The organism is Herbaspirillum sp. CAH-3, from assembly GCF_009668275.1.
Taxonomy (GTDB): Bacteria; Pseudomonadota; Gammaproteobacteria; order Burkholderiales; family Burkholderiaceae_D; genus Herbaspirillum; species Herbaspirillum aquaticum.
The window spans coordinates 113554-170092 of the sequence record NZ_VSWE01000015.1 but is presented as its reverse complement, the minus strand read 5'-3'; the positions used below and the strand labels follow the sequence as shown (position 1 = coordinate 170092).

At 55.1% G+C, this 56539-nt stretch carries 55 protein-coding genes and 3 pseudogenes (2 of these 58 running past the window's edge); 31 read left to right on the top strand and 27 right to left on the bottom strand.

The window, feature by feature from the left end; all coding sequences use genetic code 11:
- Positions 1 to 316 carry the 3' portion of a hypothetical protein gene (locus FYB76_RS20125; RefSeq protein ID WP_154134803.1) on the top strand. The gene continues 14 nt to the left of window position 1, outside the view, so only the last 316 of its 330 coding nucleotides appear in the window; the start codon falls outside the window, past its left edge; the stop codon is at positions 314 to 316.
- A gap of 140 nt (positions 317 to 456) precedes the next feature.
- On the opposite strand, the gene FYB76_RS26880 is transcribed toward FYB76_RS20125, so the two are convergent.
- Complete coding sequence (locus tag FYB76_RS26880) at positions 457 to 714, bottom strand: hypothetical protein (RefSeq protein WP_229297042.1); 258 nt, start codon at positions 712 to 714, stop codon at positions 457 to 459.
- 63 nt (positions 715 to 777) lie between these two features.
- Here FYB76_RS26880 and FYB76_RS20115 point away from each other — a divergent pair, with 63 nt between their 5' ends.
- On the top strand, positions 778 to 3720 hold the full coding sequence (locus FYB76_RS20115) for a Tn3 family transposase (RefSeq protein WP_154134802.1): 2943 nt from the start codon (positions 778 to 780) through the stop codon (positions 3718 to 3720).
- Positions 3721 to 3766: 46 nt separating this feature from the next.
- Here the strand turns inward: FYB76_RS20115 and FYB76_RS27130 are convergent, their stop codons facing one another.
- The 10 genes from FYB76_RS27130 to FYB76_RS20065 form a co-directional block, all read right to left on the bottom strand.
- Entirely contained in the window at positions 3767 to 3928 is a 162-nt protein-coding gene (locus FYB76_RS27130; protein ID WP_370516383.1) for a four-helix bundle copper-binding protein, read from the bottom strand.
- 262 nt (positions 3929 to 4190) lie between these two features.
- On the bottom strand, positions 4191 to 4802 hold the full coding sequence (locus tag FYB76_RS20105; RefSeq protein ID WP_195724682.1) for a DUF305 domain-containing protein: 612 nt from the start codon (positions 4800 to 4802) through the stop codon (positions 4191 to 4193).
- Positions 4803 to 5486: 684 nt separating this feature from the next.
- A complete protein-coding gene (locus FYB76_RS20100; protein WP_154134799.1) occupies positions 5487 to 7481 on the bottom strand; it encodes a cation-translocating P-type ATPase in 1995 nt (664 codons plus the stop codon).
- An 11-nt stretch (positions 7482 to 7492) separates the two neighbouring features.
- Positions 7493 to 7768: a metal/formaldehyde-sensitive transcriptional repressor gene (locus FYB76_RS20095; RefSeq protein ID WP_154134798.1), complete on the bottom strand. Its 276-nt coding sequence runs from the start codon at positions 7766 to 7768 to the stop codon at positions 7493 to 7495.
- Between the two features lie 320 nt (positions 7769 to 8088).
- Positions 8089 to 10440, bottom strand: a complete 2352-nt coding sequence (locus FYB76_RS20090; RefSeq protein ID WP_229297041.1) for a heavy metal translocating P-type ATPase — start codon at positions 10438 to 10440, stop codon at positions 8089 to 8091.
- Between the two features lie 464 nt (positions 10441 to 10904).
- Complete coding sequence (locus tag FYB76_RS20085; protein ID WP_154134797.1) at positions 10905 to 11321, bottom strand: DUF411 domain-containing protein; 417 nt, start codon at positions 11319 to 11321, stop codon at positions 10905 to 10907.
- Positions 11322 to 11404: 83 nt separating this feature from the next.
- A complete protein-coding gene (gene copD / locus FYB76_RS20080) occupies positions 11405 to 12328 on the bottom strand; it encodes a copper homeostasis membrane protein CopD (RefSeq protein WP_154134796.1) in 924 nt (307 codons plus the stop codon).
- 7 nt (positions 12329 to 12335) lie between these two features.
- Positions 12336 to 12725 carry a copper homeostasis periplasmic binding protein CopC gene (copC, locus tag FYB76_RS20075; protein WP_134222381.1) on the bottom strand — a complete coding sequence of 130 codons (390 nt, stop codon included), beginning with the start codon at positions 12723 to 12725 and terminating at the stop codon, positions 12336 to 12338.
- 47 nt (positions 12726 to 12772) lie between these two features.
- Positions 12773 to 13777 carry a copper resistance protein B gene (locus FYB76_RS20070; protein WP_229297040.1) on the bottom strand — a complete coding sequence of 335 codons (1005 nt, stop codon included), beginning with the start codon at positions 13775 to 13777 and terminating at the stop codon, positions 12773 to 12775.
- Between the two features lie 30 nt (positions 13778 to 13807).
- Positions 13808 to 15700 carry a copper resistance system multicopper oxidase gene (locus FYB76_RS20065; protein ID WP_154134795.1) on the bottom strand — a complete coding sequence of 631 codons (1893 nt, stop codon included), beginning with the start codon at positions 15698 to 15700 and terminating at the stop codon, positions 13808 to 13810.
- Between the two features lie 150 nt (positions 15701 to 15850).
- Between FYB76_RS20065 and FYB76_RS20060 the strand changes: the two genes are divergently transcribed.
- Together FYB76_RS20060 and FYB76_RS20055 are read left to right on the top strand one after the other, a co-directional pair.
- Positions 15851 to 16546: a heavy metal response regulator transcription factor gene (locus FYB76_RS20060; RefSeq protein WP_154134794.1), complete on the top strand. Its 696-nt coding sequence runs from the start codon at positions 15851 to 15853 to the stop codon at positions 16544 to 16546.
- Entirely contained in the window at positions 16543 to 17922 is a 1380-nt protein-coding gene (locus FYB76_RS20055; protein ID WP_154134793.1) for a heavy metal sensor histidine kinase, read from the top strand. Before FYB76_RS20060 ends, FYB76_RS20055 begins: the two co-directional genes overlap by 4 nt.
- 101 nt (positions 17923 to 18023) lie before the next feature.
- Here the strand turns inward: FYB76_RS20055 and FYB76_RS20050 are convergent, their stop codons facing one another.
- Positions 18024 to 18353, bottom strand: a complete 330-nt coding sequence (locus FYB76_RS20050; RefSeq protein WP_154134792.1) for a DUF4148 domain-containing protein — start codon at positions 18351 to 18353, stop codon at positions 18024 to 18026.
- A gap of 260 nt (positions 18354 to 18613) precedes the next feature.
- Here FYB76_RS20050 and FYB76_RS20045 point away from each other — a divergent pair, with 260 nt between their 5' ends.
- Together FYB76_RS20045 and FYB76_RS20040 are read left to right on the top strand one after the other, a co-directional pair.
- Positions 18614 to 19153, top strand: coding sequence for a hypothetical protein (locus tag FYB76_RS20045; protein ID WP_154134791.1), 540 nt, complete (start codon positions 18614 to 18616; stop codon positions 19151 to 19153).
- Between the two features lie 103 nt (positions 19154 to 19256).
- Positions 19257 to 19595, top strand: a complete 339-nt coding sequence (locus FYB76_RS20040; protein WP_154134790.1) for a CzcE family metal-binding protein — start codon at positions 19257 to 19259, stop codon at positions 19593 to 19595.
- Positions 19596 to 19874: 279 nt separating this feature from the next.
- Here the strand turns inward: FYB76_RS20040 and FYB76_RS20035 are convergent, their stop codons facing one another.
- The 4 genes and pseudogenes from FYB76_RS20035 to FYB76_RS20020 form a co-directional block, all read right to left on the bottom strand.
- Positions 19875 to 20591: a hypothetical protein gene (locus FYB76_RS20035; RefSeq protein WP_154134789.1), complete on the bottom strand. Its 717-nt coding sequence runs from the start codon at positions 20589 to 20591 to the stop codon at positions 19875 to 19877.
- A gap of 182 nt (positions 20592 to 20773) precedes the next feature.
- On the bottom strand, positions 20774 to 22249 hold the full coding sequence (locus tag FYB76_RS20030; RefSeq protein ID WP_154134788.1) for a tyrosine-type recombinase/integrase: 1476 nt from the start codon (positions 22247 to 22249) through the stop codon (positions 20774 to 20776).
- A 2-nt stretch (positions 22250 to 22251) separates the two neighbouring features.
- Positions 22252 to 23202, bottom strand: a complete 951-nt coding sequence (locus FYB76_RS20025) for a DNA-binding protein (protein WP_154134787.1) — start codon at positions 23200 to 23202, stop codon at positions 22252 to 22254.
- A gap of 312 nt (positions 23203 to 23514) precedes the next feature.
- Positions 23515 to 23601, bottom strand: a pseudogene (locus FYB76_RS20020) (metal-sensing transcriptional repressor); the annotation flags it as partial.
- Between the two features lie 92 nt (positions 23602 to 23693).
- Here FYB76_RS20020 and FYB76_RS20015 point away from each other — a divergent pair.
- From FYB76_RS20015 to FYB76_RS19985, 7 genes are all read left to right on the top strand, one after another.
- Complete coding sequence (locus FYB76_RS20015; protein WP_154134785.1) at positions 23694 to 23936, top strand: hypothetical protein; 243 nt, start codon at positions 23694 to 23696, stop codon at positions 23934 to 23936.
- 290 nt (positions 23937 to 24226) lie between these two features.
- Positions 24227 to 24829, top strand: coding sequence for a phosphatase PAP2 family protein (locus FYB76_RS20010; RefSeq protein ID WP_039789625.1), 603 nt, complete (start codon positions 24227 to 24229; stop codon positions 24827 to 24829).
- Positions 24830 to 24889: 60 nt separating this feature from the next.
- Entirely contained in the window at positions 24890 to 25660 is a 771-nt protein-coding gene (locus FYB76_RS20005; RefSeq protein ID WP_039788071.1) for a membrane protein, read from the top strand.
- A gap of 69 nt (positions 25661 to 25729) precedes the next feature.
- Entirely contained in the window at positions 25730 to 26488 is a 759-nt protein-coding gene (locus FYB76_RS20000) for a membrane protein (RefSeq protein ID WP_039788073.1), read from the top strand.
- Between the two features lie 21 nt (positions 26489 to 26509).
- Positions 26510 to 27175, top strand: coding sequence for a response regulator transcription factor (locus FYB76_RS19995; RefSeq protein WP_039788075.1), 666 nt, complete (start codon positions 26510 to 26512; stop codon positions 27173 to 27175).
- Positions 27151 to 28536: an ATP-binding protein gene (locus FYB76_RS19990; RefSeq protein ID WP_039788076.1), complete on the top strand. Its 1386-nt coding sequence runs from the start codon at positions 27151 to 27153 to the stop codon at positions 28534 to 28536. The genes FYB76_RS19995 and FYB76_RS19990 overlap by 25 nt, the downstream gene beginning before the upstream one ends.
- A gap of 9 nt (positions 28537 to 28545) precedes the next feature.
- Positions 28546 to 29094, top strand: coding sequence for a cytochrome b (locus FYB76_RS19985; RefSeq protein ID WP_154134784.1), 549 nt, complete (start codon positions 28546 to 28548; stop codon positions 29092 to 29094).
- A 296-nt stretch (positions 29095 to 29390) separates the two neighbouring features.
- Here FYB76_RS19985 and FYB76_RS19980 read toward each other — a convergent pair whose 3' ends face one another.
- The 3 genes from FYB76_RS19980 to FYB76_RS19970 all read right to left on the bottom strand — a co-directional run bounded on the left by FYB76_RS19980 (position 29391) and on the right by FYB76_RS19970 (position 30826).
- Entirely contained in the window at positions 29391 to 29867 is a 477-nt protein-coding gene (locus tag FYB76_RS19980; protein WP_039789627.1) for a 3'-5' exoribonuclease, read from the bottom strand.
- An 11-nt stretch (positions 29868 to 29878) separates the two neighbouring features.
- Complete coding sequence (locus FYB76_RS19975) at positions 29879 to 30463, bottom strand: 3'-5' exonuclease (RefSeq protein WP_299531413.1); 585 nt, start codon at positions 30461 to 30463, stop codon at positions 29879 to 29881.
- 135 nt (positions 30464 to 30598) lie between these two features.
- Entirely contained in the window at positions 30599 to 30826 is a 228-nt protein-coding gene (locus FYB76_RS19970) for a hypothetical protein (protein WP_195724681.1), read from the bottom strand.
- Positions 30827 to 31232: 406 nt separating this feature from the next.
- Between FYB76_RS19970 and FYB76_RS19965 the strand changes: the two genes are divergently transcribed.
- The 3 genes and pseudogenes from FYB76_RS19965 to FYB76_RS19955 all read left to right on the top strand — a co-directional run bounded on the left by FYB76_RS19965 (position 31233) and on the right by FYB76_RS19955 (position 35857).
- Positions 31233 to 34199 (top strand): Tn3 family transposase, encoded by a 2967-nt coding sequence (locus FYB76_RS19965; protein WP_154134782.1) that lies wholly within the window; start codon positions 31233 to 31235, stop codon positions 34197 to 34199.
- Between the two features lie 33 nt (positions 34200 to 34232).
- Positions 34233 to 34472: pseudogene (locus FYB76_RS19960) on the top strand (winged helix-turn-helix domain-containing protein); the annotation flags it as partial.
- A complete protein-coding gene (locus tag FYB76_RS19955) occupies positions 34469 to 35857 on the top strand; it encodes a heavy metal sensor histidine kinase (RefSeq protein ID WP_154134781.1) in 1389 nt (462 codons plus the stop codon). The pseudogene FYB76_RS19960 and the gene FYB76_RS19955, both read left to right, overlap by 4 nt.
- A gap of 120 nt (positions 35858 to 35977) precedes the next feature.
- On the opposite strand, the gene FYB76_RS19950 is transcribed toward FYB76_RS19955, so the two are convergent.
- The gene (locus tag FYB76_RS19950) at positions 35978 to 36310 is read right to left on the bottom strand and encodes a DUF4148 domain-containing protein (protein WP_154134780.1); all 333 of its coding nucleotides are present in this window, start codon (positions 36308 to 36310) and stop codon (positions 35978 to 35980) included.
- 234 nt (positions 36311 to 36544) lie between these two features.
- Here FYB76_RS19950 and FYB76_RS26695 point away from each other — a divergent pair.
- Positions 36545 to 36754: pseudogene (locus FYB76_RS26695) on the top strand (efflux RND transporter permease subunit); the annotation flags it as partial.
- Between the two features lie 1270 nt (positions 36755 to 38024).
- Here the strand turns inward: FYB76_RS26695 and FYB76_RS19940 are convergent.
- Positions 38025 to 38354 (bottom strand): CzcE family metal-binding protein, encoded by a 330-nt coding sequence (locus tag FYB76_RS19940; RefSeq protein ID WP_154134778.1) that lies wholly within the window; start codon positions 38352 to 38354, stop codon positions 38025 to 38027.
- Between the two features lie 262 nt (positions 38355 to 38616).
- On the opposite strand from FYB76_RS19940, the gene FYB76_RS26875 reads away from it, so the two are divergent.
- A complete protein-coding gene (locus tag FYB76_RS26875; RefSeq protein ID WP_229297039.1) occupies positions 38617 to 39042 on the top strand; it encodes a hypothetical protein in 426 nt (141 codons plus the stop codon).
- A complete protein-coding gene (locus FYB76_RS26870) occupies positions 38966 to 39253 on the top strand; it encodes an ATP-binding protein (protein ID WP_311434960.1) in 288 nt (95 codons plus the stop codon). Before FYB76_RS26875 ends, FYB76_RS26870 begins: the two co-directional genes overlap by 77 nt.
- 27 nt (positions 39254 to 39280) lie before the next feature.
- On the opposite strand, the gene FYB76_RS19930 is transcribed toward FYB76_RS26870, so the two are convergent.
- The 3 genes from FYB76_RS19930 to FYB76_RS19920 all read right to left on the bottom strand — a co-directional run bounded on the left by FYB76_RS19930 (position 39281) and on the right by FYB76_RS19920 (position 40719).
- The gene (locus FYB76_RS19930) at positions 39281 to 39772 is read right to left on the bottom strand and encodes a 3'-5' exoribonuclease (RefSeq protein WP_154134777.1); all 492 of its coding nucleotides are present in this window, start codon (positions 39770 to 39772) and stop codon (positions 39281 to 39283) included.
- Between the two features lie 11 nt (positions 39773 to 39783).
- Complete coding sequence (locus FYB76_RS19925; RefSeq protein WP_077235359.1) at positions 39784 to 40368, bottom strand: 3'-5' exonuclease; 585 nt, start codon at positions 40366 to 40368, stop codon at positions 39784 to 39786.
- Positions 40369 to 40500: 132 nt separating this feature from the next.
- Complete coding sequence (locus tag FYB76_RS19920; RefSeq protein ID WP_139347065.1) at positions 40501 to 40719, bottom strand: hypothetical protein; 219 nt, start codon at positions 40717 to 40719, stop codon at positions 40501 to 40503.
- A 768-nt stretch (positions 40720 to 41487) separates the two neighbouring features.
- Here FYB76_RS19920 and FYB76_RS19915 point away from each other — a divergent pair.
- The 11 genes from FYB76_RS19915 (at position 41488) to FYB76_RS19865 (ending at position 53367) form a co-directional block, all read left to right on the top strand.
- Positions 41488 to 41781, top strand: a complete 294-nt coding sequence (locus FYB76_RS19915) for a DUF3892 domain-containing protein (RefSeq protein WP_077238410.1) — start codon at positions 41488 to 41490, stop codon at positions 41779 to 41781.
- Between the two features lie 283 nt (positions 41782 to 42064).
- The gene (locus FYB76_RS19910) at positions 42065 to 42400 is read left to right on the top strand and encodes a helix-turn-helix transcriptional regulator (protein WP_077238453.1); all 336 of its coding nucleotides are present in this window, start codon (positions 42065 to 42067) and stop codon (positions 42398 to 42400) included.
- Positions 42401 to 42442: 42 nt separating this feature from the next.
- A complete protein-coding gene (locus FYB76_RS19905; RefSeq protein ID WP_008328786.1) occupies positions 42443 to 42952 on the top strand; it encodes an arsenate reductase ArsC in 510 nt (169 codons plus the stop codon).
- Between the two features lie 65 nt (positions 42953 to 43017).
- A complete protein-coding gene (locus FYB76_RS19900; protein ID WP_310839151.1) occupies positions 43018 to 44301 on the top strand; it encodes an arsenic transporter in 1284 nt (427 codons plus the stop codon).
- A 1-nt stretch (position 44302) separates the two neighbouring features.
- A complete protein-coding gene (locus tag FYB76_RS19895; RefSeq protein ID WP_088749738.1) occupies positions 44303 to 45502 on the top strand; it encodes an MFS transporter in 1200 nt (399 codons plus the stop codon).
- A 9-nt stretch (positions 45503 to 45511) separates the two neighbouring features.
- Entirely contained in the window at positions 45512 to 45940 is a 429-nt protein-coding gene (gene arsC / locus FYB76_RS19890; protein WP_050470556.1) for an arsenate reductase (glutaredoxin), read from the top strand.
- Complete coding sequence (gene arsH / locus FYB76_RS19885) at positions 45906 to 46643, top strand: arsenical resistance protein ArsH (protein ID WP_154134776.1); 738 nt, start codon at positions 45906 to 45908, stop codon at positions 46641 to 46643. Before arsC ends, arsH begins: the two co-directional genes overlap by 35 nt.
- Positions 46644 to 47137: 494 nt before the next feature.
- Positions 47138 to 48382, top strand: coding sequence for a TolC family protein (locus tag FYB76_RS19880; protein ID WP_050470557.1), 1245 nt, complete (start codon positions 47138 to 47140; stop codon positions 48380 to 48382).
- Complete coding sequence (locus tag FYB76_RS19875; protein WP_154134775.1) at positions 48379 to 49863, top strand: efflux RND transporter periplasmic adaptor subunit; 1485 nt, start codon at positions 48379 to 48381, stop codon at positions 49861 to 49863. The genes FYB76_RS19880 and FYB76_RS19875 overlap by 4 nt, the downstream gene beginning before the upstream one ends.
- Positions 49860 to 53000 carry an efflux RND transporter permease subunit gene (locus FYB76_RS19870; RefSeq protein ID WP_154134774.1) on the top strand — a complete coding sequence of 1047 codons (3141 nt, stop codon included), beginning with the start codon at positions 49860 to 49862 and terminating at the stop codon, positions 52998 to 53000. The genes FYB76_RS19875 and FYB76_RS19870 overlap by 4 nt, the downstream gene beginning before the upstream one ends.
- Positions 53001 to 53028: 28 nt before the next feature.
- Positions 53029 to 53367 (top strand): copper-binding protein, encoded by a 339-nt coding sequence (locus tag FYB76_RS19865; protein ID WP_077238416.1) that lies wholly within the window; start codon positions 53029 to 53031, stop codon positions 53365 to 53367.
- Positions 53368 to 53751: 384 nt separating this feature from the next.
- On the opposite strand, the gene FYB76_RS19860 is transcribed toward FYB76_RS19865, so the two are convergent.
- The 3 genes from FYB76_RS19860 to FYB76_RS19850 all read right to left on the bottom strand — a co-directional run bounded on the left by FYB76_RS19860 (position 53752) and on the right by FYB76_RS19850 (position 55489).
- Positions 53752 to 53952, bottom strand: coding sequence for a hypothetical protein (locus tag FYB76_RS19860; RefSeq protein ID WP_061286714.1), 201 nt, complete (start codon positions 53950 to 53952; stop codon positions 53752 to 53754).
- 59 nt (positions 53953 to 54011) lie between these two features.
- Positions 54012 to 54437 carry a flagellar basal body rod protein FlgB gene (gene flgB, locus FYB76_RS19855; protein ID WP_077238417.1) on the bottom strand — a complete coding sequence of 142 codons (426 nt, stop codon included), beginning with the start codon at positions 54435 to 54437 and terminating at the stop codon, positions 54012 to 54014.
- A 470-nt stretch (positions 54438 to 54907) separates the two neighbouring features.
- Positions 54908 to 55489, bottom strand: coding sequence for a mechanosensitive ion channel family protein (locus tag FYB76_RS19850; RefSeq protein WP_174616923.1), 582 nt, complete (start codon positions 55487 to 55489; stop codon positions 54908 to 54910).
- 598 nt (positions 55490 to 56087) lie between these two features.
- Here FYB76_RS19850 and FYB76_RS19845 point away from each other — a divergent pair.
- Positions 56088 to 56539, top strand: the start of a protein-coding gene (locus FYB76_RS19845; RefSeq protein WP_077238418.1) for a tetratricopeptide repeat protein. The gene runs 1123 nt beyond the window's last position; the window shows 452 of its 1575 coding nt (coding positions 1–452); the start codon lies at positions 56088 to 56090; its stop codon lies off the right edge, out of view.

Genomic DNA, 56539 nt, shown 5'->3' with positions numbered 1-56539 from the left:
AGTCCCTCACCACGACATCGCCCTTGGAACCTACCAGCGCTCGGACGGGCAGAAGTTCAAACTGACGGCACGACTCTTCGAGCTGCCTGCCGAATACGACTACTGGCAAGCGACCTACGACGGGGAGCATGACCAGTGGGGACATATGCGGTTCGTGCTCACAGTGCCCAAGAAGATCGCATCAAGCCTGGATTTCGCTCGCGCCATCGTGACGGGCTCCGCTCTCGACCAGGTGAAGGCATGCCTCAACAGTGCCACGGATAAAGGCCGCGACCTCGCACCGTGCTTCGCTTTGGACGGTTGGGTGTTGATCTGAACAGCGCCCGAAGGGCGCACGGCTAGGGCGGCCTGGAAGGTGGCCGGCGACGCCGGCCAGTCCCGTAGGGACCAAGCGCGAAGGCGCGCGCCTGGAATGGGCGTCCCGGTCCCCGCGCAGCGGGGAAGCCCCAAAGGGGGTTACTGCCCCTTGTACGGGATCGGCGGCGGCGAGGCCATCAACATCAGCCCGCCCGTCACCTGCTTGACCTTGGCTTGCGGATAAACGGCCAGCACGGCACGCAAGGCGATCAGAAACTTCTTCTTGAAGTCCTTATCGGCCTCCTTCCCCTGGTAGGGGTTCCTTTGACCCGCGTGCAGTAAGCGACGGTAGCCCAACCCAGTGTTTACGCGGGCTTCAGCGATGCGAAATTCAACAATCTCTTTAAAATCAATCACTTACTGTTTGCCTTCCCCGTCCGGGTATGATGGTGCGCATTGTTCTCTTCAGAGAGTTAAACAATGGACCACTGGCACGCTCCCTACCTCGGCCTGCGCCACATTCCGCCCGAACTGACTGAGTTTGAGCTGAACACGTTCTTCACGTTTTCTGCCAAAGAACAAACACTGATTCAGGCGCGGCGCAACCTCCTCTACCGCCTGGCGCTCGCCCTTCACCTTGGGTTTATCCGGATGACGGGCCGCACCCTGGATGCCTACAAGCAAGTTCCCAAGGTTCTGTGGAGCCATCTTGGCGAACAATTATCCATCGCGCCGCCTGAAATCGGAACATTGCGCTCGCTCTACGAGACACGGCCGCGAACGTTGATCGACCATCAGCAACTAGCGCAGCAAGCACTCGGTTTTTCATCGATGACCGAGCACCAGCGACGTTACCTGGTCCGCTGGCTCAAAGAGACATTAGTCGGCCGGCCGGACGCCTCGACGCTGCTCATGCAGGTTAAAGGTTGGTTGTATGAGCATCAGATTCTGATACCCCATGATCGCCAACTGAAGCGCGTGATAGCTGAGGCAATCCGCAGCCACGAAACATCCCTGGAGTCGACCTTGCTGTGCTGCTTAGGCGAGGCCAATGTTCAAGAGTGGAGCCGGCATCTTGCCGCGCCGGTTGGTGATCGGGCCAGTCTTCAGCAGTGGCTGTGGGCAGTTCCGGTGAAGCATTCAACGGTTCAGATGTCCGAATTGTTTGAGAAAATCGACCATCTGCATGGATTGCGAGTCCCCATCAGTTGGCCCTCCCAGATCAACGAAACGCTAGTTCGTCATTACGCACGGCGATGCGCCAACCGCCCACCCTCCGTCAGTAAGCGCATTACATCTCAGTCCCGTGGGCTGGAAACCGCCTGCTTCATGCGCTATGCCCTTTGCTCGGCGACCGACCAGCTACTCGCGATGTTCCGCCGATGGGCAATTGAAGTTATAACAGAGGCCGGCAGACAGGTCGACGCCGGTCGACCTGATCTAAAAAGGCAGCTCTGCGGTTTTGCCGAGTCGGTGAGGCTGCTCGCCTTGAACACTGACACTCCGGCCGACGAATCACTGACCAAGATCGTGGAACTGGCGGACCAGGTGCTACAGCAGCACGCGCCCAGCCGGCGTAGTTTAATCCGGCTGCAGCTAATGACCAAGAGCGCTCAGGCGCGTGCAATGTTGCATAAGCTCGTCGCGCTGCCATTTGAGTCCGAGACGCAGCATCCCGTGGTGGACGCAATCAACGTGCTTCGCAACCTTTACGGCCCTGACGGTAACAGCGAATTGCCAGAGGACGTCAATATTAAACTCGGTCGCGTATGGAGGGAGAACATCGAGGGCGAAGACCGTACCGAGGCGCTGCGAGCATTCGAATGGGCAACTATCTCCGCATTACGAATGGCGCTAAGAAATGGTTCTGTGTACGTTGATCACAGTTTCTCCTTTCGCAGTCGCGCTACATTGCTCATCCCTGAAGACGAATGGAAGGCAAAGCGGAACCACTATTACGGCCACCTGGAGCTGCCGCAAGATCCCAAGGTCTTTTTGGCAAAGATTGTCGACCACCTTGACGGCGGCCTTGATCGGCTGAGAGATGCTTATCTTCGCGGCGAGGTGCGCATTGAGGCAGGTCGCGTACGCAATGAGGCTATCGTGGCTGAGGAAAGAGACCCGGCTCTAGATGCGCTGCGTCGCGCCATCTTTGATGATCGTCCAGTGGGTCAACTTCCCAAGATCATCCTCGATATCGACAGCGAGGTGCGTTTTTCCTGGATGCTCTTGGGTAGGGAGCCGCGCTCGCGCAGTGAGTTACTTCTTGTTTATGCCGCTGTGCTGGCGCACGGAACCTCCTTGTCGGCGGCTGACATCTCCCGCATGATTCCTGAACTCAAGGCCTCCGCGATCCGGCAGATGATGAAGGTCGTTGCCGATGAGCGCAAGTTGCGTGAAGCGGCCGATGCGGTGCTAGCCTACATGCATCGCCACCCTATCGCGGCGCACTGGGGAATTGGCGACTTGGCCTCCTCCGACATGATGAGTCTGGAGACAACCCGCACCGTATGGCAAGCCCGAGCGGATCCACGTCGGCGTACCGCCTCCATCGGGATCTATACTCATGTGCGTGATCGCTGGGGCATTTTTTACGACCAGCCAATTTTGCTCAAAGAACGGCAAGTAGGCGCGGCCATCGAGGGGGTGGTGCGGCAAAACGGAACCGATGACGTCGCTCAGCTCGCCGTTGACACCCATGGCTATACCGATTTTGGCATTGCGGTGGCCAAAGGTCTGAAGTTTGATCTTTGCCCTGTCCTACAGCACATGCGTGACCGCTACTTGCACGTCCCCCGTGGACATATGGTGCCGGATGAAACGCTTCCAGTGGTCGCTGGGGACGTCGACCTCCTTGCGATCGAAGCTATCTATGACCAGTTCGTGCGGGTTGTCGCGTCCATCCGGAGTGGCCGGTGTACGGCCGTACAGGCTTTACAGCGCTTCGGTTCTGCAGCACGAGGCCAAGAGGTATATGACGGAGGCGTCCAACTTGGGAGGCTGTTGCGCTCTATATTCTTGATAGACTATTTCACTAACCCAACATTCCGTCGAGAGTTGCGGCATGTTTTGAATCGCGGCGAAGCCGTACATGCGATTCAACGCGCCGTTCACACCGGTAAAATCCCAACAGAACTTGCTAAGCGGCCAGAGTCCCTCGCTGCCGTATCCTCCAGCCTTTCACTACTAACCAATGTGCTGATGGCTTGGAACACGGCCCATATGCAACGCACCGTCGATCGATTTCAGAAGATCGGGGATGAACCAATTGCTCCAGAACTGCTGCGACGTATCGCGCCCACTAATTTGGAGGGGCTCAATCTGCGCGGAACGCTTGAGTTTCCGCTGGCTGAGTACGCTCTTCGCATTCTACCTAGTAGCGCTGAGGTGGTGCGCGCGTCGCTTCAAAGGCACATGCATTAAGCTGGCGCTACACGTCCGGCATCGGCAGCCGGACGCGGCGAACGATTTAGGCGGCCATTTGACTGCATGCTTCAGCGCAACGCGTACAAGCTTGTGCGCAGTCCTGGCAGTGCTGGGCCTCGTGCTTGGCGCACTCTTCAGCGCATGCCTTACAGATCCGCGCACACAGCGTGCAAACCTCTTGGGCGAACTCGCTGCCACGGGCCATTAACTCAGCAGCGGTTCTGCAGATGGTGGCACAGTCGGCATCAGTGGCGATGCAACGAGCCATCATTTTCACATCGTCTTCTTGCAAACAAGCTGCAGCACATCGGTCGCAAGCTGCTGCACACGCATAGCAGGCCTCGATACAGGTACGAAAATCTTCATGTGACATTTCGATCTCCTTGATAGATGGGCAGTCCGACTACCCGGATTGCGTTCTGGCCAATGCCAGACTCATGGCAAACAGGAAGCTAGGTGATCACTCTTCAATGGACGGCCAGCTTCCATTCCTTTTTCCAACGACTCATCGTGGAAATTTCTTCTTCTTGTTGTGAGATGACCTTCTTGGAGAAGGCAACAATTTCTGGGTGACGGGATTTCTTGATGGCGTCCTGCGCCATGGTGAGTGCCCCACGATGATGTTTGATCATCATGTCGAGGAACATGGCATCAAACTCATCGCCTTGACTCGACTGGAGCTTTTCCATCGACATACCTTTCATCGACTGCATCATGCCGGGCAGTTTCATGTTCACAGCACTCCCCTTATTGGGAAACCATTGCGACTTCCATTTGCGTAGTTGAGCAATCTCAGCACCCTGGTCATCAATGGTGTTCTTCGCCATTTGTTTTAGCTGATCATGCGCACTGCGGCTATCGACTAGCTCGGCCATCTGGACTGCTTCCTCGTGGTGCTTGGCCATGGTATCGAGAAATTGCTCGTCATATGAGTGAGACGAAGTCGTCATGGCGTCACCATGTTGAGGCTCAGCCGTCGACTGACGCGGAGATACTTCGGCAGGCTGCGTTTGAGAAAATGCTGCTGCTGAGGCGATGAAAGCTGCCGTCGCTAGGGCTACTTTGGATGAGATTCGCATATGGGCTCCGTGGTTGGATAACTGAAAACTACTGACCATAGGAGCGAGTTCAAGCCTCGATGTTCATAAAATTCGCGCCTGAATTGAAAAGAATTCGGATGCAGTGGTCACCGCACCGGTAATTAGACATGCTCTCCGGTGTGGCTCGGAAGCTTCTGGTGAGGGGCAGCCCTTTCAAGTAGGTGCGCATGCTAAGTCGAGCTACGCTAACTGAACAAGGAAATCACCATTCAGAAAAAAGATCGGCTGCGGTTGAGCCGGAAGGCTTCCGGTGGGGCGCTCGGAGATCAGTAGGACCTGCAAGCGGAACTTACTGATGCCGCACGGTAGCTAAAGCAGCTGCGCTAAAAAGGGAAGTGCGAAAAGCGGGAACACTTGGGGGGAAACCACACTGGTTATGCGGGGGAGAGTTGTTTCAATGCGCTGCTCGTGAATACCAGCCGGCTCCAGCCATAGGTAGAGCTCAAAGAAAGTGATGTGCGAACTACATGGAAGCTTTTTGGACGGGGCTACCGTACCGAGTTGCCGTTCCTGGGCTAAAAAAATCGGGAGCACATTCAATCCGTTGAACGTGCTCCCGCTACCTGCAGAACTGGCTCTTTTTGGGCACAAACCTCGCCAGAACAGTCGTGGATTTAGTAAATCAGCAAGGGTTGCAGATGACGTCTTATGGGCTGTATCCGGTCATTCTTGCTCTGGCGACGCCACAGTAACGTCGTCTTTTGCACGGGCTGGCAAGAGTCGCGCAGAGTTCAGAATAAACGTCAGCTCGGAGGCGACGTGGATGAACGCAGCGACCAGCGGATTGAGTAGACCGAATGCTGCGAGACCGATCCCCAGGAGATCTACGCCAATCGTGCCAGCAAAATTGGCCCAAATGATGCGTCTGGTGCGGCGTGCGATCACGAGCATGTCGACGAATTTTTCCAAGTCATTGCCAAGCAGCACCACGTCAGCGCTTTCTCGCGCCACGTCCGTACCAGACCCCATGGCCACCCCGACTTGTGCCTCGATCAGCGCCGGGGCGTCGTTGACACCATCGCCGACCATCGCCACGATGCGGCCAGCACCCACCAGTCGTTGCACATACCGGCGCTTGTCCTCCGGCAGCATGTCAGCGGCCACTTCCACCATACCCAGCTGTGCAGCCATCGCATCAGCGACGACCTTCGTGTCACCAGTGAGAAGGACGGTGCGGATACCCAGAGCATGGATCGCCGCGACTGCTTTACGCGCTTCCGAGCGTACGCGGTCCGCCACCGCAATAGCTCCCAAGAACTGCTGATCACGTGCGACGAATACTTCGGAGGCTTCCGGATGGCTTGCCAACATGCCCTCCGGCACCATAATTCCATTGTCTCGCATGAGGGCGAGATTGCCCACCAACACGCGCTGGCCACCCACGGTCGCGTCGATGCCTCGTCCCGGCGTGTAGCCGAAGCGCTCCGGCTCAGGAATAATCCGCCCCGTGGCCTGCGCATGGGCGACGATCGTCTTACCCAGCGGATGTTCTGAACGTAGCTCGGCTGCTGCTGCTGCGTCGAGCAGCGCCTCCGGCGCGATGCCATCGGCTGGCAGCAGGCTCTGCACTTCCGGCTGTCCGTAGGTCAGGGTCCCCGTCTTATCTAACACCACCGTATTGACTTGACCCAACTGTTCCAGGAAAAGCCCGCCTTTGACGATGGCGCCGGCACGTGCGGCACGACCGATCGCTCCAAGGATGGCCAGAGGGGTGCCGGCCGCGATGCCGCAGGCACCTGCAACGATCACCACCGAGATCGTCGAACGGATATCACGCGTCAGAAGCCAGGTGAGCACTGCTGCACCAAGCGCGAAGTAGACGAGATAGCCTGCCAATCGGTCCGCGAGGCGCTGCACCGGGGCGCGCGAGCGCTCTGCCTGTTCCACCGCCTCGATGATTTTCCCGAAACTGGTGTCGCGGCCAATGCGTTCCGCGCGAATCTCTAACGCACCTGATTGATTTATTGATCCAGCGAAAACGCTGCTGCCAGCCGTCTTCTCCATGGGCAGCGATTCCCCGGTGATCCGTGACTGGTCGACAAATGAGTGGCCAGCAAGCACGGTACCATCTACCGGAATGCGCCCGCCCGGACTCACCAAGACAGCGTCGCCGACGGCGAGCGCATCGGCATCGACTTCCGCGACGCTGCCGGCACGCCGTACTGAGACTGCACGCGGAAGAAAGTCCAGCAGGTCGCGAATTGCTCGCCGGCCGCGCGAGACCGTCATGCCCTCCAGCACCTCGGCGACCAAGACGAACAAGGTGATAACCAGTGCGGTGAAGAATTCTGAAATAGCGGCCGCGGCAAGAATAGCAATCGACATGGAAAGCTCCATTGTCATGCGCCGCGCGACCAGATTTTCGAGTGCCTCCTTGAAGATCGGCCAACCGCCGACAGCTAGCCCCACCAGGCCGATCAGGCTAACGGCAGGAAACGGCTCCCATAGTTTGAACCAGACTGCCGCCGCGGCCAAGGCGACCACTGCGATTCTGAGCATTTCGGGCCACTCAAAGGCGTGGTCGTGATCATGGTGATGTTCGTCATCGTGGTCATGATCATGGTGATGCCCATGATGGTGAGCCTCGGGCGCGGTGGTTCTCTGCCTTGTTTGGTCCGACAGGTCTTGCCCCTGTGGATGATTGTGTCGTTGGTTCATGGACAATTTCCTTATTTGAGATAGGTGCGCAGCACATCGATCAACTCGTCGGCACCCTGACTGCGTTCGGCTTCGCTGATCGCCGGGCTGGCGATGTGCGTGTCGACATGATCTTCAATGACTTCAGCCATCAAGCCCTGAATCGCGCCTCGCACGGCGGCGATTTGATGCAGCACCTCGGCACAGCCCTTCTCAGCTTCAAGAGCGCGCTCCAATGCTTCGACCTGGCCGCGGATGCGGCGCACTCGGGCGAGTAATTTGGTTTTTTCGCGAACGGTGTGGCCCATGGCCGGCCCCTCAGTTAATAATATAGGGGGGTATGGTATCAGGCACATGCGGGGTGCGCCAGCAGTTTCATCGATGGCGTAGCGCCGGACTGGCTTTCATGAGGCGCTGATTGGGTCAGGACGCCTTTTGAACCGGCCACGGACATGTGGCTCAGCCGGACGACCGGTGTGTTATCCAGATCAGCGCGACGCAGGGCCTAGTTGGACTAATTAGCACAATCTACGGCACCGGCAGAAGGAAAGCTCCGTTGCGAGAGAATTACACAGGCCCTGCCAGCGGATTTTTACCATCCACTTCCGGGATTGCCCAACGGAAATGCTTAGCGCGTTGTTCCACGCAGCCTTAGGGCATTAGCGATCACCGATACCGAGCTCAAACTCATCGCGAGTGCGGCCAACATCGGGGACAGAAGTTGCCCCGTGAATGGATAAAGCAGGCCCGCAGCCAAGGGAATGCCTAAGGCGTTATATAAGAATGCAAAGCCGAGGTTCTGACGCATGTTGCGCACCGTTTCAACGGACAGTTCCGTCGCACGCGCGATGGCGCGCAGGTCGCCCTTCACCAGGGTGACATGGGCGCTATTGATCGCCACGTCGGTGCCGGTTCCCATTGCGATGCCGACATTTGCCTTGGCCAGCGCCGGAGCGTCGTTGATCCCATCGCCCGCCATCCCGACGATCTTGCCTTCGGCCTGGAAACGTTCTACGAGCGCGAGCTTGTCTTGAGGCTTGACCTCACCGAAAACCTCGGAGATGCCGAGCTTTCCGGCAACTGCTTTCGCCGTGGTTGTGCCATCACCGGTGGCCATGACCACCGTCAGCCCGGCTTCTTTCAGACTGGCCAGCGCCTCCCGTGTCGTTTCCTTCACGGGATCAGAGACCGCTAGCAAGCCCAAAAGGACGCCATTTCTCGCCAGATACATCACGCTGGCACCTTCGGCACGTAAAGCTTCTGCTTCAGCCAGCAGCGGTTTCGAAGAGGCGCCTTCCGATTCCATCAGCGTGGTATTGCCCAACGCTACCCGCGCCCCATTGACTACGCCTCGAACACCTATTCCACTGGAAGATTCAAAGCTACTGGGTGTCATCAAGGAAAGCTGGCGTCGGCGTGCCTCGGCAACGATAGCGTGCGCTAGTGGATGCTCACTTCCCTGATCGAGGCTTGCCGCCAGCTGCAACACCTCCGTCTCTTGACTGCCCGGTGCGGCGATTATCCGGTCAAATGCTGGCTTTCCTTCCGTGAGCGTGCCAGTCTTGTCGACGATGAGCGTATCGAGCTTTTTCATGCTCTCAATGGCCGCTGCGTCTCGGAACAGAATGCCTTGGGTTGCGGCCCGGCCAGTGGCGGCCATGATGGACATGGGTGTGGCCAGGCCAAGCGCGCACGGGCAAGCGATAATCAGGACCGCAACCGCGTTGACAAAGCCATAGACCCAGCTGGGTTGTGGCCCAAAGAATCCCCAGCCAAGCAGCGTCAGCAAGGCTATGCCGACGACGATCACGACAAAGTAGCCGGCGACGACGTCCGCCAACCGCTGCATGGGGGCGCGCGAGCGCTGGGCTTGGGCAACCATCTGAACGATCTGCGAAAGCATGGTCTGCGACCCGACCTTCTCGGAGCGGATGATCAGGCTTCCGCTGGCATTGATCGTTGCCCCGATAACCTTGTCACCTGGCCGCTTGGTAACGGGGACCGGTTCGCCAGTCAACATCGACTCGTCAATAGCGCTCTCTCCCTCCACGACCACCCCGTCAGTAGCGACTTTTTCGCCAGGGCGGACCCTTAGCAGGTCGCCAATATGAACGTTGCTCAGGGGGATATCTTCTTCCGTTCCATCTGCAGCGATCCGTCTCGCTGTTTTAGGTGCCAAGCCGAGCAGTGATTTGATAGCGGCAGAGGTCTGCGAGCGCGCCCGCAGTTCCAGGATCTGTCCCAGCAGGGTCAGTGAGATGATGACGGCTGCGGCTTCGAAGTAGACCCCAATCCGCCCGTGTTCCATGAAGGCACGGGGGAACAGTTCGGGGAAAACGGTTGCGATCACACTATAGCCATAAGCGGCTACCACGCCCGTGCTGATCAGAGTCCACATATTGGGGCTGCGGCGGGTAATCGAATTGACACCGCGGGTCAGGAACGGCCAGCCGGCATACAAGACCACGGGCGTACCGAGTGCGAGCTCTATCCAGCTTTGGCCGGTCAGGCCATGTGGGAATAGGCGGCCGCCGGCCATGGCCAGTACCGTGACAAGCACCGTCAACGGCAACGTGAGCCAGAATCGGCGCTGGAAGTCCCGCAGCTCAGGGTTGTCCTCTTCTTGTTCTGATGGTAGCAGCGGCTCCAGGCTCATCCCACAGATGGGACAATTTCCCGGCGACGCTTGCCTGACTTGTGGGTGCATGGGACAGGTATAGATAGCCCCGTCAGCCGGCGCGGTGCTCGCCTCAGGCTTTAATTGATCTCCGACAAATGCATCCGGATTCGTACGGAACTTTCCCATGCAGTTGTCACTGCAGAAGTAAAAATCCCTTCCAGTGTGCTCAATCCTGCGATTCGGATCGGCAACGACCTTCATGTGGCAAACCGGATCAGTTTGGTTCTTTTCAGGGGGCATATCCGCGCCATCGCCTGGAGCAAGTGCGCTGCGATGGTGATGGTGGTGATGTTCATCCATAGATACTGCTCTCCCGGGTTAGGCATACGTATCAGGTAATGTGACGGGCACATGCGGCGGCCCGCCACGTCGACAGCTATTTACTTCGACGGCAGCATTCCCATAGCGTCCATCATCACGCCTTGGATCTTTGCCGTACAGCGCTTGATCATTTTCATGTGATTAGCCATCAGATAGCGACGTTCTTCAGGAGTTGCCCGATTCATCGTTTTCTGTGCATTTCGCACATGGTTCTCAGCTGACCTTCCATCTGCGCCATGGCGGCACTCTCGACAACCCATTGGCCGGAGACACAGCTAACGCCGGCTCCGGATGTTGCTCCTCATAATCAGCCGTGTTTGGCGGTATGCCATCCTCGATAGGAAGTCTAATGAGCATCGGCGGGCGATGAATGACACAGGTCAAAAAAAGCAAAATGCTTAGAGACACGGTTGAGGTAATACGCAACCAACGACGCTGCGGGATCAATTCCGCAGAAACTCCTTGCCGGTGAAGTCCACGGTGACCAGCTTGCCGTCCATCTTTCCCATTCCAGGAGAGTTGATGGGCATACCTGGGACTGCAACGCCTTTTGTCGATCGAGATGTGATGAGTTTGGCCACCGCTGGCGCCGGGACATGGCCTTCGATCACCTGGCCAGTTGCCTCTACAACAGAGGTATGGCAGGACTGAAGGGCTTCAGGCACGCCAAGGCGCTTTTTGATCGTAGGCATCTCTTTGCGGTCAATGACATGAAGCTGGTAGCCGGCCTGGCTCATATGTTCTGCCCAAGCCGTGCAGCAGCCGCAGTCTGGGTCTTTGTACACAGTGATGGCTTCCCCAGCCGCGTGCGCAGCAATAGAGGTCAGAAAGAGCAGGCTCGCGGAGAAGAACTTTTTCATTCGACTGTCAGTGGGAATTTCAATTGGCTGACGGGCGGATGTTGTTATCATCGCGCCCGCCGAGAAATGCATGGATAGATAGCTTATTCAGTCATCGGCCCTAAGGTTCCGAACCAGGCGACAAGCACCAAAATCAGGAAAGCACAGGCAGTTTCAAAGAGAAGACTCTTCTGAAGGGCGGTAATTGCTTCACGATGCTCACCGGAGATGTGAGCACGCTCAAGTAAGGGACTGAGTCGGTATCTATTTGCGGCGGCCAAGGCGAGCATCAACGCGAACAAGAATAGCTTCGCGATCAGAAGCTGACCATATTGCGAAGACAGAAGCCCGGCGAAAGTCGGACCGACGATGAGCCAATAGTTGATTGCGCCGGTGATCAGCAGCGAGCCAACGATGACTGTTCCCATCAAAGCGAAACCATTGAGCGTACGGCTTAGCAACGCAATGTCAGCCGGCCCATCTCCATAGCGCCATACCAACATGAGCACGAACACGGCTAAAGCCCCAACCCAGGCTCCTGCAGCCAGCAAATGAATAATGTCGGCCGCTAAATGCAGCTCTCCGCGCACACCTTCATCCATCGCACCATGGCCACCCCAAGATAAGGTCGCCAAGGCAACGGCACCAGCCAAGCTCAGGATACACAACCTGAGGGTATGAGCGCGGGAGACGAATAGTCCGGCCACGACGAAGAGGACCAGCATTGCAATACGCAGGCACCATGCCATCCCGAACGACGTCTCGGTCAGCATCATTTCGATCATGTGCTCTTCAATCGCGCTGAAATCCGCGGCCCCGCTCATCGCCTTGACCATCAGCACCATGCTGATGGTCGATAAGATGATTCCGACCACAGCCAGAGCGACGGCCAGGTTAGCGAATTTCTTGGCAAGGACGGATGACCGTTCAGGCTTACGCAAAGCATGTAGCTGAAACAACGGCAAGCCGAATACGAGCATCAAGACCACATACAGCGCAAAGCGCACCAAAACTGTCATCCAATCCATCGTCAGCTCACTTCACCGTGAAAGTGATCTTGCCGGTGATCGGGTGGGTATCCGAAGAGACCGCGCGCCACTCGATGCTATAGACACCCGGGGTCAAGGGTTGGGTCGGCGTCACGACCATGGTCTTCGGATCATCAGCACCTGATACCTTGGCCGCCACCTTCATGGGCGAACCGCCATGATTCATACCAGGCATCCCGGTCATCAGCAACGTGGCCCCGGAAAACTGTTTGGAGAGGTTTTCGGAGAAGCGCAATTCAATTTTTTCAGGGGCGCTTCCGGTCGAGTTGTCTTCCGGAGTGGAGCCGAGCAGTTTGGGGTGAGCAAAGGCTGCCGTAGCGAAAGCCGCTGCAGCGATGGTGACGGCTGTTTTAGCGAAGAGAGACTGGTAGGACATGGCGATTCTCCTTTGGAGGTGTTGTGGAGGGACAAAAAGGTGGAGACTTAGAATAAAACACGTACACCGGCTACCAGCCGGGTTTCACCCGTATTTCCGCCGGCACCACGTACATAGCTGGCGGTACGGCCGAAACTCTGGTTGCGCTCGATGCCGACATAGGGCGCAAATTGACGAGTAATTTCATAGCGCAACCTGACGCCGTAGGCGGCACTGGACAGACCCCGTCCGATGCCCAGTTCGGGATCTTCTTTACCGTACAGGTTAGCTTCGACACGGGGCTGAAGAATCCAGCGCTGGGTCAGTAGCAGTTCATACTCGGCGGCAAGCCGCAAGGCAGTACGACCTTGTTCGCCGACGTAGCCTGTGGCTTCCACTTCAAACCAGTAGGGGGCCAGGCCCTGCACACCGAACGCTAACCAATTACGGCCGGGCCGGTTGCTGCCTACGTCGACACGCAGGCCGAGCTGGGTGTCCCAATAGGGGGTAATCGCATGGCTCCACAGCAATTCGGTCCGGGCGTCGCCCACGCGGCCTTGCTCGATATCGCCTTCGGCCTTGATGAAGAACTTGTCATAAGAGTTCCCGATCCAGCCTTGGGTATCGTATGCAATCGAATTGCCATTGCGGGTATGGACGCGCTCCAGACGGTCTACCAGGAAAGACCCAAAGGAATGCATGTCTGACATCATCAAGGCGCTAGTGTCCTTCTGGGCATAGGGTCCGGTATTGAGGGTGTAGCCGTTAGAATAGCCATTCGGATCACGGGCGTCAGCGGGCGCGGTCGAACTGGAGCCCATGTCCATTCCCCCCATGTCCATGCCACCATGGTTCATGCCGGCGTGATTCATCGCTCCATGATCCATTGATCCGCCGGCACTGGCGGTACCGCCGTCCATCGAATCCATGCTGTCCATGGTGGTGGCAGCCTGGGTGGCCGAGTTGCCCGGTGCGGCTGTGTGGCCCTCGTGAGACTGCGCCCACGCTGCATTCATGCCGGCCGATGCGAGTGCCAGCACGAGGATCTGAGTTGAGTAACGGGTAAGAGTCATTCTGGGTATGCCTTTCGGTGCAGATCCTGGTTAGCTGACGACGACTTCGCGGAACATGCCCATGTCCATATGGAACATGAGGTGGCAGTGCCAAGCCCAACGGCCCAGGGCGTCTGCCGTGACCAGGAAGCTGATTCGCTGAGCTGGCTGGACCGGAATCGTGTGTCGACGCACCAGAAACTCGCCATTGGGCGTCTCCAGTTCGCTCCACATCCCGTGTAAGTGCATGGGGTGCGTCATCATCGTGTCGTTATGGAGGATGACCCGCAGGCGCTCTCCATAACGGAAGTGAACCGGTGTCGACTTACCGAATTCAAGCCCATCAAGCGACCAGGCGTAGCGCTCCATGTTGCCGGTCAGATGAAGCTCAACCTCCCGCTCCGGACCGCGGTTGTCCAGCGGGCCGCCGACGGTGTGCATGTCGGCCAGCGTCAGTACACGGCGGCCATTGTTACGCAGGCCCACGCCCGGATCGTCCAGGTTGGTACGCGCCGTGTCGACACGGGCATCGGTACTCGGGCCATATTCGGTGCGAGCATGACGGGCCTTCTTGCTCGGTACTTTCAAGGGATTGGCAGGAGCCATCTGGTGCTGGCTGTGGTCCATACCTTGCATGGGTTGAGCGCCGCCATCCATGTTCTGCATCGGCGTATTGCTATCCATGGAATCCATGCTGTCCATGCTGGACATTGAGTCCATGTTCATCGAGGACATGTTGCCCATGGCACCGTGGTTCATATGCCCCATGGCACCGTGATCCATTCCCCCCATGGATGACATATCGCCCATCATGTCACCCATGCTGAGCCACTCCGGCTTGTCGACTGCAGGCACGGGGGCAGTTAGCCCAGCGCGCGTGGTCAGCGTGCCACGAGCGTAGCCGGTACGGTCCATCGTCTGCGCAAACACGGTGTAGGCATCTTCCTTAGGCTCAACGACCACGTCACAGGTTTCGCCCGGCCCGAAGCGGAATTCGTCTACGCTGATCGGCTCGATATCCACGCCGTCGACTTGAACCACCTTCAACTTCAATCCAGGAATACGTACGTCATAGAAGGTATTGCCGGATCCGTTGATACAGCGCAGGCGGACTTTCTCACCGGGCTTGAACAATGCGGTCCAGTTGCCTGCCGGCGTGACGCCGTTAGCGAGGAAGGTCAGAACAGCTGCGGACAAGTCCCCCAAATCCGTGGGATTCATGCGCATCTCATTCCACATCGCGCGATTATCTATGGCCGCCTTCATGCCATCTTTGCGTGCGTCGCGGACAAAATCCCCAGCCGTCACACGGTTCAGATTGTAGATATCCCCTTGCTTTTTGAGTTTGGAGAGAACCGACATCGGATTCTCATCCATCCAGTCCGAGAAGAGGAGCACATGTTCCCGATCAGCCAGTTTCTTGCCAGCATCAGCGGGATCGATGACGATAGCGCCATATACCCCGGTCTGCTCTTGCATCCCCGAATGGGAGTGATACCAGTAGGTACCGCTTTGCTTTACCTTGAATTTGTAGGTAAAGGTCTCTCCCGGAGCAATGCCTGCAAAGCTGATACCCGGTACACCATCCATTTGGAACGGCAAAATAATGCCGTGCCAGTGAATCGAGGTATGTTCACGCAGCTTGTTGGTGACGTTGATCGTGATCATGTCACCTTCTTTCCAGCGCAAGGTGGGGCCCGGCAGGGAGCCGTTGATCGTCGTGGCGATGGACTGCTTGCCTGTGAAATTGACAGCTGATTCAGCGATCACTAGGTCAAACACCTTACCTGTGAGAACGGGTGCCGCTGAGGGGCTCGCCGGTGTTTCAGCAGCCTGAGCCACCGCTTGCATGGCACGCGACGACAGCCCCAAAAGGACGCCTCCAGCGGCCAGCCCTTTGACAAATCGGCGGCGGGAGTGCAGAGGGGACGATGAGTTCGACATAGGATGAATCTCTCCGAATTGGGGATATGGCACTGATGATAAGTAGCGCTGGCGATCAGTTGGATTACTCGTGCATTACATTCCTGTAATGATCGCATCACTTTGCCGAACTGGACGTACCATGTAGTGGTCGTTCTACATGTTAATACTATGAAACTTCTTGTGGTTGAAGATGAGCCTAAAACCGGTGAGTACGTCCAGCGCGGACTGACCGAAGCAGGGTTCGTTGTTGATTTGGCAAAAAATGGCTTGGACGGCTACCACTTGGCCATGACCGAGCCATATGACTTGGTCATTCTGGACGTCATGCTGCCCGACGTGGACGGCTGGCGCATCGTGCAATCGCTTCGTGACGCCCAAAAGACGGTCCCCGTTTTGTTCCTGACGGCCCGAGATAGCGTTTCGGACCGCGTCAAGGGGCTGGAGATGGGTGCCGACGACTACCTCGTCAAGCCGTTCGCTTTTTCCGAGCTGCTGGCCAGGGTGCGTACCTTGCTGCGTCGGGGAAGCAGCGTATTGCTACAAGATCGTTTGACGGTGGCTGATCTCGTGCTCGACCTCCCGCGACGCACCGCGAGTAGAGGCGGCCGCAAACTCGCCCTTACTAGTAAGGAATTCGCACTGCTTGAGTTCTTGGCGCGACGCCGTGGAGAAGTATTACCGCGCTCTTTGATTGCATCGCAGATCTGGGACATCAATTTCAGCAGCGACACCAATGTGATCGATGTGGCGATTCGCCGCCTAAGGGCGAAGGTCGACGATGGTTTTGATCTCAAGCTGATCTTGACAGTTCGAGGAGTCGGCTACATTTTGGATGCACCGGAGCTCGCAGAAAGCTCGGCATGATACGGCAACGCTCCCTCACCCTCCGGCTCGCAGGGCTCTTCGCCGTGGCTTCGACAGCCGTGCTCGTAGGCCTGGGCCTGCTCATTACTTCCACTGTCGCTAAACATTTCACAGAACAAGATGAGCAGCTCCTGGAAAAAGAGCTGCAGCTTATCCGAAAAGTAGTACAGGAGCGGGGTGCCCAAGAAGTGAATTCCACTTTCGGCGAGGCCCTTCATAATCATCCGGATTTTTATGTCTACATCGGCTCGCCAGACGGAGTGACGCGTTACTCGACGCTGGGAGAAGCTACTACGCAGATTTTAGCCGCCGCCCACACTGTCAGGGCTGGCCGTTTCTTTGCCATTGCACATGGTGGGCACCAAGAGTTCCAGGCAATCAAGGCTCACTTGAAAGACGAGAAAAGCGGCGAGGATCTGCAAATCGTCGTGGCCGTCGATACGGAAATCCATGAGCACTTCATGCGTAATTTTCAGACCACCTTGGTGCTGTACGTGACAGGATCTGCGCTGATTGTAGTCTTGCTAAGTTGGTGGGCGGCCCGGCGTGGCTTAGCACCGTTACGAGCGATGTCCGATAAGGTGCAGGCGGTCTCTTCGCATAACTTTGGCGAACGCATGCCCGTGGAGACCTTGCCCATCGAAATCGCTGACCTTGCGGCCAAGCTAAACGCGATGCTGGAGCGTCTTCAACGCGACTTTAATCGCATCACCGAGTTTTCTACTGATATTGCCCACGAGTTGCGCACGCCCATCACCAACTTGCTCACGCAAACGGACGTGGTACTGACCCAGCAGCGAACGAACGAGGCCTATCGGGACACGCTTTCCTCCAATGCAGAGGAGTTGCAACGACTGGCGAGAACCATTTCTGACATGCTGTTCTTGGCACAGACCGAGAACGGTATCAGTCTGCCTAGTCATGAGGCGCTGAGCCTGCACGAAGAAACGGCGGAACTTTTCGACTTCTACGATGCACTCGCTGAAGAGAAAGAAGTGCGATTACAGGTTTCTGGAGAAGCGGTAATCAAGGGGGATCGTCTCATGGTCCGCCGCGCTTTGAGCAACTTGATCTCCAATGCAATGCGCTACACGCCTTCATCCGGAAGCATCGCTGTGTCGATTAGCAAGTCTGCGACCAACGTCATCGTACATGTCGAAAACGACGGCCCCGAGATCCCAGCGGAGCATCTACCACATTTATTTGAGCGTTTTTACCGCGCAGATAAATCGCGTACGAAGGCCGACACGGATTCGGCTGGCCTGGGACTATCCATTACCAAGGCCATCATGCATGCCCATCAGGGCGATGTAACCGTGAAATCAGAACAGGGAAAGACGTGTTTCAGTCTGATCTTTCCTCGTACAGTGGCCTAAGGAAGCGGATTGTGCAGGACGTAAAAAAAGCCACTGAAGCGACAAGCGCGACAGTGGCAAATCAGGGGAGAGATGCCCTAAGCGAACATAAAAAGGGCTGATTAAGCGCCTTGATAAAGAGAAGTCGTGGAGCTGCGGGCCTCTGTCGATTCACGCTTCACGTCCGCGCGCGATTTCTGCGAAGGTGCTTGGCGAACGATCGGATAATCGTTGCCGTTGGTGATCAGCCCTGCGTTTTGAGCCTGCTTCAACTCAGCGATCACTTCGGCGCGCGTCTTGGTGCTGGTGAACGGCACAACCGGGTAGTTGTTGCGCGCCGTAACGTTGGCCGCATCACGCTGGTTGGTGTCGGATGCGTAAGTCTGGGCAGAGGCCGCACCCGCTGCAAGTACCAGCAAAGAAAAAGCAAATGCGCGAGAGGTGGTAATCATATCGTTTCTCCTAAAATCATTTCAGAAAGCCCGCTTGAAGGGGGCCGGTCGACCAACCTCAGGTAGGACTGATGTTTGATCGTTGAAGAGGATTTTAAAGAGGCTCTCCGCACAGAGACATTGCACGCCAATTACATTCCCGTAATGGTGAATTTCAATTTCATTTGCCGTCAGCGCGGCGCTATATTGATAGAACATTGCCCCGTTTTTTGGCGGCATGAACAGCGTCGTTGCGCAGATAACACTTAAAGGAAAGCATAATGACTATCTATAGGAACAAGGCGTTCAGGAACATATGCGCCGTTACCGGGGTGGCGATACTGGTCGCCGCATGCGCTACCACTCACGAGGACAAAGAGAGCACGCTGCCTTGCACGATTATGCAGCAGAGCAGTCGTTGTGCCGAGGTGCCGATGAGTGATCTACAAAACGAGATGGTCGTCAAAAAATTTAAACCAGCTCCGTCTGGGTCTTATTACGTCTACGTTAGCCGTCCTTACAGTCAAGAGCGCTCCCATCAGGCCAAGGTGTACCTGGATGACAAGCTCGTCACAGCACTCGCCCCGCAGACCTTTGCCAGGCTTCAGGTGGCCCCCGGTCTCCATACCTTGAAAGTGACCGTACATTCCCGCGAAGACGTTCAGGAAACTATCGATGCAAAGGGAGCCACCTTCCTTGAATATCAGATTGTGGAGCATTTTTTTAGCGCTGTTTCTACCCTAAAGGTCCAGGATGAAGGTGTCGCCAAGAAGATGTTGGAACGCTTGCGCCTGGTGGCACTACCGAACGGCGAAGACTAACTAGATCAGACGCGGCGATTACATAAACGTAATGGCCCGGACGCGAGCTGGTAATCTTCGGGTGCATAGAATGAAGGCTCATTAATTTTTTGTGGAGCCCATCATGAAGGTCACCTTTGCTGCCGCTACGGCCTCAATTGTTCTGCTTGCATCGCTTGTCGGCCTTAGCGCACCAGCGACTGCACAAGTCGCTGATCCTTACGGAATGTCCGTGTCCAATGCATTGGTTGATCGGGAGATTCAAATCGATCCTTCGACTAAGTACGTCAATGTGAATCAGGGCGAAACTATTCGTTTCGTCGCTCAAGGAAAAAGTTTCGTATGGAAGTTCGACACTTTCGGTCGGCGCCCATTCGAATTCGCAAAAATTGCACCGGCCGATTTTGCAGCGCCGAATGCCGTCGTCTATCTGGGATTGAATCCCCTCTACCACAGCCGTTAATCACGAGGATCGATTGACCTGATATTTCAGCGTGTCCGGCAATCCAGGTTGGTCGTTGCGTGTGTTGGAGAAAGCCAATTTTGGGCTAGTCACTGCGCCGGCTGAGGCTTACCTCGGCCGGATGGCCCCAAATGTCGTTTTTTGCTGAAGGTCGTTCCAATTCGCAAACACGCTGCTGGCCGCGCCGAAGGCAGGGGGAAAATGCTTGTTGGTCAGATGGTGGTCGTTTGTACGCATGGACTAGCGAATCCTTTCTCGCACCAGTCGTAGTAGACCAGATCAACTAGCGTAGTCCGGATCTCCAGCAAGAGTCTGGATGACTGCCTCCGAAGTTTTGTCAATTTCGGCAATAACGCCCAGCCAGTGAGCGATGACCCGTTTGACGCTAGGGGCGGGTTGAGTTTCGCGCCACAAAGAAAGTAGCTGGTGATAGCCTAAAAGATCAGCACGCTGCACACAGTAAGCTGTGATCATTTTCGTGATCGCTATGTCCCCCAGCGCCTCAGGGACACTGCGTAGACGCCGAACCAGGTCAACCTGTTTCTGCGTATTTTCCTGCATTAAGCGCAATTGTTCGATGATTTTCGGCAAGCCCATTGGATCTGGGTGCGTAACCACTTTGAATTCGTGGTCGCTGTTGTTAGCGGTCACCTGCAATACGTCATGCTGATCGACCCGCACGAGATAGGCGCTCTTGATTGCGCTGTGTAGCCACGGAAATAGCAGGCGCTTCTGTCTGACCACTGCCCGCAAATCTTGTTTGAATCCCTGTTCCAAGCATGGCCAAGGCTCCTTGCGATTGTCAGCATGAATCCGCTCCCATAGCCGTCCAATCTGTTCTTCTTGTTGATCCAGCGAATCGAAGAGCGCAATGTTCCAGCCCAAGCAGCAAATCATCACAGCTTTTTCTCGATCAGCTAACTGGTCAACGTAAAGAATGTGTGGCAACGCGAACGTCGAAAAACATTCGGCCACGTTGTAAGACTTCAGTTTCATGCTCGACCGTCTAGAAGGAATTTTGGGTGAGGAAGAAATTCAAACGGAGAGAATACACGGCTCGATCTGCTTACTATACCGACAATGACATATCGTTGTGAAACCCTCATCTTGAGAGCGGAAAATTTTGCGTGGATCAGGTTTGTCAGGTTGCGGACTGATCGTACGCCGCCGGTGGCGAATCACGTATTAAAGCTGGAGTTCACGAAAGCTCGCAGCTGAGTCAGATCCGTCTTGGAATAAGCAGCGGTGGTCTGCACCGATGCGTGACCCAATAATGCCTGTGCAACGGGCAGTGGCACCTGATGATCGACTACCAGGGCTTTGGCATAGGCGTGGCGTAACCAATGGGGCGAGGCGGCGTTCAGCAGTGAAGCTTGCGCCGGATCGGCGGTCTCAAGTGTGGCCGCGACCGATGTAAAAATGGCCTTGACCTCACTGTACAGTCCTGCTTCGCGTAGCGTTCCCCCCTTGAGCCCATGAATTAGGGGCAGCACTTCATGTGCGGCCGGAGCAGGCGGCAGGCCGCGAGCAGATCGATAGGCGGAAACGGGTTCGATGATAATGCTAGGTAGGGGTATAGCCCTAGGTTTGTTGCCTTTACCGTCCACATACAAGGTCCACTGTCCATCCATGTCAACTGCTATACGGGGCAGATTAGTCTCGATTTCCCACGCGAGCTCTGCGAGCCGAATCCCACCGTATCGATACAGTACCCAGATCGCCCGGCGGCGCAACATGGCAATATCAGGTGCCTCGACCCATTTATTCATCCACGCGTCGCATGCGCAAAGTGCTGCGGCAGGCAAAAACCGTTTGGGTGCAAATGCATTTCTTGCCTGGTGGCCGACAACCAAGCCCGAGGCCGGATTCGCTATCAGATAACCGGTATCAAACCAGTATTGATAGAGGCTCGCCGCGACAGCAAGTGCGCGAGCCTGAGATCGGTCGCCGACGGCAATAACGCGCTGCTGGCCATCAATATTAATGCTCATGCGTGGTCTACCTAGGTAATCTCTATAGCGCAGTAAATCGTTCCTGGTAAGGTCAGAAAGCGGGCCAAGATCATGGTCGCGGCACCAACCAATAAGTCGCCGTAGGTCGGCCGCGTAGGCGCGTAGAGTGTGGCGAGATCGACTTGCCCGATCTCGCAAGAACAGCGAAGTCGCCAGGGTATCGTTCTGGACAGCCAAGGTATTCGTGGAGGACTCGCCATTGACGAAGCGCCCCCCGCGTGACAACCACGTCGACAGCGAAGCTCCATGGTGAGGATCAATTATAGCGAGCCAGTTGTGGTCCTCTTCGCGGTCTGGCGTAAGCTGCGTGCCCTGTTCTTGCAGGCGGAACCGCTGCCGATGGCCACGCAGGAGGCGCTCCATCACATCTGCCGGCGCGGGTGCGCTGCTCACTTCAGCAGTACGAAGTCGACCGCTTTCCCACCATTCGACCGCTTCGGAATGATCAAGAAGCAGATTAAACAGTATCGGCTTGGCTGTTTTAGCTTCACGCAACGAGGGAAAGGCTTGTTTTACCCTGCGTAGGGTCCATCGCTCATAGCAAGGATGACCCAATGCATGCGTAAGGTAGGTCAGCGCGGCATCTACCGTCTCTGGCACGAGGACGGGCGGCATCACGCCATGATCCAACCATCGGGCCATGCTTACTCTCCTTTGCGACGTGGTGCCGCGCGCTTGCTCCCCGGCTTTTCGCTGGGCGCGACAGATCGACGGTTTGACGATGCGGTCTTCGACAGCGTAGCGCGCATTAACTCGTCAAGCTGAGCCCGCTGGCTGGCATTGACCGCTCTTAACGCGTTGGCTTCGCCGACGGCGGTCTGTCGCTTGTCTCGTTCGGCACCAGCGTCAGCCTCTGCGTGCGCGAGCGATTCTTCAAGCGATGCCATGCGACGCTCTGCGAATTTAAGTTGAGAGGCCAAACGACTCTGTTCCTGCTGTAGTGCTTGCCGCTGTTGCGCGGTCTCCTGCAGCAGTTGCTTGGACAATCCCTCGTACCGGTGCTGAGCTGCAGAGAGACTTTCCTGCTGTGACCGCTCAAGGGCGGCGACCTGGTCGCGTAGCGCTTGCGAGATCGCTTGTGCCTGCTTTGATTTTTCTTCCAGGGAGGACATCTGATCACGCGCGACGGACAGATCGGCACGTGCTTGCGCTAGCTCGGCGTCGCGGCCTGCCAGCAGGGTACGCGCCGCATCTAATTCCTCTCGGAGCATATCCACCCGCATATTGGCCTCGGCCGTAGCTGAGTCGGCGGCCGCGACGGATTGCTGCGCTTCAGCTTTGAGCTTCACCACCTCATCCAATTGCGTGGCCACCGCCGCATGCCAGAGCTGCCGCATGAGCTCGGCAATCTCGTTCGGAATGTCGGGCATGGCGATATCCGCCAGGCCCGCTGTGACGATTTCGGATTCGATTGCATTTATCGCACGCCCCAACGTCGCTGGGTCACCGCCGCCGAGGCGATCCTTGAGCTTGCGGACGGACACAACTCGTCGGAAGCGCTCACGGGTCGCGGGACTAGCGTCGTGGGCTTCAGCGAGCATCGCCAGGATGGTAGAGCGGATCTGAGCGGGAGAGGCAATGGAGGCGCGCGGCATAGGGGCTCCAAAAGAGGATATTTCAAGAGTATTACATACATTTCTAGCGTTATAAAAGCTAAAACCGTAAGTTTTAAATTTATAAATAAAGGATAACTAATATTATCGTTGCGAAACGAGCCTAGCGTCGACTGGAATGCCGGAGGTGCAAGTGCAGCGCAAGAAGAAAGGGAGCGTTGGGAGGGGAAAACAGACCAGTCAGCAAGTAACTGATTTAAAAAGAAAAATTGAATGCAATCGACCGGAAAGCCGCGTCAGCTCTGGATCCACCTACCGTCGCAAATTGCACGGGAATCAAAGAGACCCCTTGGTTTCCATCATGTCAATGATGCTCCGTAGATGGCCTTCGGCGCGCTTTAAGCGCTTGATGATGTCGGGGTGAGAGCTATGTGTGCTCATAATGGTAATATCCTATCCAGGGGGATAGGATATTACCATGCGTATTGCCGTTGAGCCCTCGTACTTAGATAACCTTGATACACAATGCGGTTATGGCATTTCGTAGCAGTGTTGCTCCTGTACCGGCCATTCAAATTCCAAATGGCCGGTTTGCTGCTTTAAGCGTGCGTATCGATCATCGTGCCCAGGGTTCCCGACATCGGCTTGGCCTTTTCGACTTCACCCGGGCGACTATTGTCATGATCCCCGTCACTATCGACTTTGCCGGCGTTCTAGCGCGGATTGGCCGCCACAACATTGTTGTAAAAGCTACTGGAGAGACTGCTGATCGCTGAAGTCATGGATGGCTCCTATGGTTGATGGATGTTGCCAGATAATAATTCTGGCCGCATGAGCCTACTGCCCAAGACTTAGCCAGCTCTTAGGCCGCGTAGATATCTGCTATCTAGCTTCAGCGGCCATGTTTTACATGCCTCATGTGGGCTCAGTCTCGGCTAAGTTTTCCGGGATACATTCTCACGGCAGCGTAATCTTCCTGCTCATTTTGCAAAAAATCACGTGTCGTGACCGATGCAAGCAATCATCAGGTCGACCGCCCGCTATCGTTCACTACCAAAGCACCACCATGGAAAATATCAATAGGATTCTCTTCTTGTGGCTGAATGCCCCTGACCATCCCAGTCAGATTTCGGTCGACTTGGCCGCAGTCATCGCAACATTCCAGATCTGGATCGTTCCGCTTGTGATTGCCCTAGTCTGGTTATGGGGCGATGCGCCTCAGCGAAGAGCCATGCTTGCCGCGACCGCAGCCGGTCTGACTGCATTGTTGACGAATCAGTTGATCGGCATGATCTGGTGGCATCCTCGTCCTTTCATGATCGGACTGGGTCACACACTGATCTCGCACGCTGCCGACTCCTCTTTTCCCAGCGATCATCTGTCTCTATGGTGGGCGGTAGCCTTCAGTTTCCTGCTCAATCCTTCGTTGAGGTTCTCGGGGATTGTTCTCGGTATGCTAGGCATACCCTTGGCCTGGGCGCGTATCTATCTCGGCGTGCACTTCCCGTTCGACATGGCAGGTGCCGCCATCGTAGCGATGCTTAGCACCACCCTCATTCAGCGTCTTCCTCATGGGTGTCTTGATTCCGTCTACAACGTGGCGATCCGTATTCATTGCCGTGTCCTCTCTAGGTTCATCGTGAAAGGATGGGTTCGTGGCACCACCTAAGTGAGAGCTAAGTCCAAACACTCAGACTTCTCAACATTCGGACTTCATGAGGAGAGCAACATGGACAGCCAACAAGTCAAGCTCGACCAGTACTGCATGAACAAGGTTCCCGAAATCGGGTTGTCGTTCTGGATCATCAAGATCATGTCCACTACGGTCGGCGAGACCGGGGCGGATTTTCTGGCCTTCAATGTTGGATGGGGTCAGGCAATCACCAGTGCGATCATGGCAACCATCCTTGCAATCATTCTTTTTGCCCAGTTGAAGACCCGCCGTCATATCCCTTGGCTCTATTGGATGAGCGTGATACTGGTCAGCATCGTGGGTACCCAGATTACCGATCTCATGACCGATAGCCTGGGTATTAGCTTGTATATCAGCACCGGTATCTTTTCAGTGTTGCTCGCGCTGATCTTCTTCGTGTGGTATCGCGTCGAGCACAGCCTTTCCATCCACCATATCGTCTCGCGCCGCAGAGAGCTATTCTATTGGGCCGCCATCCTGTGCACCTTCGCTCTGGGCACGGCTGCCGGTGACCTAGCAACGGAAGCATTGGGCCTGGGATTTGCCTGGGGTGCGATGACCTTCGGTACACTGATCGCAATCACTTACCTCGCCTGGCGTCGGGGTGGCAATGCGGTTTCCAGCTTCTGGATTGGCTATATCTTGACAAGACCTTTCGGCGCAGCGCTGGGCGATCTGCTGACACAAAACAAGGCAGACGGCGGCTTGGGAATGGGAACGATGTGGATCAGTGCGTTGTTTCTGGCGGTCATCATCATGCTGGTCGCCGCCGCACAGGTCGGCACCTGCAGACAGCGATCAGCCTGAACATCTGCGGCCGATCAAACATTGGCTCGACGAACTGCTGCATCTGAAATCAATTTCGAAAGAAGATAGATGAAAACATATTCTGAAAATGTATTGGCAAAAGTGCCGGAAGTGACACTGGGATTCTGGCTCATCAAGATCGCCGCCACAACGCTTGGCGAAACTGGAGGTGATGCGGCCTCCATGTCGATGAACCTTGGCTATCTGACCAGTACAGGCATCTTCGCTGCGTTCTTTGTGATTGCAGTGGCGTACCAGATCAAGTCAAAAAATTTCCATCCCTTGATCTATTGGATCACGATTATCGCCACCACCACTGTCGGTACAACGCTGGCTGATTTTTCTGATCGTTCGTTGGGGATCGGTTACACCGGTGGCACTACCTTGTTGTCCGCGCTTTTACTAGCATCACTGTTACTTTGGAAGCGTACGCTCGGCTCTGTTTCCGTGAACACAGTAAGCAGCCCGCGAGCAGAAATGTTCTATTGGATCACGATCATGTTTTCGCAGACATTGGGCACGGCACTCGGGGACTGGACAGCGGATAGTGCGGGAATGGGCTATACAGGCGCGGCTGCGATTTTCGGTGGACTGCTCGCTTTGTTGGTGTTGGCCTACTACGGAACAAAAATCTCTCGCACCCTGCTATTCTGGGCAGCGTTCATCCTGACGCGGCCATTGGGTGCCGTGGTGGGCGACTTTCTCGATAAACCTTTGAGTGCGGGAGGCCTGGCTCTGAGCCGCTACGGTGCATCCATCGCATTGCTGGCATTCATGCTGTGCGCCATGCTGGTCTTCCGGCAAAGAGCGGCAACGGCATCACATTGACACCATTCCAATGGAGGCGACATGCGAGTATTGCTGGTCGAAGACGACGCGATGATTGGTGAGGCGATTCAGGCCGCTTTGAAGGATGCGTCGTACGCGGTAGATTGGATCAAGGACGGACAAATCGCCATCACGACCATCACCAGCCAACACTACGATATCGCTCTTCTGGATTTGGGCTTACCTGGCAAGGACGGGTTAGATGTGTTGAGGAGCATACGCGCAAAAGACATTCCAATTCCCTTGCTCATCATCACGGCGCGTGATGGCCTTGATGATCGCTTGCAAGGACTGGATGGCGGCGCAGATGACTACGTCCTCAAGCCCTTTCAGATGGCCGAGCTGCTGGCCCGCATGCGCGCGGTCTTGCGGCGCAAGGGTGGAATCGCTTCTCCTTTACTCACCAATGGACTGCTATCGCTCGACCCGGCCAGCAAGGAGGCCAGTCTGCGAGATGGGGGCTCGATACAGTTGTCCAACCGTGAGTTCGCTTTGCTCCAGGCATTATTGATGCGTCCGGGAGCAATTCTGTCGCGCAGCGAATTGGAAGACAGAATATATGGCTGGAACGAGGAAGTCGAAAGCAATGCGGTCGAGTATTTAATCCATTCCTTGCGCAGGAAGCTTGGCGGCGACATCATCAAGAACGTCAGGGGGGTAGGATGGATGGTCTCAAAAGCCGGCTGAACGAATCGGTTCAGTTGAAGCTCTCCGTCATACTTTGCATGGCGATTTTACTGGTAGCCATAGTGGCGGGGGTATTTTCATTCGTTTCCGCCCTAGATGAATCGCACGAATTGCAAGACGATATGCTTCGTCAGATCGCTCACCTGATGGAGCGTCAGCGACTTTCGTCTGCTTCTCCTGTACCGGAGGTCAGTTACGCTTCTTCGAACGAAGAGTCTCGCGTCATTGTTCAACATCTTGGCTATTCCGCCAGTAAAGCGGAAATAGATGCTGAAGAAGCACTTCCTCTTTCGTCCACGTTGATGGATGGCCTGCACGATATTGATGCTGCGGGAGAAAATTTTCGGGTGCTAGTTCAGACGATGCCTAGCGGAGAGCGCATCGCTGTCGCCCAAGAATCCGATTTTCGCAACGAAATTGCCAGAGACGGTGCACTGAGGACCATCATGCCTTTCTTGCTTCTGGTTCCAGTCCTGTTGTTGATTGTGGCCGATCTGATCCGAAAGATGTTCCGTCCAATCGCGGCACTATCCAAGGAAGTAGACCAACGCCAGGATGAGCAATTGCATCCGGTAGAGGTGAGTCATTTTCCTGTCGAGGTAAGACCGTTTGCAGTAGCCATCAATCGACTGCTTGGTCGGATCGATCAATCCATGGCCTCGCAGCGGCGATTCGTCGCGGACGCCGCGCATGAACTGCGTTCTCCCATGACGGCCATCTCTCTGCAGGCGGAAAGGTTGGAAGAGGCCGACATGTCCGAACAGGCAAGGCAACGCCTGCGCGCATTACGGGAGGGAATCGACAGAGGCCGCAACCTCCTCAATCAACTGCTAGCGTTGGCAAAAGCCCAATCATCCGTTTCGGCCGTGGCTACGCCTATCTCCGTCCAGACCATTTATCGCCGCGTGTTGGAGGACCTGATGCCATTGGCCGAGTCCAAGCAAATCGATATCGGCGTGGATGGTCAGCGAGATGCACGACTTTTGGTGGGTGAACTCGATCTGTTTGCACTCGTCAGGAATCTTGCTGATAACGCGGTACGCTATACGCCAAACGGAGGCAAGGTGGATCTTGCACTCGAATTTGAAGATGAAAACGTGGTCTTGATTGTGGAAGACAGCGGACCAGGTATCCCTGTGGTCGAACGGGCACGCATCTTCGAGGCATTTCACAGACTGCTTGGTAGCAATCAGATCGGTTCTGGGTTAGGTTTGTCGATCGTGAAGGCCATCGCAGACAGGTTGGGGGCTAGCATCACACTAGGCTTCCGTGACGAGTCTGATCGCTCCGGCTTGCGCGTGGCGGTCAGTATCCCGAGCCATTTAGCGAGTCAGATAGAAGTCGAAGTCAGTGAAATCTAAGGAGCTATTATGTCGAACAGTATTCAAGAACAATATTCGCCCGTTGCCAAGTTTTTCCATTGGATCACGGTGCTGCTCATCATTGGTCAATGCACCATCGGGTGGACCATGCCAGATGTGGACGATCTGCAATCTCCCGAAGGATTGGTCAGTCTCCACATCTCGGTAGGATTGCTGGTTCTCCTCGTCATGCTGGCCAGACTGGTTTGGCGTCTGATCAGTCCGGCGCCGCAACCGCTCCATCCGCATTTGACGCTCACCGTTGCTGCTGCCAAGCTCGTGCACGGCGGACTCTACCTTCTCCTCGCAATCTCCCCCATCCTGGGATGGATGAACGCTGCAGAACGAGGCTGGAACTTGTCCTTCTTTGGATTGATGCGACTCCCCGCAATCTTCCCGGCCAATTCCGACCTGCTGGCGACGATTGGTGATTGGCATATTGCGTCGGTCTGGGCACTATTAGCTCTGATTGGCGTACATGTATGTGCTGCTCTTTACCATCAAATTATTCTGAAAGATGGGATCCTTATTCGGATGCTTCCCTCAAGCAATCGATAGCCTACAGCCTGCTCATTGAATGCTTTTTTGCTTCAATGAGCAATTCATGCAAAGTCGCTTCATATGATTGGTGGGTATCCACCCTGCGCATTTAAGATGATTTCTTACATAGTTAGATTAGACGAAGTTTTCGACGCATCACTTTGGATATTCGCCCTCTCAAGCATCGCTGGCAGCATCATAGGAGTCTATTTCCTGTATAAGTGCTGGGATGGCCGATGTCGGTTGTTGGAAGCTGTCCAGTCGCATTACGGATCAGCGCGCAACGATGTGAAGATCGAACGGCCAGCTCAGGGCTACGATGAACTAGAAGGAGCTTCACGGAAAGCGTAACAATTTGCTCGAGCATCATTGAGGGCGTGATGCTCAGGCAGCTTATGCTGCTTATGAAACTCGTACCGAAGTAATTCGTTGATGCGATCTGCAACAAGACGACGCTTGCACCAGGGCGGAACACGACCGTCTAAGGCATCGTAAAAGAGATCCCAGTCTGTCTGGTAATCGTAGCAGATGAAGACCTCTTTATCTTTCGGCCTTACCAGCCTGAGCCAGTTCGTCACCTGGACATAGAGATCGTCCTTGGTCATCTCGGCGTGAGGTGCGTATCCCAAGAGCGGAAGGACGGCCGCTTTGACGAACTCGCTGCATTCACGCACCTCGTAGGGAAGCTCGGCGTAAAATTCTTCGCCACTCTGGGCCACCAGGCCAATACTGATCAACTGCGGATCAAGAAAATCGGTGAACTCGGTATCGATGAAGACGTTGAACGGCATCGTGAGCTTCCTCATAAGACCGCCGAGCTGGCTTGGCTCTGGCCAGAAAGCCTAGCATGTCCTAATACCCATGGCATCAGCTTGGCGATATTGACGGCATCATCGAGTCCACGATGATGCTGCCCCTCCAAAGGGATGCCGGTCAGCGTACACGCCCGAACCATGCCCACCTCCTTGCCGATGCGCTGTGCCTTCGCAAACAATCTCTTGGCATTCTGATGCGGCATGAGCAAAGGCATAGCAATCCCATGGCGCTGGGCATCCCTGGTAAGTTGTTTGTGATCGTAGTTTCCCCAGCTCATCCAGACAGTATCTGCTGACGCCACGTCGTTGACGAAGGCCTGTAGCGCTAGGGCTGCGACAGGAAAAAGAGGAGCCTGATCGACTTCCTCTTGCGTGATGCCGATTAGTTGCTTGCAAAATGGCGTGAGTATTGGCCGCGCCAGCGGCCTGGCCAAGTGCTGAAACCGTTCAAGCACAACACCACCTTCGGTGGCCCAGCAGGCGCCGATTTCAATGATTTCCATCTCTTCCGGCATGATGCTGCCATCATCCGAGCAGGTTGCTTCCAGGTCGACTACGAGAATTTTGCCCACTTGATCCTCGGGATTTCAGGGTGGTTCAGTACGAAGAACAATTTCGCATGCGAAATTCGTTGGCCTTTAGTGACTAAAGGAGAGCCACAGCGGTCACAACTTGAGCCGGCTCAATCTTGAACTACCTGATAGCTATCAGGTAGCTGCGAAATTTTTGCTGCTGAATTTGCGGCTGATGCGCGTGGAAAATATTCGGCCCTTCATCAAGCGCGATGGTCGGGTGGTGACCACAATCGCACCGTCATGAATGGACAGGAATACCCGTTGGCCAATCTTCCAGTCCGTCAAAGCCTTCGGCCATGAGACTTTGCCGCCGCGTTCGAGGATGGTTGAGTAGGTTTGACGTTTTTTCATATAAGCCACGGCTATTCAGTAGAGCTTTTTTGATCAGAGCCGATCACGTTCTGCGACATTTTGTCCCACAGTTTATAACATCTCGTGCACACAATTTATTCATATCGTGATTTGCGTTGGCTCGCAGAAGTAGCAATGCGCACGAATGTGAAAACTTGCCATTGACAACCATTCAGCGGCTGATGCAATGTCCCGTTGCTGGCCTGAAAAGCGGTCTATAGCTAGCGCGACACGCTGGTTGCTGGAATCAATTATCTAGCGAATTCCTTAGCGTACAGTTTTCACCGTTTTCCACATCGGTGAAAATTTTCAAATGAGAATCGCCAGTTAGTGTCGTCCGTTCAGGAGAGGTCGCTCCGAATCTCTTCATGCCGCAAGCAGAGTCTACTTCCCGCCTCAAGAGGAATTCACTGACATGCCACGCCGCTCCATTCTTTCAGCCGCAGAACAGGCGAGCCTGATTACCCTCCCTGCGTCACAAGACGAGTTGATTCAGCACTATACGCTCAACGACACAGATCTGGCCCTGATCCGTCAACGTCGAGGCGATGCTAACCGGCTCGGCTTCGCCGTCCAGCTCTGTATGTTGCGGTTTCCGGGATATGCGTTCGGTAACGACCGGGAGGTGCCAGCTCATGTGGTGCAGTGGGTCGCCCGTCAAGTGCGAGCAAATCCGGACACTTGGGGCGATTACGCTCAGAGAGATACCACGCGTAGAGAACACCTTCAGGAGCTGCGAAGCTATCTGGCAGTACGTCCGTTCGGGCTGGCGGATTATCGGTTCCTCGTCCATCAAATGACAGACTTGGCAACGCAGACAGATAAGGCCGTCGTCCTTGCTACCAACGCATTACAACAGTTGCGCAATCGCAGCGTAATGCTACCCGCAGTATCTGTGATCGACCGGATATGCGCGGAGGGGATCAGTCGCGCGAACAAAAAGATTTACCGTACTTTGACAGAGCCGCTCTCTGATATCCATCGACGCAGCTTGGACGTGCTGCTGACAAACCGCCCCGGCACCGGCGTGACGATGTTGTCTTGGCTTCGGCAATCACCTCGAAAACCGAATTCCCGGTTCATGATGGAGCACATCGAACGGCTTAAAGCGTTCCAAGCGTTGAATCTGCCAGAGGGGATCGGTCGTTACGTCCATCAGAATCGCTTACTCAAGATAGCGCGTGAAGGCGGTCAGATGGTGCCGCGCGACTTGTCCAGATTCGAAGATCAGCGGCGTTACGCCACTCTGGTAGCTCTTGCCATCGAGGGGATGGCAACCGTGACCGATGAAATAGTAGATCTTCACGACCGCATCCTCATGCGCCTGTTCAATGCGGCCAAAAACAAACACCAGCAGCGGTTCCATCAGCAGGGTAAGGCCATCAACGAAAAAATCTTGTTGTACACCCGCATCGGCAAGGCACTGGTAGAAGCAAAGCTGGCTGGCATGGATCCGTACGACGCGATCGAGGCCGTATTGCCATGGGAGGAATTTGCCAAGAGTATCGATGAGGCCGCACATCTTGCGCAGCCTGAGTCATTCGATCATCTGTATTTGATGGGCGAGCACTTCAATACCTTGCGTCGCTATACCCCAGAATTTCTGGATGTATTGGAGCTCCGGGCGGCGCCAGCCGCGCAGAGCGTCCTCGACGCGATTGAGGTGGTGAAAGAGATGAACCTCAAGGGTGCCAGGAAGGTGTCCGAAGATGCTCCAGTCGACTTTATCAAAGCACGCTGGCGCCCCTTGGTCCTCACAGACGATGGAATCGATCGTCGCTTCTACGAAATGTGCGTCCTTGTGGAATTGAAGAATTCTTTGCGCTCCGGGGACATTTGGGTCAGGGGCTCTCGTCAGTTCAGGGATTTTGAAGACTATCTTCTGCCGGTCGAAAAATTTACTGCCATGCGACGGGATGCAGGACTTCCATTGGCGATCGAGCCGGATTGCGATCGCTACCTGACAAGCCGCCTGGCACTTCTTCAGGAGCAGCTGGAAAAGGTGAATGATCTGGCACTTGCGCAGGAACTGCCCGACGCCATCATTACGGATTCCGGACTAAAAATCACCCCGCTTGATGCTGCGGTACCAGAGTCCGCCCAGGCGCTGATTGATCAAGCAAGCGCGATCCTACCTCGGGTCAAGATTACGGAATTACTCATGGAGGTTGATGACTGGACGGGCTTTACTCGGCATTTCACCCACCTGAAGTCCGGCGAGGTCACAAAAGATCGTACGCTATTGCTCTCTGCGATCTTGGCAGACGCAATTAACTTGGGCCTAAACAAGATGGCCGACTCCACACCTGGCACGACCTACGCCAAGCTCTCGTGGTTACAAGCTTGGCATATACGGGATGAGACCTATACGGCCGGGCTGGCCGAATTAACCAATGCTCAATTGCGCAATCCCTTCGCAGCGAACTGGGGTAGTGGGACGACATCCTCTTCCGATGCTCAGCGATTTCGCGCCGGCGGGAAGGCTGAAAGCACCGGGCATGTCAACCCCAAATACGGTACCGAACCAGGACACCTTTTCTATACCCATATTACCGACCAGTATTCGCCGTTCTACGGCAAGCCTATCAGCGTCGGCGTGCGCGACTCGACTTACGTTCTTGATGGCTTGCTTTACCACGAGTCAGAACTCCGCATCGAGGAGCATTACACAGATACCGCTGGCTTTACGGATCACGTCTTTGCGTTGATGCATTTGCTCGGATTTAAGTTTGCGCCACGAATTCGAGATCTGGCCGATACCAAGCTGTATGTGCCATCAAGAGAGCAGGACTACCATGCGTTAAGGACGATGATCGGAGGGACGCTTAACATTAAGCATCTACGTGCCCATTGGGACGAAGTATTGCGGCTCGCCACATCAATCAAGCAGGGTTCCGTGACTGCCTCCTTGATGATCCGCAAGCTCGGTAGCTACCCTCGCCAAAACGGACTTGCTGTTGCCTTGCGGGAATTCGGGAGAATTGAACGGACGCTATTTATTCTGGAGTGGCTTCAGGATGTCGAGCTGCGCCGCAGAGTACATGCCGGCCTAAATAAGGGCGAAGCCAGAAATGCCTTGGCGCGCGCCATCTTCTTCAATCGTCTGGGGGAGATCCGCGACCGCAACTATGAGCAGCAGCGTTACCGTGCGAGCGGCCTGACGCTCGTCACTGGCGCCATTGTGCTTTGGAATACGGTATATCTGGAACGCGTCATTGAGGCGTTGCGAGCGCAAGGAAAGGATATTGACGATGCACTGTTGTCATTCTTATCACCACTGGGCTGGGAGCACATCAATCTGACTGGAGACTATCTCTGGCGGCAAAGCAAACGACTGGAAATAGGGCAGTATCGGCCTTTGCGAAACGTCGAAAAGCCTTAGCGTACAATTTTTCCCGTTTCCTCAATTCGCCCCAACAAGGAATTTGCCCTGCTGGAATTCCTGGCCAGACGCCGCGGCGAGGTATTGCCGCGCTCCTTGATTGCCTCCCAGATATGGGATATCAACTTCAATAGCGACACGAACGTAATCGATGTGGCTATCCGACGGCTGAGGGCGAAAGTAGATGATGGCTTTGAGCAGAAGCTGATTTTGACTGTCCGGGGCGTGGGCTATATCCTAGATGCGCCCGATCATGTGGAAAGTTCCACATGATCCGTCAACGCTCCCTCACGGTTCGGCTGACGGCATTATTTGCCCTTGCGTCAACGGCAGTTCTGGTGGGCCTGGGACTCTTGATCATCTCCACCGTAGCCAAACACTTCACGGATCAGGACGAGCTGCTACTGGAAAAGGAACTGCAGCTTATCCGCATGGTTGTCGATGAGAGGGGCGCAAACGCCATTAACTCGACTTTCGGCGAAGCCTTACATAACCATCCTGGCTTCTACGTTCATATTAGCTCTTCTGACGGGAAAGCGTTGTATTCAACGCTCGGCGAGTCTGCCGAGCAGGTCATCGCGGCAGCGCGAAAGGCTACCTCCAGCCGTTCCTTCGCGGTGGCGATAAACGGTCACCAGGAGTTTCAGGCGATCAAAGCACCATTGAGGGATGATCTGAGCGGAGGGAATTTACAGGTGATTGTCGCTGTCGATACCGAGATGCACGACCATTTCATGCGCAATTTTCAGACGACGCTTGTTATATACATTGCCGGTTCCGCCTTGATCGTCGTTCTGTTGAGCTGGTGGGCTGCCCGCCGCGGACTTTCTCCGCTACGCGCAATGTCAGACAAAGTACAGGTGATCTCTTCGCATAATTTTGGTGAGCGCATGCAGGTCGAGACTTTACCAGTTGAAATTGCAGATTTAGCTGGCAAGCTTAACGCCATGTTGGAACGGCTTCAGCTCGACTTCAATCGCATCACCAATTTTTCGACCGATATTGCCCACGAACTTCGCACCCCCATTACAAATTTGCTGACCCAGACGGACGTTGTGTTGACCCAGCATCGCAGCAATGATGCCTACCGGGATACGCTGTCATCAAATGCAGAAGAATTGCAGAGACTGGCTCGTACGATCTCTGACATGCTTTTTCTAGCGCAGACTGAGAACGGAATCAGCTTGCCCAGCTATGAACCTCTTAATATGCATGACGAAATTACAGAACTGTTCGATTTTTACGATGCATTGGCCGAGGAAAAAGATGTTCGAATGAATCTTGTTGGGGAGGCATTGATCAAAGGCGATCGGTTGATGGTACGTAGGGCCCTAAGTAATCTGATATCCAATGCAATGCGCTACACGCCGCCGGGGGGCGCGATTGTCGTGGCGCTCCTGCGTTCAGAGGACGGCACATTGGTACAAGTCGAAAATAATGGGCCCGATATACCGGTCGAACATCTGCCGCATTTGTTTGACCGCTTCTACCGAGCCGACAAATCTCGCACCAAGATGGATTCCGATTCTGCTGGACTAGGCCTATCCATTACCAAGGCAATCATGCGAGCACACCAAGGGGATGTATCCGTGGTGTCAGCGCAGGGCAATACGCGCTTTACCTTGCACTTCCCCAGAATTGCGCCCCGATCTGCCTAAAGGCTTTAGCGACTAAATTCAACATACGCCATAGCAAAAAAATGCCACTGCCGTTCAGAGCGGCAGTGGCCAAGTCAGGGGAGATTGTTAGGCACCGACACATCCCGGCGCTGGATGAAGTCAGGCGCCCTGATACAGGGAGGATGCAACACTGCCAGCTGTCGACACCTCATGCTGCACTTCGGCACGAGTCTTTTGGGAGGATGCTTGACGAACGATCGGATAGTCATTGCCATTCGTGATCAAGCCCTCGCGTTGGGCTTGCTGGAGCTCAGCGAGCACATCAGCACGGGTCTTCGTGCTGACGAACTGGACGATCGGATAGTTATTACGTGCTACGACGTTAGCAGCATCGCGCTGATTGACTTCAGGGGTGCCGCTTTGAGCAAACGCGGCACTCGCTACAAATGCCAGCAGTGAGAAGGCGAACACACGGGTGGTGGCTTGGGTCATATCAATTCTCCATAAATCATTTCAGAAAGCTCCATCGATACTGGAGCTGCTTTAATTGGCATTTGGTGGCCAATCGTTAAAATGAATTATAGAAAACGGCGTCGCACAGACAGATTGCCGGTCGATTACAAGTCAGTAATGCAAATTCCGGATTTTTTTGCAACGCTGGGTTCACAGTGAAATCAGTTTTTGCGATGGAAGTTTGTATGCATAGGCGCTATCTCAGTCCCGGTACTGGAGGATGCAATCCGCGAAGGTGCCGTGCTCAGGGGCCGTGCAAAGGCGATGACCGTGGCCGTCATCCTGGCGGGCCTGGTTCCAATTCTGTGGGGAAGCGGCGCCTGCTCCGAGGCCATGAGCCGGATTGCAACGCCAATGGTCGGCGGTATGATTACCGCTCCATTGCTTTCGATGTTTGTCATGCCCGTAGCGTATCGCTTAATGCACGTTCGTCAAGGCGTAACTGAGTGTGTCCAAGATCACCTGAATTTATCGACACCATACACATACGTTCACTCAAAAGGAGGGGATTTCGAAATGACGACAATAACTGAGTCGCTAGGGAAAACATCCATGATCGCCGTTTGCCTCTTCGTGGTCGGCTGCGCTACCGAACACCAAGGGCTTGTTCACTGCACTATTCTCCAACAGGCAGGCCACTGTGTCGCTGTTCCGGTACAGGATGCCGAACATGAGGCGCAGGCAAAATCCTTACAACGGGCTGAATCGGGGGCTTCCTACATTTATGTGGTACGCCCTTACGCACAACAACGAAGTGAAGCATCGGACGTGTTTGTTGATGGGAAACTGGAGGCTAAATTAGGGCCTATGACGTTTGCGCGGCTGAAAGTTGAGGCGGGAAGTCATTCGATCCGAGTGGTGACTGCCAAAGTACCAGATGTAACTATGGACGTCATAGCAACGGATAATGTTTACGTGCAATATCAACTGCTTGAGTTGTTCGCAACAGTGACACCTAAGATTGAAATGATGAGTACGGATGGTATGAAGAAGCTACTTCGGCCGCTTGGTCTCGTCGTCTCTTCTGACTAAAATGTGATTAAGCGTTGTTGAATAGCATTGAAATGTGATCCACTCAGGAATTTTGCATCTTAAGTTTGCCCATGTTTAGACCACAATCCTGCTCATGACAGTGAGCGGGAGAACGGAGTGACAAACGTGGCCCTACTTGGAATTACTCGACGTTGGTACATCAGAGAGCAGATCTCAATCTGTGAAATCGCCCGCCGCCTGGACATCTCCCGCAATACGGTTCACAGTTATATTCGGTCAGACGCGATCGAATCAGGATACCCAGCAAGGCATTCGCCTGGCTCTCTTGATGAGTTTGCTCCCAGGTTCTCCGCTTGGCTGAGCGCTGAATCCGCTAAATCTCGCAAGCAACGAAGAACCCGAAACAGATGTTCCTGGATCTGAAAGAACTGGGATATGAGGGGGCGTACGGCCGTGTGGCAGCCTTTGGTAGGCGATGGAAGATGGGGCAAAGGGAGACGGTCAAATCCGCGAGCGAATCAACACACCATGCCTTAAATGACGCGAGAGCCAACTGTTACGCGGTAAGGAATCTGCATAAGACGGGACTTAATGCTCGCTAAATACGGACAATCTAGAAAAAAAGCTTCGCCCTCAATAAGTGAGACCGAAGCTATGTTCGAAATTAGCAGCACTTACCAGCAGCTATATTCCATCTGATTCAACCTGTATACAGCGGATTGGGATCAAGGTATATCACTGCCTTGGAATTGGCGAAGTTCTTCGGTGCAATTACACCAAATTCGAACGACATCCGATTGAATGTATCGAATTTCCAAGTAAAGCTTTGATCTTGGAAAACGAACTTGATTACTTCCCCCTGGTGAACATTGATGAACTTTGTTCCACCATCGACTTGAACTATGCGGTCTGGCAACGCCTGACTCGCAACCGTTCCATAGGGATCTGACACTTGTGCCATTGAATTAGCAGCGGCAAGGGACATGAAAAGCGCAGAGCAGACTGTGCCAACAAACAAGTTGAATTTCATAAATACCTCCTTTTAGTTGAATAATCGCCTTAGCGATAAACCCATTTTAGGGAGGTAGGCATGACTGATTTGCTACTAGATAGTTACATCTATGCAATGTAATTAGAACTATTGAAATGTGGCGGTGCTCTTAATTTAAGACGGAATGCACCTTAAAAATGGAGCTGATAATAAATTTCAGCACCATATTCTCCAGCCCTAAAACAGGGGGCGGAACAAATTGTCGCCACAAAATTGGCATAAAAATCGAAGATTTAAGTTAATGCCTGCAAAATTTCTAGAATCTCGGCCGACCTTCAACTTGCTGGCGCAAACGGATGTGGTCTTGAGCCAGCAGCGCACCAATGAGGCCTATCGGGACACGCTTTCCTCGAATGCCGAGGAATTGCAGTGTCTGGCCAGAACCATTTCCGACATGCTGTTCTTGGCGCAGACCGAAAAAGGCATCATCCTGCCTAGCTATGAGCCGCTCCAGCTCCAGGAGGAAATTACCGAGTTTTTCGACTTCTATGATGCCCTGGCAGAGGAAAAAGGGGTGCATCTGGCGGGCGATGCCACCATCAGTGGAGATCGCCTTATGGTCCGCCGCGCATTGAGCAATCTGATCTCCAATGCCATGCGCTACATGCCAGCGGCCGGCAGTATCGTCGTGTCGATCGACAGGTCTGAAGGCTCTAGCAGCCGTTAAGAATGACGGCCCCGAGATTCCGATGGAGCATCTGCCTCACTTGTTTGACCGGTTCTATCGAGCAGACAAGTCCCGCACCAAGGTTGACACGGATTCGGCTGGCTTATCCATTACGCTGGCCATCATGCGGGCTCACCAAGGGGATGTCACCATACGCTCGGCGCAGAAGAAAACGCGCTTCACTCTGCGATTCCCCCATATGGTGATCTAGCAGCGTCTATGGAGATGTCCAGACGATCTATGCAATGGTCTCGCCAACAGAGGCCGGTGGCAATTCACGAAAAGCGTAGCAATTCGCCTTGGCATCATTGAGGGCGTGGTGCTCGGGCAGATTATGCTGCTTGTGGAACTCGTACCGCAATAGCTCATTGATGCGATCGGCGACCAGTCGACGTTTGCACCACGGCGGCCCCCGTCCATCCAAGACATCGTAGAAGAGATCCCAGTCCGTCTGGTAGTCGTAGCAAATGAAGACCTCTTGATCCTTCGGCCTTACCAACTTAAGCCAATTGGTCATCTGCAGGTAAAGGTCGTCCTTGGTCATTTCCGCATGCGGTGCGTATCCCAAGAGTGGAAGGACCGCGGCCTTGACAAATTCGCTGCACTCACGCACCTCGTAAGGCAGCTCGGCGTAAAACTCCTCGCCGCTTTGTGCGACCAGACCGATGCTGATCAACTGCGGGTCGAGAAAATCAGTGAACTCAGTGTCGATGAAGACGTTAAACGGCATCGTGTGCTCCCTCATTTGTGAACTCCAGGGGTATGGCTCTGGCCCGAAAGTGTGGCATGCCCCAATACCCATGGCATCAGCTTGGCAATATTGACTGCATCGTCCAGCCCACGATGATGCTGCCCCTCCAGAGGAATGCCGGCCAGCGCACACGCCCGCACCATGCCAACCTCCTTGCCAATGCGCTGAACCTTCGCAAACAACCGCTTGGCATTCTGATGGGGCATGGCCAAGGGCATAGCAATGCCGTGACGCTGGGCATCTCTGGTCAGTTGCTTGTGATCGTAGTTTCCCCAGCTCATCCAGACAGTATCGCTGGACACTACCTCGCTGACGAAGGCCTGAAGCGCCTGCGCTGCGACAGGAAACAGGGGGGCTTGATCGATTTCCTCTTGGGTGATACCGATCAACGTCTTGCAAAATGGCGTAAGGGCCGGCCGCACCAGCGGCTTCACCAGATGCTGAAACCGTTCCAGCACCACACCACGTTCAGTGGCCCAGCAAGCACCCATTTCAATGATTTCCATCTCTTCCGGCGGGATGGTGCCGTCGTCCGAACAGGTCGCTTCGAGGTCGACAACGAGAATTCTTGCCACGTGATCCTCTTGATAATGGAGTTGGTCCGGCTGGAGGACAATTTCGCACGCGAAATTGCTGCCTTTAGTGACTAAAGGATCTGTTGCTTTCGCAACTTGAGCCGGCTCAACTTGGAGGCTAGCTGGTAGCTATCAGCTAGCTGAGAAATGTTTGCTGCTGAATTTGCGACTGACGCGGGCGGAAAATATTCGCCCGTCCATTGAGCGCGCCGGCCGGGTAGTCACGGCAATAGCTCCGTCCTTAATGGACAGGAAAACACGTTGGCCTATCTTCCAGTCTGTCAATGCCTTCGGCCACGAGACTTTGCCGCCGCGTTCAAGGATGGTCGAGTAGGTTTGACGTTTTTTCATGCAAGCTCGATTGTGCAGTTTTGATCAAAGACGATCACGTTTTGGATCATTTCATTCCACAGTTTATAGCATCTCGTGGTCACAATATATTCATGTCGTGACTTGAGTCTGGTCAACCTACAAAGAATATCTGAGAGCGTGAAAACTTGCCATTGACAACGAACCTTCGGCTGATGCAATGTCCGTGGAGCCTGTTGATGTCACTCCGATTTTTCAACGATTTCGCCTTTGAACGACCCTGCCAAGGATCCCCTTACCATGGCCAGTATCGAACGGACTGCGTATCCTAGATTTCCACGTACGCTGACACTTAAAGATCTTCATGCAACCTTCACGCCGCGGCCTGAAGAAATAGAATGTGAAGATGGAACCACAGTTCTGCCATTTGGCAGCCTTGTGCTTCCAATTCATATCGGCAAACCTATGCTTCCCAAGCTTTTTAGCCTCTAGTATCCACAGATACAGCTATCCTAGGCGAACACGAACCAAAAATTGCATTAAATGCAACGCATTCCGTTGGGAAATATGATGCGGCTTTTGCGAGCTTGATGCTTTGCGCAATATCAAGTCCCCGCTCAGAGCGGCGAACCAAAAGCGGATGGACAGCCTAACTGCTCTGTTGTGTCCGTTTGCTTGCTCGACGGAAAAAGGGGGGGGCTCGGGCATTTGGGGTTTCTACTTATTGTTTCGACATTTATTTCCTTGAAATTTGATGTGCGCGTCTCATATCTAAGCTCGGCAATTGGGCCAACTTATAAGGGGTGCGACATGGCAGATTTTGGAATTACCGCAGTTCGTTATAACAGCAGCAAGACCCACATCGACTACGTCCAGGTTCGCCAAGATTTGCCGGACGCCTTTGGTCCGCCTCGCACTGTTTCCCGCGCATTTGTTGCAGATCTGATTCGCATGGGAAAGGCCTCGTTTCAAACTTGGACGATGAATACGTCGACGAACAAGTGGAACGTAGGTGCCCATGTGCATGTTATCGACGGCGAGTACTTGACCACTGACAGGAACAGTACCAAGCGAGATAACCTTGGTAATTTGCCGCAGTTCTAGTCACTGAATTTATCTCCGAAATACAAAAAGCCCGCTGTAGAGCGGGCTTTTTTCTTTGCGTAGATATGGCTGCCGTTTAGAAATCCGGAGTCGCAATATTTGAAGCAGCCTACAGCACGGATACCGTTTAGCGAGCCATGGTGTAAGTGAGAGTGATGAAACGTGAAATGATGTCCGTGCTTCGCCGCCAATAGCAGACAAGCGCCACCAAAAAAAACAACAGTGACTTGTTTTAATTAAATATTTCAATAATAATTGAATCATTGTATTGATTGAGGCTGCTATGGAAACCAAGTCCGTTATTACCGCACTGGCTGCTTTGGCACAGGAATCTCGCCTGGCCATCTTCCGTTACCTGGTTCAGGTGGGGCCAGAAGGCAGCGCCGCCAGCAAGATTGGAGAAGCACTGGACATTGCGCCTTCGTCCCTGTCTTTCCACATGAAAGAGCTCTCGCACGCCGGTCTGGTGACTTCACACCAGGAGGGGCGCTTCGTCATCTATGCCGCCAACTACACCGCCATGAACGATGTTCTGGGGTTTCTCACCGAGAACTGCTGCGGCGGCAATGTGTGCTCGCCGGTAACAGCATGCTGCGAACCAGCCACTACTACCGAATAATCAACGCCTGGAACCGTCAGGCCTTCACGCCAAGGAGTCACCATGTCCACTAGCCAACAGAAGACCTACAACGTTCTTTTTCTCTGCACCGGTAATTCGGCTCGCAGCATCATGGCCGAAGCATTGCTCAACACCATGGGCAAAGGCCGCTTCAATGCCTATAGCGCGGGCAGCCATCCGGCCGGCGCCGTCAATCCGCTGGCGCTGGAGCAGATCCACGCCACTGGTTATCCGCTGAATGACCTGCGTAGCAAGAGCTGGGACGAGTTCGCGGCACCGGATGCCCCCAAGATGGACTTCATCATCACGGTTTGCGACAACGCCGCGGGCGAAGTATGTCCGATCTGGCCAGGACAACCGATCTCGGCCCACTGGGGATTCGAAGATCCAGCGGCTGCTACCGGCACCGACGAGCAAAAGCGCGCCGTATTCTCGAAGGTTGCCCGCCAGATCATGACCCGCGTGAACATCTTCGCCAGCCTGCCGTTCCACACGCTCGAAAAGACCTCGATCAAGCGTGAGATGGACGCTATCGGCGCCACCCCGGTTTAAACCTTACGGCAGGAGCCATTGGGCTCCTGCCTCTCTGACTCCTCTTCTTCGACCAAGGAAAGAAAGTGCTGGCCGCTTTTGTCATCTTCCTGCTCACCCTGATTTTTGTCATTTGGCAGCCCAAGGGGCTCGGCATTGGCTGGAGCGCGTGCGCTGGCGCGGCCGTGGCTTTGGCTGCCGGCGTCATTCATCTTTCGGACATCCCGGTTGTCTGGCACATCGTCTGGAACGCCACGGGTACCTTCATCGCCATCATTATCATCAGCCTGCTACTGGACAAGGCCGGCTTCTTCGAGTGGGCAGCTTTGCACGTAGCCCGGTGGGGTGGTGGTCGCGGCCGCATGCTGTTCGTACTGCTCATCCTGTTGGGCGCAGCCGTATCCGCCCTGTTCGCCAACGATGGCGCCGCGCTGATCCTGACGCCGATCGTCATCGCCATGCTGCTGGCGCTGCGATTCTCGCCCCAGGCGACGCTGGCCTTTGTCATGGCAGCCGGCTTCATCGCCGACACAGCCAGCCTGCCGCTGGTGGTGTCCAACCTGGTGAATATTGTCTCGGCGGACTTCTTCAAGATCGGCTTTGCGGAATATGCCTCGGTCATGATCCCCGTCGACATCGTGTCAGTCGTGGCGACGCTCATTGTGCTCCTCCTATACTTCCGTCGCGATATCCCCGCAAACTATGACCTGACCCAGGTTCCGGATCCCGTCTCTGCCGTCCATGATCGAGCAACGTTCGTTGCCGGCTGGTGGGTGCTTGCGCTGCTGCTGGTGGGCTTCTTCTGGCTGGAAGGCCTCGGTGTGCCCATCAGCGCCGTGGCGGCGGTCGGCGCACTGATCCTTCTGGCAGTTGCAGGCAAAGGCCGTGTCATTTCCACACGCGAGGTCATCAAGGGCGCGCCCTGGCAGGTCGTGTTCTTCTCGCTGGGGATGTACCTGGTGGTGTATGGGCTGCGCAATGCGGGCCTGACGGACTACCTGACAAGCGTGCTGAACGGCTTTGCAGAGCACGGCGTCTGGGGCGCTGCCCTCGGTACCGGCTTCTTGACGGCTTTCCTGTCGTCGATCATGAACAACATGCCGACGGTACTGGTGGGCGCACTGTCGATTGACGCCACCACAGCCCAAGGCGTGGTGAAGGAAGCAATGGTCTACGCCAATGTCATTGGCAGCGACCTTGGCCCCAAGATCACCCCCATCGGTAGCCTGGCGACCTTGCTCTGGCTGCATGTGCTGGACAAGAAGAGCATCCACATCTCATGGGGCTATTACTTCCGGGTGGGCGCGATGCTGACGCTGCCCGTCCTGCTGGTGACGCTGTCCGCCTTGGCACTGAGGTTGGGGAGCTGAAGTGGAGGCCCGCAAATCGACCTGGCTGATCCCTTCGCTTGGGCTGACCCAGATTGTCGGCTGGGGCTCGATGTTCTATGCCTACGGGATCTTGATGCAGCCGATGCAGACGGAGCTGCAGCTCTCCAAGCCAGTCGTGGTCGGAGCTTATTCCCTTGCGCTGCTCATTTCGGGGCTGATGTCGACGCTGGCCGGCAGCATCATTGACCGCATCGGTGGCCGATTGCTGATGGGCGCCGGAACCGTATTGGCCGCCTTGATGCTGGCGGCCATGTCGTTCGTTCACGATGCGCTGGGGCTTTACCTCATCTGGGCGGTAATCGGACTGGCCATGAGCGCGACGCTATACCAGCCGGCGTTCGCCGTGTTGACGCAGGTCTTCCAGGCAGATTTCCGCCGCGCCATCACGATGTTGACGCTGTTCGGCGGCTTTGCCAGTACCGTCGCCTGGCCGCTGACCCAATGGTTGCTGGAGCAGTACGGCTGGCGGACGACGTGGCAGATTTACGCGGTGGCCAACCTGGTGATCTGCCTGCCGGTTCATATGCTGCTTCCAGCAGCCAGGTCTATTCAGAAGACTAAGGCCGCCGCCAATAAGGATTGGGACCTGAAGGCGGTGCTACGGCAACCGAGTTTTTATGCAGTGACGACGGCCGTGACCTTGAACGCCCTGGTGTTCTCGGCAATGTCGTTGCACTTGATGTCGATTTTGCATGATCGCGGAATGACACCGTACTATGCTGCCGCAATCGGAGCGATGATTGGCCCCATGCAGGTGTTGGGCCGAATCCTGGAGACCACGATCGGGAAGAAGGCCAGCACCAGGCAGACGGGCCAGTTTGCCATTTCCTTGCTGCCAGTCGCTTTGCTTCTGCTCTATGCCCCAGCTGACTGGCTGGTGCTCTACGGACTGTTTGCCATCCTGTACGGCATGGGCAACGGCGTCATGACCATCGTTCGCGGGACGCTGCCAGCCGAGTTGTATGGCCGTGAGGCCTACGGCGCCATCAGCGGCGCGATGGCAACTCCGGTCACGATCGCTTTCGCAGCCGGTCCGTTCGTTGCATCGCTCCTCTATAGCGTCGGAGGCGGCTATCCCGGTGCCATAGCTGCCCTGGTTGCCATAGCGGCGACGGGAGCAATTCTCTTCTTTTTCGCTACGGCGGCGATTCGCCCGCAATCAGAGCCGATTTCACAATAGGACCTCACCATGACGATCATCTATCACAACCCCGCATGCGGGACCTCCCGCAACACCCTGGCCATGATCCGCAACAGCGGCGAAGAGCCGACCGTGATTGAATACCTGCAGCATCCGCCCAGCCGCGAGCAGCTGGTCAAGATGATTCAGGATGCCGGCCTGACGGTTCGTGAAGCCATCCGCCAGAAAGGCACGCCTTATGCTGAGCTGGGTCTGGATGACATTACCTTGACCGACGATCAACTACTGGATGCAATGCTGGCCAATCCCATCCTGATCAACAGGCCATTCGTCGTGACGACCAAGGGGACCAGGCTGTGCCGTCCGTCCGAGTTGGTATTGGACATCCTCCCGAACCCGCAGCAAGGCGCTTTCACCAAGGAAGATGGCGAAGTCGTGATCAATGCGGAGGGCCAACGTGTCGCACCAGGTAACTGATCTGCCTAACGTCGATCCCGGCCAGTTCAAGGTGCCGGCGATCGGTGACTTCTCGAAAATTGGCGCATCGACCCACCGTCCGCGCTTTCTCCTGCTGTACGGATCTGTTCGTGAACGTTCTTACAGCAGGTTATTGACCATGGAAGCGGCACGGCTGCTGGAAGCGATGGGCGGCGAGGTCAAAATCTTTGATCCCCGCGGCTTGCCGCTGCCGGATAGCGAACCGGAGACACATCCTAAGGTCGCGGAACTACGCGAGCTGGCGAACTGGTCCGAAGGTATGGTTTGGTGTTCGCCAGAGCGCCACGGCGCTATGACCGGCATCATGAAGGCCCAGATTGACTGGATTCCGTTGACACAGGGGGCTATCCGTCCTTCACAAGGCAAGACCTTGGCCGTCATGGAAGTGTCCGGTGGATCGCAGTCCTTCAATGCTGTGAATCAAATGCGGATTTTGGGGCGCTGGATGCGGATGCTGACCATTCCCAATCAATCCTCGGTGGCCAAAGCGTACCTAGAATTTGACGACGCTGGCAGGATGAAGCCATCGCCTTACTACGAGCGGGTGGTCGATGTGATGGAAGAACTGTTCAAATTCACGCTGCTAACGCGTGATGTCTCGCCGTTCCTGACCGACCGATACAGCGAACGCCGAGAAAGCGCATTAGAACTGAGCAAGCGAATGAACCAGAAATCTATTTAAACCCAGCTCATCGAGACATGATCTATAATTTGTGCGATGAAAATGCTTCGTACATTTCTGATAGTGTTGCTAGCCATTGCCATTCCCCTTGAGGGATTGGCGGCTGTGCGCATGGTCGAAATGATGCGTAGTGTCACTCCTGCCATGGAGATGTCGGTCTCCGCAAACAGCTCGGACGAAACTTGCGTCATGAGCATGTCAAGTGGGGACAAGTCATCAAAATCGACGGCGCCATGCAAGATGGGAGACGCCTGCAAGATTTGCCAAGTGTTTCCGTCGACCACACCTTCAGCGGACGTTAATCTGCACGTTCTTCCCTTGATCGCAACGGTCTCCCTGTTGCCCGAATCGTTTCTTCCTTCCCACGATCCGTCCGGATTGTGGCGTCCCCCTCGTTCACTCTGATCGTTGCTGATTTCTTGACACGCTTGGCTTGAGCGCCAAGTGGTCTTTCGCGCGCTTTTTCGCGCAGTCACGCTATGGAGTGAACAATCATGTCCTTTCACAGGATATCCGGGGCCCTGCTTGCTTTGCTAGCGGGGATGTCCGGCCTTGCCCACGCGGCTCCCTTATCTTTTAACGCTGCGCTCGATATCGCCGAGCGCCAGTCTCCCAACCTGGCCTCCAACAGGGCCCAAATTGCGGCAGCCCAATCATCGGCGATACCTGCAGGTGCTTTACCTGACCCCAAGATCTTTGCCGGTATCGACAACTATCCCGTCTCCGGGCCGGATCGAGGCCGACTCAATGCCGACTCTATGACGATGCAGAAAATCGGCGTCATGCAGGATTTTCCCAATGCGGCCAAGCGCCAGGCCCGCGTTGCCGTAGCCGAAGCTTCGATCGAAACTGCGCAAGCACAGCGGCAAGTGGAGCGCCTCAAGCTGCGCAGAGCCACGGCCTTGGCTTGGCTCAACCGCTATTTCCTGGAACGCAAGATCTCGCTGTTCGATGATTTGGACAAAGAGAATTTGCTTTTGGCAGATGCCGTGCGCGCACAGATCGCGTCTGGCCGTACTCAGGTAGCCGATAGTGTGATGCCGAAGCAGGAAGCGGCTCAATTGGCTGACCGTCGTGATGAACTGATCCGCGACCTCGTCAAGGCCAAGTCCGGCCTCCGCCGCTATGTGGGTGGTGAAGCCGATGAGCCACTGGTCGATGCTTTGCCTGAGCTGCGCATCGATGCTGACCATTTACGCGATCACTTGCACAAGCATCCGGAACTGGAAGCCTATTCTGCGGAGAGCCACAAGGCGGAAGCAGAATTGCGCCAAGCGCAGGCGATGAAGAAATCCGATTGGGGTGTCGAGCTAGCCTATCAGCGACGTGACCCGCGCTTTGGCAACATGGTGTCGGTCCAGTTCACGTTCGAGATTCCAGTTTCCCCCGCGACAAGGCAGGATCCCCTCATCGCGGCTAAACAGCAAGAGCTATATCGCATCGATGCAGACCGCGAGGCCATGCTGCGCGATCACACCAACGAGCTCGAAAGCGATCTGGCCGACTACCAGTCCTTGACCCGCCAGCTTGAGCGCGCCAACCAGACGGTCTTGCCCTTGGCACAGCAAAAGACCGAACTCCAATACGCCAGCTATCGCGCAGGCAAAAGTGACTTGACGACGGTCCTGGCGGCACGCCGAGAAGTCGTCGACCAGCGCCTGAAAATCATCGATTTGGAGGCGCAAAAATCCGCAGTCGCCGCCCGGCTCTATTTCGCCTATGGGGGAGATCAACAATGAAAAAAAGCACTTATCTGATCGCCATGCTGATCGTGGCTGTCGGCGCCGGGAGCGGTATGGCCGGCTATTGGATGGCGCATCGTGCTGCCGGAGCTCAAGCCATGCAGACGGAGCCAGCAAATGCAGCTACGCAAGTCGAGCGTAAGGTTTTGTATTGGTACGACCCGATGATGCCGAATCAGCGTTTCGACAAGCCGGGAAAGTCGCCGTTCATGGACATGCAACTGGTAGCGAAATACGCGGATGAGCAAGATGAAGGCGCCGCCGTTAGGATCAACCCTGGAATTAGCCAGAACCTGGGCATGCGCACCGCCAAGGTCGAGCGTGGCAGTATTTCGAGCACCGTGCGCGCTGTCGCCAACGTGCAGCTCAATGATCGCCAAGTGGCAATCGTGCAGTCCCGAAGCAACGGCTTTGTTGAGCGGGTCTACGCACGTGCTCCTGGCGACGTGATTGCACGCGGCGCGCCCCTGGTGGACTTGCTCATTCCGGAATGGGCTGGCGCCCAAGCGGAATTTTTGGCGGTGCTCGGTACGAAGGACCTGGCGCTGATCCAGGCCGCACGCACACGTCTGCAGTTGCTCGGGATGTCGGGTGATCTGATTAGCCGTGTAGAGAAAAGCGGGCGACCGCAGACGGTAGTGACCATCGCTGCACCTATTGCGGGCTTGATTCAGACCTTGGATATCAGGAGTGGAATGACGGTATCGGCTGGAGCACCTTTGGCCAGGATCAACGGGCTCGATACCGTGTGGCTAGAAGCGGCAATTCCTGAGGCGCAAGCCGCATTAGTCAACGTCGGCGGTAAGCTGGAAGCGGATTTTGCGGCGTACCCAGGCGAAAAATTCACAGGCAAGATCCTTGCCGTTCTGCCGGAGAGCAACGCCGACAGCCGTACCCTCCGGGTTCGCGCCGAGTTGCCCAATCGCGATGGCAAATTGAAGCCGGGCATGTATGCGCAAATCAGCTTAGGAGGCGGCAAGGCAGCACCAAGCCTACTGGTACCGTCTGAAGCGGTTATCCGTACCGGCGCGCGCAATATCCTGCTGGTCACAACAGGCGATGGTCGCTACCAGCCGGTCGAAGTGAAGCTTGGCCAAGAATCCGATGGAAAGAGCGTCATCCTGGATGGCGTCACTGAAGGCCAACAAGTTGTCACGTCCGGTCAATTCCTCATCGATTCCGAGGCCAGCCTTAAAGGCGTGCTCGCGCGGCTGAACACTTCACCAGACGCCGACGCCAAGAGCGCCCAGATGTCACTCAATGAGGCGACCGGGAAAATCGAATCACTGCAGGGCCCTGACATCACGCTCTCGCATGGTCCGGTCCCAACGCTGGGTTGGGGAGCCATGACAATGTCCTTCAAGCTGGCCCGGCCTGAGATGGCAGCAGGTCTCAAGACCGGAGATAGCGTGCATTTCGGCTTCCAAGAGAGAAATGGCGATTATGTGATCGTGAAGCTGGATCGGAGCACGCCATGATCGAAAAACTCATCAAATGGTCGCTTCGCAGCCGCTTCCTGGTCTTGTTTGGGGTGCTTTTTCTGGGAGCCTGGGGGTTATGGGCGCTCAAGACCACCCCTGTGGACGCGTTGCCCGATCTTTCGGATGTTCAGGTCATCATCCGGACTACCTATGCTGGCCAGGCACCGCAAATCGTCGAGAACCAGGTAACGTATCCGCTGGCAACTACCATGCTGTCGGTACCGGGGGCAAAGACCGTGCGGGGCTACTCGTTCTTCGGGGACTCCTTCGTCTATGTCTTGTTTGAGGACGGCACCGACATGTATTGGGCGCGTTCCCGGGTACTGGAATATCTCAACCAGGTGCAGGGGCGCCTCCCAGCTTCGGCCAAAGCATCACTAGGGCCGGACGCTACCGGCGTCGGCTGGATCTATGAGTACGCGCTGGTTGACAGGACCGGGCAACACGACCTGGCCCAGTTACGTAGTCTGCAAGACTGGTTCCTGAAATATGAGCTCAAGAGCCTGCCCAATGTCGCCGAGGTCGCAACGGTAGGCGGCATGGTCAAGCAATACCAGGTGGTGCTCGACCCGGTGAAACTGGCGGCCTACAACATCGCACAAGACAAGGTCGTCGACGCGATCAAAAAGGCCAACCAAGAAACCGGTGGCTCGGTGCTGGAGATGGCGGAAACCGAGTACATGGTGCGGGCTTCCGGCTATTTGAAGACGCTGGCGGACTTCCGCAACATTCCCTTGGCGACGGGGAAAAACGGCGTACCCGTCAAACTGGGCGATGTAGCGGCCATCCAATTCGGGCCGGAGATGCGCCGCGGCATTGCGGAACTCAATGGCGAAGGCGAGTCGGTGGGCGGCGTCATCATCCTGCGTTCAGGCAAGAATGCGCGAGACACCATTGCGGCCGTCAAGAGCCGACTGGAAGAGCTCAAAAAAAGCCTACCCGCTGGTGTTGAGGTCGTACCCGTCTACGACCGCAGCCAATTGATCGATCGCGCCATCGACAATCTGTCGCACAAGCTGCTTGAGGAGTTCATTGTCGTTGCAGTCGTTTGTGGCCTGTTCCTCTGGCATCTGCGTTCCGCACTGGTGGCAATCGTCTCTCTGCCGCTGGGCATCATGATTGCCTTCATAGTCATGCGGTACCAGGGCGTCAATGCCAACATCATGTCCCTAGGAGGGATCGCCATTGCAATTGGTGCCATGGTCGATGCCGCCGTTGTCATGATCGAGAATGCGCACAAGCATATCGAAGAGTGGAAGCATCGACATCCAGGGCAACCTTTGCAGGGGGAAACTCATTGGAGGGTCATCGGTGAGGCGGCCGCAGAGGTCGGACCAACGCTGTTTTTCTGCTTGCTGATCATTACCCTGTCGTTTATCCCGGTATTCACACTGGAGGCGCAGGAGGGACGCTTATTCGGGCCATTGGCATTTACCAAGACCTATGCAATGGCCGGTGCCGCCGGATTATCCGTCACGCTGATCCCGATCCTGATGGGCTACATGATCCGCGGGAAGATCCCCTCGGAGAACAGCAATCCGCTCAATCGCTGGCTGATTCGTTGCTATCGGCCGTTACTGGAAGCCGTCTTGCGCCGGCCTAGGACGACACTGGCAATTGCGGCGCTTGCGCTGTTGACGACCTTATGGCCGATCAGCCGTTTGGGCGGCGAGTTCTTGCCGCAGATGGATGAGGGGGATCTACTCTATATGCCGTCTGCCTTGCCAGGCTTGTCTGCATCCAAAGCTGCCGAACTGCTGCAACAGACCGATCGCCTCATCAAGACGGTTCCGGAAGTCGCCAGTGTTTTCGGCAAAGCTGGCCGTGCTGAGAGTGCGACCGATCCCGCCCCCCTGGAGATGTTCGAAACGACCATTCAATTCAAGCCGCGTGATCAATGGCGCCCCGGCATGACGCCGGCGAAGTTGGTGAATGAGCTTGACCGGGTCGTCAAAGTGCCTGGCCTGTCAAATATCTGGGTGCCGCCCATTCGTAACAGGCTGGACATGCTGGCTACCGGGATTAAAAGCCCGATTGGCGTCAAAGTGTCTGGCGCCAGCCTGGCCGATATCGACAAGACGGCGCAAGAAATTGAACAAGTTGCCAAAGCGGTACCGGGCGTCAGCTCCGCACTCGCCGAACGTCTCAGTGGCGGACGTTACGTGGATGTCGATATCGACCGGCTGATCGCCGCCAACTACGGTCTCAATATCGCTGATGTGCAAAGCATCGTCTCGTCGGCCATCGGTGGGGAGAATGTCGGCGAGACGATTGAGGGACTGGCACGTTATCCGATCAGCGTTCGCTATCCAAGAGAGACTCGCGACTCGCTGGAGCGACTGCGCGATCTGCCGATCCTGACCGCCAGCGGCCAGCAGATCACCTTGGGAACCGTCGCCAAGCTGAAGATCAGCGATGGCCCACCCATGCTCAAAAGTGAGAATGCTCGGCCCAGCGGCTGGATCTATGTCGATGTCCGGGACCGGGATCTGTCATCTGTGGTCGCCGATTTGCGCGCCGCGGTCAGTTCCAAGGTAAAGCTGACGCCCGGACTGAGCATTGCCTACTCGGGGCAATTCGAATACCTGGAGCGGGCAAATGCACGTTTGAAGCTGGTGGTGCCGGCAACGCTGATGATCATCTTCGTACTGCTCTATTTGACGTTCCGGCGCTTCGATGAGGCAGCATTGATCATGGCGTCACTGCCATTTGCTTTGGTCGGCGGTATTTGGTTCCTCTATGCCCAAGGCTACAACCTATCGGTTGCCACCGGTGTCGGATTTATCGCTCTTGCGGGCGTGTCCGCTGAATTCGGCGTAGTCATGCTGCTGTACCTGAAACAGGCGGTCTCTGTCCGTGAACAACAGATAGGCGCTATCTCGGTCCCGGTACTGGAGGATGCAATCCGCGAAGGTGCCGTTCTCAGGGTCCGCCCAAAGGCCATGACCGTCGCGGTCATTCTGGCAGGCCTCATTCCGATTTTGTGGGGAAGCGGCACCGGCTCCGAGGTCATGAGCCGGATTGCAGCGCCGATGGTCGGCGGCATGATTACCGCTCCATTGCTTTCGATGTTCGTCATTCCGGCCGCGTATCGCTTGATGCGTGGTCGTCAACCCAAAGCCAATCCGGCTTAATTTATCCTCAAAGTGAAAGGAAGTTGTCATGAAGAATGTTATGTACGCCATGCTTTTTACTGCATCGCTGGGTAGTATGCCGCCCGTGTTTGCCGCAGACATGCAGGGCATGAAGATGGGCCAAGCTGATGCCGGCGAAATGATTTCTCATGGGACCGGTGTCATCAAGAGCCTGGACCCGAAGCAGAAGACCGTTACCTTGGCTCATCAACCCATCAAAGAACTAAACTGGCCAGCAATGACCATGGGCTTCAAAGTATCGGATGAGAAAATGCTACAAGGACTCAAAGTCGGAGACCAAGTCACCTTCGACTTGAAGGGGAGTGGAGCCGCGCCTGTCGTGACGGGAATTCGTCCAGCTAAATAAGCCGGGTACCGTCCGTGATTGCAAATTTCCTATGCGACACGGACGGTTGGATGTGAGCAAGGCATCCATATGCGCGAAACGGCAATCAATCATCTACGAAATATGAATAAAGGATGATTTCTTAATTACTTTTTCGCTTATGTATGAACATTTGCTTTATCTCGGCTGGCTCCCTTCTTGAACCGCGCCTTTCTTGCGAAACTTCGTCAGCACAAATGGCCCTTTAAGCTCAAGCGCAGTAGTCCGCCACGCTGTTAGCAGCGAGGGAAACCATTTACGATGGAAATCGAATGCATCTCTGAATGAGCCATCTCACACTGGCTCGAACTCGCGTCTATTAGCCGCTGGTTAGCAGTCTTGTGTGAGATGGCTGGAATTGATAGCTCAGCGCCCAGTTCGACGAGACCGTGGACGCTTTTGCTTGGCCTTCGATGTTGCGATTTTGGTCTGCAGATTCTTCTTGGTGGATTTACGATCGTTGAACTTAAGCCAAAGATAAAACGCCAGCACAAGCAACAGCATGATCACCGAGCCGACCTTCATTACGCCTACGATGGCATCGTGCGTCTGTTGGGATTGCGTCATCTGAAAGGAACTCGGTCGTCAGCGGCGGGAGCAGTCGCCACACCATTGTGACGTTCGCACTACCCCACCATGTTTTTGTACAAATCGCCGATCTCCTTGTACTCACCTACTGCCTTGTCCAAGAAGAACTGGTAACGAATCGCTTCATGAGAGAACGCCGCGCTTTCCTGGTCGACATCTACGGTATTACCATCCGCGCTCGGTTGCGTCGGAGAACGGTAGAGTACTAAGGCCTCGACGGGTAGATCCCTAGGGACCGTGGCGTACCCTTTTGACAGGACAGGCAACTTTGAATTCGTCATCGCCTGTTTCAAAGCCGATGATAAATCGATGTCCCGGGCTTTGTAGTTCGGTGTATCGGCATTGGCGATATTCGATGCAATCAGCCCAAGCCTTTGCTCCACTAAACGAACCGCGTTATTCCAAAACTTCTCGTCCTTCTCTCCACCATCACTCGACAGCGCATTCATTCCGTTGATGTTCATCACCCGCCTCCTAACGAAGAAAATGCCAATTCAACCCGGACATACCTTCGAATTTCTGCTCAATCAATACGCTGAAGTCTGATCCGCAACAAAAGCCCGCTAACGGCTACAGAGGCGCGACGTTGGACAGCTACTCTTAGGATTGCTGGGCGAAACGGCGAGAGACAGATCCTGGCAAGACCTTGCATTTTTTCTCTCCAGCTGAGGTGCGCCCTTCGCCAAGGTTGGCGTAGAGCATAAGACTGACGAGACAAGAAATAGGGCGAGCAATGCGTCCACGAGACCTCCAAGAAGAGTACCTATGGTCAGATCCACCGAATCATTGATGCGGCACACCGACAAGAAGACATTCTAAGAAGGCATTTCGAACAAAATCATTACGCGTCTATTACGATCGCGTAATGATTTCAAAGGCTGGAGAACTGGGGAATGGCGGTGAGCCCAGAGCAGGCCCATCGAGGGGAAGAATTTTAGAATAACGAAGAGGAGCCGTCATTCCATCTGCGCACGATACGCTGGAAAAATAGACTATTTGGCAGCTGCAGTGTAGTCCCGGCCCCTTCCGTCTCCTCGGATAGCGTCGTGTACACCAGATTGATGTCCAGCACACGCCCCTTAACGCCTGGTTTGTCACCGCCCTCCAGCACTTCGATAACGTCGCCGACCCGGAATGGCTGCGTCGTGTAGATCAAGATGGCACAAAATAGGTTGGATAGAACACTCCAAGCGGCGAAAAAGGCCACCGCGCCTACTGCAGCAAATCCAGTGAATGCGGACCAAAGTACCGCGCCAGAGACCCCCAGGCGCTCCAATGCCCAGAGAATGGCGCCTCCATAGACAAAGAATCCAAGAACCCTTTGCGTAAGAGCTGCGGCCTTCCCGGGTAGGCCGTATGTACGACCTACCCGACCGATCAGCAGCTTTGCAATTCTCATGATGGCTAAGGCGCCGATCATGATCAAGGCCACTTCCGCGGCCGGCACCAAAACATCAAACCAATCAGCCATCCACTGTGGCAGATTGTCGTGTATCGACTGCAAAAACTTGTTCATTCAACTCCTCTAAGACCTGACAGGCCACTTTCCGGCCGGTAGATTCCGCTGCATCCGCCGCCTCGTAATTTCTCGAAATTTCGAACGCGGGAGCATAGGCCAATACGACTAAAAATTACAAATTTTTCTCCAACCTAGTCATTCTGAAGCAGAACCAGCTGTGGCAGATGTGCCTCATTACGTGCTGACTTTACGACTCAAAATCGGCCTCTTCATCGCCCAATTATTAAGGATCGTTAATCTTCAAAAAAAATTCACTGAAATCACCATCAAGTCAGACTCAATCTGCTTCCAAGCTTAATTTCATAGAGGGAAATCTTCGATAAAACCTATATTTATAGCGGCTTTCCGGCCATTTACATTAACAACATTTAATCTTCCAAAGGCATTCGCAGATCACCATCGCTGGCTAACATCCGTTGAAAAATCGGTGCTCCTGATCGTCGATTTGTGACTGCCAGGTTGATGATTTTCTACGCAAAGATTCATCATCGCAAGGTGCAAATCTAGTTCTCCGAGCACGTTCCCTATGAACATACACGGAGCAGCATGATGTCATCGCCGCAAACACTTTCTCGCCCAAACGACGATCCCGTGGGTGGTCGATAAAATGGCGGCCCGCGACGACCTTGCCATTCTTAAAGCCGCTCGAACTGGTGTTGCCGACGCACAGTTGGCCATAGGAACCCGCTACTACTTGGGCAACGGCAGCCTTCCGCAGAGTACTGAAACTGCATTCTACTGGTTGGAACGAGCGGCCAGACAAGGCCTGACCGAGGCCTGGACGATGATAGGTCGCGCCGTTCCATATGATCTAGTGCGCAGCACAATGTCGCGCCCCTATGAGGCGGTGGCATGGTATGAACGCGCATTCGATTCCGGCGTGCTCGAAGCTGGCATAGTGTTCTCACGTTTAGTACTTGAGAATTCCAGTCATTTTGGTCATAAGGCCAAAGACAAGGCGGTCAACGTACTGAAGCAGCTAGCTGAGCGAAATAATCATGAGGCCCAATGGCTTCTCGCCAAGCATCTTGCGCAACTCGAAGATGA

Excerpts from the sequence above, each read along its gene's own strand:
- FYB76_RS20045 (WP_154134791.1), top strand. The coding sequence starts at position 18,614 with ATGACTATCTATAGGAACAAGGCGTTCAGGAACATATGCGCCGTTACC.
- FYB76_RS20065 (WP_154134795.1), bottom strand. The coding sequence starts at position 15,700 with ATGTCGAACTCATCGTCCCCTCTGCACTCCCGCCGCCGATTTGTCAAA.
- FYB76_RS19930 (WP_154134777.1), bottom strand. The coding sequence starts at position 39,772 with ATGCCGTTTAACGTCTTCATCGACACTGAGTTCACTGATTTTCTCGAC.
- FYB76_RS19910 (WP_077238453.1), top strand. The coding sequence starts at position 42,065 with ATGGAAACCAAGTCCGTTATTACCGCACTGGCTGCTTTGGCACAGGAA.
- FYB76_RS19850 (WP_174616923.1), bottom strand. The coding sequence starts at position 55,489 with ATGAACAAGTTTTTGCAGTCGATACACGACAATCTGCCACAGTGGATG.
- FYB76_RS20055 (WP_154134793.1), top strand. The coding sequence starts at position 16,543 with ATGATACGGCAACGCTCCCTCACCCTCCGGCTCGCAGGGCTCTTCGCC.
- FYB76_RS19880 (WP_050470557.1), top strand. The coding sequence starts at position 47,138 with ATGTCCTTTCACAGGATATCCGGGGCCCTGCTTGCTTTGCTAGCGGGG.
- FYB76_RS20005 (WP_039788071.1), top strand. The coding sequence starts at position 24,890 with ATGGACAGCCAACAAGTCAAGCTCGACCAGTACTGCATGAACAAGGTT.
- FYB76_RS20015 (WP_154134785.1), top strand. The coding sequence starts at position 23,694 with ATGGCATTTCGTAGCAGTGTTGCTCCTGTACCGGCCATTCAAATTCCA.
- FYB76_RS26875 (WP_229297039.1), top strand. The coding sequence starts at position 38,617 with ATGCCTGCAAAATTTCTAGAATCTCGGCCGACCTTCAACTTGCTGGCG.
- FYB76_RS20050 (WP_154134792.1), bottom strand. The coding sequence starts at position 18,353 with ATGATTACCACCTCTCGCGCATTTGCTTTTTCTTTGCTGGTACTTGCA.
- copD (WP_154134796.1), bottom strand. The coding sequence starts at position 12,328 with ATGGATTGGATGACAGTTTTGGTGCGCTTTGCGCTGTATGTGGTCTTG.
- FYB76_RS19980 (WP_039789627.1), bottom strand. The coding sequence starts at position 29,867 with ATGCCGTTCAACGTCTTCATCGATACCGAGTTCACCGATTTTCTTGAT.
- FYB76_RS19875 (WP_154134775.1), top strand. The coding sequence starts at position 48,379 with ATGAAAAAAAGCACTTATCTGATCGCCATGCTGATCGTGGCTGTCGGC.
- FYB76_RS20030 (WP_154134788.1), bottom strand. The coding sequence starts at position 22,249 with ATGGCCCGATGGTTGGATCATGGCGTGATGCCGCCCGTCCTCGTGCCA.
- flgB (WP_077238417.1), bottom strand. The coding sequence starts at position 54,437 with ATGAACATCAACGGAATGAATGCGCTGTCGAGTGATGGTGGAGAGAAG.
- FYB76_RS20095 (WP_154134798.1), bottom strand. The coding sequence starts at position 7,768 with ATGGGCCACACCGTTCGCGAAAAAACCAAATTACTCGCCCGAGTGCGC.
- FYB76_RS19865 (WP_077238416.1), top strand. The coding sequence starts at position 53,029 with ATGAAGAATGTTATGTACGCCATGCTTTTTACTGCATCGCTGGGTAGT.
- FYB76_RS19950 (WP_154134780.1), bottom strand. The coding sequence starts at position 36,310 with ATGACCCAAGCCACCACCCGTGTGTTCGCCTTCTCACTGCTGGCATTT.
- FYB76_RS19995 (WP_039788075.1), top strand. The coding sequence starts at position 26,510 with ATGCGAGTATTGCTGGTCGAAGACGACGCGATGATTGGTGAGGCGATT.
- arsH (WP_154134776.1), top strand. The coding sequence starts at position 45,906 with ATGCGGAGGGCCAACGTGTCGCACCAGGTAACTGATCTGCCTAACGTC.
- FYB76_RS20105 (WP_195724682.1), bottom strand. The coding sequence starts at position 4,802 with ATGCGAATCTCATCCAAAGTAGCCCTAGCGACGGCAGCTTTCATCGCC.
- FYB76_RS26870 (WP_311434960.1), top strand. The coding sequence starts at position 38,966 with ATGCCATGCGCTACATGCCAGCGGCCGGCAGTATCGTCGTGTCGATCG.
- FYB76_RS19940 (WP_154134778.1), bottom strand. The coding sequence starts at position 38,354 with ATGAAATTCAACTTGTTTGTTGGCACAGTCTGCTCTGCGCTTTTCATG.
- FYB76_RS20010 (WP_039789625.1), top strand. The coding sequence starts at position 24,227 with ATGGAAAATATCAATAGGATTCTCTTCTTGTGGCTGAATGCCCCTGAC.
- FYB76_RS19985 (WP_154134784.1), top strand. The coding sequence starts at position 28,546 with ATGTCGAACAGTATTCAAGAACAATATTCGCCCGTTGCCAAGTTTTTC.
- FYB76_RS19990 (WP_039788076.1), top strand. The coding sequence starts at position 27,151 with ATGGATGGTCTCAAAAGCCGGCTGAACGAATCGGTTCAGTTGAAGCTC.
- FYB76_RS20060 (WP_154134794.1), top strand. The coding sequence starts at position 15,851 with ATGAAACTTCTTGTGGTTGAAGATGAGCCTAAAACCGGTGAGTACGTC.
- FYB76_RS19920 (WP_139347065.1), bottom strand. The coding sequence starts at position 40,719 with ATGAAAAAACGTCAAACCTACTCGACCATCCTTGAACGCGGCGGCAAA.
- FYB76_RS19905 (WP_008328786.1), top strand. The coding sequence starts at position 42,443 with ATGTCCACTAGCCAACAGAAGACCTACAACGTTCTTTTTCTCTGCACC.
- FYB76_RS19915 (WP_077238410.1), top strand. The coding sequence starts at position 41,488 with ATGGCAGATTTTGGAATTACCGCAGTTCGTTATAACAGCAGCAAGACC.
- FYB76_RS19860 (WP_061286714.1), bottom strand. The coding sequence starts at position 53,952 with ATGACGCAATCCCAACAGACGCACGATGCCATCGTAGGCGTAATGAAG.
- arsC (WP_050470556.1), top strand. The coding sequence starts at position 45,512 with ATGACGATCATCTATCACAACCCCGCATGCGGGACCTCCCGCAACACC.
- FYB76_RS20040 (WP_154134790.1), top strand. The coding sequence starts at position 19,257 with ATGAAGGTCACCTTTGCTGCCGCTACGGCCTCAATTGTTCTGCTTGCA.
- FYB76_RS20100 (WP_154134799.1), bottom strand. The coding sequence starts at position 7,481 with ATGAACCAACGACACAATCATCCACAGGGGCAAGACCTGTCGGACCAA.
- copC (WP_134222381.1), bottom strand. The coding sequence starts at position 12,725 with ATGTCCTACCAGTCTCTCTTCGCTAAAACAGCCGTCACCATCGCTGCA.
- FYB76_RS20070 (WP_229297040.1), bottom strand. The coding sequence starts at position 13,777 with ATGACTCTTACCCGTTACTCAACTCAGATCCTCGTGCTGGCACTCGCA.
- FYB76_RS20115 (WP_154134802.1), top strand. The coding sequence starts at position 778 with ATGGACCACTGGCACGCTCCCTACCTCGGCCTGCGCCACATTCCGCCC.
- FYB76_RS20090 (WP_229297041.1), bottom strand. The coding sequence starts at position 10,440 with ATGGATGAACATCACCACCATCACCATCGCAGCGCACTTGCTCCAGGC.
- FYB76_RS27130 (WP_370516383.1), bottom strand. The coding sequence starts at position 3,928 with ATGGCCCGTGGCAGCGAGTTCGCCCAAGAGGTTTGCACGCTGTGTGCG.
- FYB76_RS20000 (WP_039788073.1), top strand. The coding sequence starts at position 25,730 with ATGAAAACATATTCTGAAAATGTATTGGCAAAAGTGCCGGAAGTGACA.
- FYB76_RS19965 (WP_154134782.1), top strand. The coding sequence starts at position 31,233 with ATGCCACGCCGCTCCATTCTTTCAGCCGCAGAACAGGCGAGCCTGATT.
- FYB76_RS19870 (WP_154134774.1), top strand. The coding sequence starts at position 49,860 with ATGATCGAAAAACTCATCAAATGGTCGCTTCGCAGCCGCTTCCTGGTC.
- FYB76_RS19955 (WP_154134781.1), top strand. The coding sequence starts at position 34,469 with ATGATCCGTCAACGCTCCCTCACGGTTCGGCTGACGGCATTATTTGCC.
- FYB76_RS20085 (WP_154134797.1), bottom strand. The coding sequence starts at position 11,321 with ATGAAAAAGTTCTTCTCCGCGAGCCTGCTCTTTCTGACCTCTATTGCT.
- FYB76_RS20035 (WP_154134789.1), bottom strand. The coding sequence starts at position 20,591 with ATGAAACTGAAGTCTTACAACGTGGCCGAATGTTTTTCGACGTTCGCG.
- FYB76_RS20025 (WP_154134787.1), bottom strand. The coding sequence starts at position 23,202 with ATGCCGCGCGCCTCCATTGCCTCTCCCGCTCAGATCCGCTCTACCATC.